Source organism: Mesocryomonas lacus (assembly GCF_055730105.2).
This window is the reverse complement of sequence record NZ_JBUZWF020000003.1, coordinates 112,038-167,730: the sequence shown is the minus strand read 5'-3', so window position 1 is coordinate 167,730 and position 55,693 is coordinate 112,038. Positions and strand designations below refer to the sequence as shown.

The window sequence follows — 55,693 nt, the reverse complement described above, 5'->3', positions numbered from 1 at the left end:
AAATCGGAATCGACATACACATCCGGGAAACGGCGATGCGGAGACGGTCCAGTCTTCGCACTCCTTCTGGACGAGGCTGCGAGAGGCTTGATGGAAGATCGAGAAAACGAGGACGGGAAGATGCAGATGACCCATAGCGTGCAAACCGGGGCTACTGCACACGACCTCGGCTCCAACTCAGCCATTGGGCGGCGGTTGAAGGCCTATTACGACGACGTCGCGAGTGAACCGGTTCCCGACCGGTTTCTTGCTCTGCTCGATGCACTTGACGCAGCCGAGACGTCCACGACAAGTCCGGAACGCGAATAGGAACTCGATGAGCCAGGATCCGGAATTTCGCCGCGAACTGATTTCCATTATCCCCAACCTCAGGGCGTTCGCTGCATCGCTGTCGGGCTCGTTTGATCGCGCCGACGATCTGGTGCAGGAAACTTTGGTCAAGGCGTGGGACAAACAACACACCTTTCAGCCGGGGACCAATCTCAAGGCGTGGCTTTTCACCATTCTACGCAATGAGTTTTATACGCAGATGCGCAAGAAGGGCCGTGAGGTCCAGGACGTCGACGGTATTCATGCCATGCAACTCGCCGGCCATCCCGAGCAACATGGTCACCTCGACTTGCAGGACTTCCGCAAGGCGCTAGAGCAGCTTCCGGACGACCAGCGTGAGGCGTTGATCCTCATCGGCGCCTCGGGCTTCTCTTACGAAGAAGCCGCCGAAATTTGCAAATGCGCCGTGGGTACGATCAAGAGCCGGGTCTCCCGCGCGCGGACGAAGATTTCCGACGTTCTGGGCATCGAGGGCGACGGCGAATACGGACCCGATTCCATCTCGTCGCAGATCATCGGCGTCGCGCCGGCAGCTTGATGAACTTCTTTGGAGGATGGCGATAACCGTCGCCCCCTCGTCATCCTCACCGAACATCCGCAGCTGGAACGATAGTTTCGGCGGTTGGAAATGCTGGGGGTTGGGAACCGCGCCGAGGCTAGGCCATTGTCATCGGGCAGAAGGCATAAACCCTTCGACACCCTAGCCGCTTGCGAACCGCATGCCCCGGCCAACTCCAAGTGAGGATGCTTTCAATGCAGTCCGATACCATTCCGAATGATTTCGAAGCTGGTGCCGCCGGTGGCCCGCGTTCCACCGATGCCGAATTGGAAGTCCAGGTGGCGAACCTTCGCTCCGATGTCGCCGGTATCGCCGAGACCCTGAAGTCGATGGCGTCCGAGCGTGCCGATGGCGCCAAGCGTCAGGCCTTTGCTCTTCGTGACGACGTTCGCGACCGCGGTGAGCAGTATGTCAGACAGGCGAAGGATGCTGTGTCTGACATCGAGGAGCAGGTATCCGAGCAGGTTCGTGCCGAGCCCATCAAGGCTGTGATCGTTGCTGCGGCGATCGGCTACCTCTACGCGCGCATTTTCCACTGAACATGGTTTTCGCGCTGATCACACGGCTTTTCACGGGCGAGGCAGGGATTTACCTGGCTCGCCTCAAGCGGCTCGTGGGATTGTATGTCATGCTGGGCGTGTTCGCGCTCCTGCTGCTCATCTTTCTCATTATTGCCCTTTTCACTTGGTCGGCGCAGCATTTCGGTAGCCTGCCGACCGCCCTCGTCTTCGCTGGCGTCTCGCTTCTCCTCGTTATCGTTACGTATATTCTGACGGTGATGGCGAAGCGGCCGCCCGTTACACAGGCAGATGACCGACTTAAGCGCGATATTGCTTCGATCGCGGGTGTGACGGCAATGACGAACGCCCCGCAGATTATGCGGGCGGTCCGTCGTCAGAAGAAGCTTTTGTTCGTTCCGATCGCCGGAATGGGTTTCTACGGGCTCTACAAGCTCCTCGCGGGTCGGCAGCGCCGATTCTGAGAAGGCTATTCGGCTGCCCTATTTCCTTGGACAGCCCTTGCCAGCGCCTCGATCTCATATGGCTGACATTTTCAACTTGGAGTAGCTGATGACCCGCCTCGACCCGCAGGACGCCCGCCAAGGCAAAAAGGGTACGCCCGTCCTCAAAGTGCTCATTGCCGCGCTGGTACTGTGCGCCATCGTCGCGATCGGATTGGCCCTGTTTGCTAAGGCAACGCCCGAGTCGGCTATCCCAGCAGCGAGCGTCGGCAATAACCCGAGCTCGTCCGCGGCGCCATCCGACGCAACAACGACGCCTACGCCGGCAACACCTGCACCGGCCAATTGATGGGCGAAGATCAATTCGACATCGAGAAATCGGACAGGAATTTGGCTGGTACGGCGGCCGCTTCGGCTGCTGATCAGACTGCCATCCTGTCTGACGGAGACATCGACGCTGTTCTCGACGATCCAACCATGTCGCCTGAAGAGAAGATGGCACGGCTGGAAGAGCTTCGAGAAAGGGTGACGCACCGGGACGACGAAGCGTACGCTCCGCTGTCAGCTCGTCTTGCAGATGCATTTTCGATGCTGGCACAGGGCGGTCATAGTTATACTGACAACAGCACCGACCCAGACAAGCTGGTACGCTGACTCCCTCTCTTCCCGTCGACCGACGAATTGACCAAAATTGCGCGAATTACCAAACGCCGGCCCCTCAGGCCGGCGTTTTTGCGTCGCTCTTTATTTCTTTGCCGCGTGGTAGTGCGCATCGGAGGGAACGAGGACACGGAGGGCTTTAGCGTGGATCTCGACCACTGACCGCGCTTCGAGGTCGCAGAGTTCCCCATCGCAAACGGCGCGATCGCGGTGATGGCTGCCCGTATAGTCGATCACCACCTTCTTGGCGGTATAGGTCTTCAGCGAGGAATTGCCGCGCCAAGCCCCAACCAGAATGTCCAAGGTTAGACGCGTCACCGAGCGTACGTCACGGGTCTCGCAGATGTAGACGCCGAGTTCGCCGCCCTGCGGATTGTCCGCGAACGGCAGATGACCGTCGCCATACACATTATTGGAGACCGCCAGCGCCGGGGTTCGGATGCGGCGGGTCGTCCCGTCGATGTCGATCTCTGCCTCGACGAGCGGCAGGCTTTTAAGGGTCGCAATGAGGGCCCGCGTCGTCGCGAACATCTTGCCGATCCGCGAGCCGTAGTCGAACTTCTCGCGCATCCGGACCATGCGGGCATGCATGCCCACGGCGAATTGGTGGATAAAGGGCGTGCCGTTCACCGTGGCGATGTCGACCTGGATGATGATCCCGTCCGACAGCGCCGCAACAGCCTGGTTGATGTCCTGCGGAATCTGCAAGGTACGAGCGAAAAGGTTCATCGTCCCCGCGGGAATGATGCCGAGCGCAATGTTCCCGTTCATCAAGGCGCCAGCAGCCGTTGAGACGGTGCCGTCGCCGCCGCCGACGAGAAGAACGTCGATGTCGTCACGCCCGGCTGCCGTGCGCAGCGCCTCCTCGATGTCGTCGCCGGCGATCGGCTCTACGGTTGTTGAATGGCCATGAAGGCGGAACTCGTCGACGATCAGACTGGCGAAAAGATCGAGGTCGGTCGTCTTCAGCGTACCGCCGTCGCGGTTCAGAATCGTATGGATCTTCATCTTGTCCTGTCGCCGGTCGATCCGGTCGGTTGCTATTTGCCTGATCAAACCATTTCAGCGGCGAGATTGCGACGCCTGCGGTGATGCGCGCTCGTTGTGTTCATTCAGTCTGCCGGCCCGGCGTCGGGGGGACGGCCGTTAGCCGAGGCATCTAACGCTGAAATCCAGCAGGACGAGGGCTGTCAATGCCTTCTGTCTTAAAGAAAAGCCTACGGATGCAAATGAGTTTCTCTGGAACTTTGGCGCGCCGAGTTCGGTTATCAAGATGTGAAGGGCACACCGCCATGCTGTGACGAAGCAATAAGCACGACGTGCCCGCATCCTGACAATAAAGACGAGGAATTACGCTATGATCCGCAAACTTTTGGCCACCACGGCACTCGCAAGCATCATCGCAACCAGCGCCTTTGCTCAGGCAACCACTACCGAACAGAACACACCGGCGGCAGCGACCGGGGCGATGTCGACGCCGCCAACTGGTGCTGAAGCCACGCCAATGTCTTCCGACAGCGCATATCTGCAGCAGATCGGTACGGACGAGTATCTGGCCAGCGACCTCACCGGCTTGACGGTTTATGCCACCAACGCAGCCGATGCTGCCTCGGCCGGCAAGATTGACAACTTCCTGGTTGGCAATGACGGCAAGATCGTAGCCGCCATCGTCAGCACCAGCGGCCTTGAGGACGACAAGACCGTTGCCGTGCCTTTCGAGAAGATCACCTGGTCGGTCGGCGAGAACAACGCTCCCCGCGCCGTCCTGACCGCGACGGCGGAAGAACTGGCCGCAGCACCAGCATTCGTCGAATCCACCGCGTCCGCCGCTGCAGCGACCGGTGCCTCTGCACCGATGACAGCTACGGCTCCGACGGACACGACAGCCGGAGCCGCGGCGACCAGCGGCGCTACGACATCCGCTCCGAGCGCGGCAGCGCCAGTTCAGACCGCAGCCGCCATGGGTGACACGACCTATCCGGCAACCGTTGCCGGCGACCAGTATCTGACGCAGGACATGATCGGCAGCACGATCTACTCCGGTCCGGGCAACGACGCTGAGAAGGTGGGCTCGGTCAACGATCTCGTCATGAAGAAGACGGGTGATGTGGCGGCAGCCGTTGTCGGAGTCGGTGGCTTCCTCGGCATCGGTGAGAAGAATGTCGGCGTTCCCTTCGCTGAACTCCAGCTGTCCAAGGTAGATGGTGACGAGACGCGCGCTGTTTTGGCCGCTACCAAAGACCAGTTGAAGGCCGCACCAAGCTTTGAGACCGACGCGACCGATGTAGCTTCCAACGATACTGCCACAACGGCGGCAACCGGTGGCATGGCGACCGCGCCAATGGCCGCAACCACGGCGACTGGCACGACAGCGGCGACCACGCCAGCCGCTCCGGCTGCCGGAACCGACGCTTCTTCTACCGCCTCGACGGGCGGCGCCACTGACCGCGCTTCGATGACGCCGGTGACAGGTGCCGAGCTGACTGCCGACAAGCTGAAGGGCACGACCGTCTACGGGCCGAACGACGAGAGCATTGGTGAAGTTGGCGACATCGCTCTGAGCCAGGGCGGCCAGGTCGATGCCGTAATCGTCGACGTCGGCGGCTTCCTCGGCATCGGTGAGAAGCAGGTCGCAGTCGCCATGGACAACCTTCAGTTCATGAAGGACAGCGGCGGGTCGATGTATCTCTACACGCAGTTCACGCAGGACCAGCTGAAGAACGCGCCGGAGTATAACAGCGACACCTATGCTGCGAACCGCGACCAGATGCGGATCGCCCCGGACGCAACGCTCCCTGGTGCTACCACCGAGGGGACTTCTGCCCCCGCTACGGGCACCACGGCACCGGCTCAGTAAGCCAAAGAACAACGCCAGAAGCAGAAAGGCCCGCCGTAAGGTGGGCCTTTTTTCGTTTCCCTCTCAGGCGAAACAAGGTGAAGTTGGCTCACGAAATTGTTGGGCGGGCGCGGGGCTATCATCGGCTATCCCACGAAGAGGTCAGGACGTTTCATCCTCCGTTCATCGACAAGCCCGTATGGAACGTCATGGCTCTTTACCGACAACTCGGCGTCACCCTCGCAGCTCTCGGCATCGGCGGGGTGATCTGGCTCTCGCTCGACCCACGGCCAGGCGCGTACCTTCTCTCGATGTCCCTTCCAGCTCCCGTCGCGGCGGCGGTATCTGCTGTGATGCAAAGCAAGACGGAGACGACGAGTGCGCCGCCGGCCCGTCAGGCGGGCCGCGGGCCACGGCCGACGATCGTCAGTGCCGGCCGCGTCACCACCTCCCTCACCCGCAACCAGGTCCGGGCGATCGGAACAGGCGAAGCCGAGCGGTCGGTGACGGTTTATCCCGACGTCACCGGGATCATCGAGACCGTGCCCTTCAAGTCCGGTGACACGGTTGCCGTCGGGGACAGTCTGGCCCTCCTCGAGGACGATGCGGAGCAACTCGCCGTCGATCGCGCGCGAATTACGGTGGCAGCGGCCGAGGAGAAGGTGGTGCGCATTGCACGCCTGCTGGAATCGCGTGCGATCACCCAGGTCGACGTCACCGCAGGCGGGCGAGAGCTCGACAACGCCCGGCTCGACCTGCGCAGTGCCGAGATCGCCTTGCAGAAACGCAAGATCGTCGCGCCGATCGCCGGCCGTGTCGGCATCGTCAGCGTCGATACCGGCGATCTCGTTTCCAACCAGACGGTCATCACCACCATCGACGACCGTCGTCAGCTGAAGGTCATCTTCTACACCCCCGAATCCATCGTCCCGGAACTCGAGATCGGCGGACCGGTCGAGGCAGTCAGCACGGCACGGCCGGAGAAGATCCATGCCGGCCGGATCAGTGCGATCGACAGCCGGCTCGACGAGGCCAGCCGCACGCTGCGGACCGAGGCAACCATCGACAACGCTGCGGACGAACTGCGGCCTGGCATGTCGTTCTCAATCAACCTTGCCCTCGAAGGCGAACGGCTGCTGTCGGTCGACCCGCTCTCCGTCCAGTGGGAGCGCAAAGGACCGATCGTCTGGCGCATCGAGGGCGACACCGCGGTGAAGCTTCCAGTTCGGATCATCGAGCGCAATATCGACCGCGTCCTCGTGACCTCGAACGTCCTCAAGGAAAACGACGTGGTTGTGGTCGAGGGCGTGCAGGCGCTGCGGGAAGGCGGCAAGGTCGAGGTCCAGAACGCTGAGGCGATGAAGCAGCCGCCTGTCCCCCGCGAGCTCGAGCCGGTGGCAGAGCCGACGATCGGCGATGATGGCGTTCCCATCCGGCCGGATGCGGCGATTGCGCCGATTGCGCGCGACGGCAAGACCGCCGCAGCGCCTCCGGCCGCTGGGACTCGGGTCGAATGAGCGTCTCGCCCTCGAAGCCGGACGGACTGACCGCCCTCACCAGCCTGTTCATCCGCCGGCCGGTACTGACGATCGTCCTCAATCTTCTCATCGTCGTCGCCGGCCTCGCCTCCTTGCGCGCAGTCGAGATTCGCGAACTGCCGAACATCGACCGGCCGGTGATCACCGTCTCGATCGACTTCGAGGGCGCCGCGCCCGAAGCGGTCGACCGGCAGATCACCAGCGAAGTCGAGAGCGCCGTCGCCCGCGTGTCCGGCATCGCCTCGGTGTCGTCGAGCTCCCGCTTCGGGTCGAGCCGCGTCACCATCGAATTCACCGACTCCACCGATCTGAACGTCGCCGCATCCGACATTCGCGACGCCATCAGCCGCATCGCCAACAGTCTGCCGGACGAGGCGGACGAGCCGCGTATCGTGAAGGCCGACGCCGACGCCGACCCGATCATGCGCCTGGCGGTGATCGCGCCGGGCATGGCGATCGAGGATCTCACGACCCTCGTCGAGGACCGGATCGCCGACCAGCTCGCCGCCGTCGAGGGCGTTGCCGATCTCCAACTCTCCGGCGAGCGGGAAAAGCTCGTCTATGTCGACATCGAGCCGGACCGCCTGGCAACGCGCGGGCTGACGGTGGCCAATGTCGCGACGGCGCTGGCCAACGTGGCGCTCGACGTGCCCGCCGGCTCGCTCGCCTCCCCGACCCAGGACCTCATCGTGCGCACCGACGCCAATGTGACGTCGCCGGCCGAGTTCGAGAACATCGCGCTGAACGACCGCACGAGGCTACGCGACGTCGCCAGCGTGCGCTTCGGCCCGGACGAGGCGGCGTCGCAGCAACGCGTCAACGGGCAGACCGGCATTGGCCTTGGCGTCATCCGGCAGGCCGGGTCGAGCACGCTCGACATTTCCACCGGCATCCGCGCCATGGTCCAGCAGTTGAACCGGACCTTGCCGGAGGGCGTCTCGGTGCGCGTCACCTCCGACAATGCGGTGTTCATCAACGGCGCCATCCACGAGGTCGAGCTGTCGCTGATCTTTGCCGTGATCATCGTGGTCGCGGTGATCTACCTCTTCCTCCTGAACATCCGTGCGACCTTTATTCCCGCCGTGACCATGCCGGTGGCGCTGATCGGCACGCTGACCTTCATCTATCTCGCCGGCTTCTCCATCAACATCCTGACGCTGCTCGCACTGGTGCTGGCGACGGGCCTCGTCGTTGACGACGCCATCATCGTGCTCGAGAACATCGTGCGGCGCCGCGACATGGGCGCGCGACCGGCAGCGGCGGCGGTGCTCGGCACGCGGCAGGTGTTCTTCGCGGTGATCTCGACGACCGCGACCCTTGCGGCCGTCTTCGTGCCGATCTCGTTTTTGCCGGGCGCTGCCGGCGGACTGTTCCGCGAGTTCGGCTTCGTGCTGGCGGTGGCGGTGGTCATCTCCTCCTTCATCGCGCTCACCCTCTGCCCGATGCTGGCGGCAAAGTTCCTGAAGGCGCGCGAGGACGAGAAGCCGGCCGGGCGGTTCACCAATGGCGTCCGCTGGTTCGGCGGCAAGCTTGCCGGCTTCTACGCCGTCACCGTTCGCGCCTGTCTGAATTTCCCGCTGCTGGTGGTGGTCGCTTCCCTGATCTTCTGCGGTGCTGCCTACCTCACTTTCAAGACCTTGCCGCAGGAGCTGACGCCCGCTGAGGACCGCGGCCAGGTCGTCCTGCGCATCACCGCGCCGCAGAGCGCCAGCCTCGATTATACTGCCGCGCAGATGCGGCGGATCGAGAGCATCGTCCTGCCCTATGTCGAGAGCGGCGAGGCGACCAACATCTTCGCCACCACCGGGCGCGGCTCGGCAAATTCCGGCTTCATGGTGATGACGCTCGCCGACTGGGCGGTGCGGACGCGCTCGCAGCAGGAGATCGTCGCCGAGGTAAATGCGGCCGTGCGCAACGTGCCGGGCGTCCGGGCCTTCGCCATCCAGCCGAACTCGCTCGGCATTCGCGGCGGCGGCCAGGGCCTGCGCTTCGCCATCGCCGGACAGAATTATGACGAGCTCGGCAATGCCGCGGCGAAGCTGAAGAGCGCGATGGACACCGACGGCCGCTGGGGCCGCACGCAGCTGGCCTCGGAAGCCGCCCAGCCGCAGGTCTCGGTGCTGATCGACCGCGCAAGGGCCTCGGACCTTGGCATCGACATCGACGGCTTGGCCACCGCCATGCAGTCGCTGCTCGACGGGCGTGAGATCGCGCGGACCTATATCGAGGACAAGCAGATCCCGGTGCGGATCGTCGCCACCTCCAACCCGATCAACGACCCCGGCGATCTCCGCAACGTCTTCCTGAAGGCCAAGGACGGCCGCATCGTGCCTATGTCCTCGGTCGCCACCACCGAGGAGCGGCCGATCGCGCCGACGCTCGACCGCGAGAACCGCTCGCGCGCGGTCTCGCTCTCGGCCGAACTGCCGGAGGGCTATTCGCTGGCCGAGGCCTGGGCGGACATCCAGCCCTTCGCGGACGGGGTGCTGCCGGACGGCATGCGGCTGGTGCCGCTGGCGGAAGCGGCAACACTTGAGGAGACCTCGGGTGGGCTCGCCATCGTCTTCGGCTTTGCCATCGTCATCATCCTCCTCGTCCTCTCCGCCCAGTTCGAGAGCTTCGTCTCGGCCCTCATCATCATCGCGACGGTCCCGCTGGGCCTCGGCTGCGCGGCCTTTGCGCTCGCCTTCTTCGGGGTCAGCCTCAACCTCTACAGCCAGATCGGCCTGGTGCTGCTCGTCGGCATCATGGCCAAGAACGGCATCCTCGTCGTTGAATTCGCCAACGAGCTGCGCGAGGAGGGCATGGACCTGCGCGAGGCGATCGAGCAGGCGGCGCTGATGCGCCTGCGGCCGGTGATGATGACGATGGTGGCGACCGTCGTCGGCGGCGTGCCGCTGATCTTCGCCTCGGGCGCCGGCGCCGAGGCGCGCGTCGCGCTCGGCTACGTCATCGTCGGCGGCCTCGGGCTTGCGACCTTCGCGACGCTCTACGTCACCCCCGTCGCCTATCTCCTCCTCGGCCGCTTCTCGAAGCCGGTGAAGGCGCGGACCGCCGAACTGCACCGCGACATCGCCGAGGCCGAGCGTTTCGGCGAGCCCGGCCACGCCTGATCGACCGACTGGCGGCGGTAACCGCGTGCAGTGCATTTCGCCGCGCGCCGAAATGGGTTAGAGCCTCACCATGGCTCTTCCCCCCCTTCTTCGTCTCGACGGCATCAAGCTGACTTTCGGCGGCACGCCGCTCCTCACCGGCGTCGAGCTCGGCGTCCTGCCGGGCGACCGCATCGCGCTCGTCGGCCGCAACGGCTCCGGCAAGTCGACGCTCCTCAAGATCGCCGCCGGCTTCGTCGAGCCGGATGCCGGCGAGGTGTTCCGCCAGCCGGGCGCCACCATCCGCTACCTCGCGCAGGAGCCGGATTTTGGCGATGCCGTCAGCGTCGAGGCCTATGTCGCCGCCGGCCTCGGTCCCGCCGATGACCCGTACCGCGTCACCCGCTGCATCGATGCGCTCGGCCTCGACCCGAACGCCCGCCCCTCCGACCTCTCCGGCGGAGAGGCGCGCCGCGCCGCGCTCGCGCGGGTGCTCGCACCCGAGCCGGACATCATCCTCCTCGACGAGCCGACCAACCATCTGGATCTCCCGACCATTGAATGGCTGGAGGACGAGATCCGCTCGCTTCGCAGCGCCATCGTCGTCATCAGCCATGACCGGCGCTTCCTGGAGAAGACCACCACCGCCACCGTCTGGATCGACCGCGGCGGCGCACGGCGGATCAACGAAGGGTTCGGCGCCTTCGAGGCCTGGCGCGACAAGACGCTGGAGGAGGAAGAGCGCGACCTCCAGAAGATGGACCGCAAGATCGTGCGCGAGGAGCACTGGCTGCGCTATGGCGTCAGCGCCCGCCGCACCCGCAACCAGCGCCGCCTCGGCGAGCTGCACGCCATGCGCGCCGACCGCAAGAACGTCCGCCGGGCCGTCGGCATGGCCGAGATGAACGCCGGAGAGACGCGCGAGAGCGGCAAGCTGGTGATCGAGGCGGAGAACATCTCCAAAGGCTATAACGGCCGCACCCTCGTCGACGATTTCTCCATGCGCATCCAGCGCGGCGACCGCGTCGGCTTCGTCGGCCCGAACGGCGCGGGCAAGACGACGCTCCTGAAGATGCTGATCGGCGAGACCAAGCCCGACACCGGCAAGATACGCCTCGGCACCAATCTCGACCTCGCCTTCCTCGACCAGAAGCGCGCCGCGCTCCGCGACGAGCAGACGGTGTCGGAAGCTCTCACCGACGGGCGCGGCGACCAGGTCATGGTCAATGGCGAGCCAAGGCACGTCGCCGGCTACCTCAAGGACTTCCTGTTCCAGCCCGAGCAGATCCGCACGCCCGTCGTGAACCTCTCCGGCGGCGAGCGCGCGCGGCTGCTGCTCGCCAAAACCATGGCGACCCCCGCCAACTTCCTGGTGCTGGACGAGCCGACCAATGATCTCGACATGGAGACGCTGGACCTCCTACAGGAGCTGATCGCCAACTATCCCGGCACGGTCATGCTGGTCAGCCATGACCGCGACTTCCTCGACCGCACGGTGACCAGCATCGTCACCCCCGACGACCAGGGCAAGTGGATCGAATATGCCGGCGGCTATTCCGACATGCTGACCCAGCGCCGCTCCGACGCCAAATCAGCGCGCGGCATCCCCGAGCGCAAGGGCAAGGGCGGCCGCAACCACGACCTCACCGGCGCCTCGAAAATGACCGTCACCGCCCCTCCCCCGGCGAACCCGTCCGGCGCGAAACTCTCCTACAAGCAGAAATTCGCCCTCGAAAGCCTGCCGAAAACCATCGCGACCCTTGGCAAGGAGATTGCCGATCTCGAGACCGAAATGGCGAGCCCGACGCTGTTCGCGAAGGACCCCAGCCGGTTTGCCAAGCTCGCGAAGAAGCTGGATGCGAAGCGGGCGGAACTGGCGAAGGCGGAGGATGAGTGGCTGGAGTTGGAGATGTTGCGGGCGGAGGTTGAGGGGTGAGTTTGAGCCACTTTTCTCTTTTATGACACGGAGGCTCAGCTTATTGCTTAATTTTAACTTTTTACGGACTTATGTTTTAGAGACATATGCAACGGATTCGCAGTATTTAAGAGTTGTTTGATATTTCATTCTAAAACATCAGCGCTCGATGAAAGTCGCCATGGGAACCGAAGAGAGGTGCTTTTCCGAACTAGACATAAGCAATAGTCGGTTTATGGTGTTATCCTGAATGCCTCCAACGCGGAATGTACTTGTCACAGTTCCCGCTGTCGTTGGGGCTTGCAAGCGGCATAATGATTTATCTAAGACTTTCTTATGCTTTTTGTAACGTGAAGCAAGTTGCGCTTCATAGTTCGGCTTAGGGTCACAGCCACTCCGATTCAGGATGTAGTTATATGCACCTTGGAATACGGAAGTTATGCAGGAAAAAGTGGGATCCTCAGCCGCATGAAGAGTGGCCTCCTGTCCGACTGGGAAAGTAAAGCGGGAGGAGCACACAGCAGTCCGCAGGGCGGATAACGTCGGTTCGGTCCCAATATATCGGCGGTTAAGCGCCGCCTGCAATTCCTGCCACCTGAAGGGGCTATCAGTCAGGATTTGCGCTCCAGTCGCTTGAGCCAGATACATGGCCATCTCAAAATTGGGCGCCATATTAAATATATTAAATTGCCCGCCGTCCTGAGCAGAAGCGTCCTGGGTTACGGAAAGTAAGTCTTTTTTCCCTTATCTTTTCGATAGCCCTAATAAGATCTTTTTCATCAATCCTTTCTGAGCCGTTGATATCAATAATACGCCGTACGAGATGTTCGTTGGGCACATTAAGCATCATACGATGCATGTCCTCCTTCATGATATCGTTCATTCTTGGGTCATCTAAAGATTCGAACAGCAATTCACGCGAGCGCCAGCGCGCCATTGACATCACTTGATGCCGGAGATGCGAATCGAAATCACACGGGTCGGGAACGAGAGTGACCATACCGGCCTCGACCAGCGGCATAATCTGCAGGAAGATCATAAGTGCTTTCAAAGCTTCACCGCGATACAACTGCGGGTTCTCGGTAGGCCGCTTGTCCTTTGAGAGAGTGCCTGCATTCAAGAATGGATGCTGAATGATGATGTGGCCAAAATACAGTGATGAACCAAGCGCGAACTCGGTGATAAGCTTGGGGTGGAGAAAGCCCGTATATACCGATCGAAAACTGCCATCAGGTTTTGGGAGCAGCCCGAGCAGGTCGGTCTCCAAGGGCCATAGCGACTCGTATATGCCATATAGTCTGGCTATCTTCTCATCGGTCATGCCCCGACGAAGGTCATTCCAGCCCACGTTCGGCATATCGAACAACTGAGCGATTCCAGCCATAAGCATGAGGTTGCGTTCGCGAATGCTTTTCTCCGTCCATGACGTTCGTAGCTGCTCATGTTTACCCTTGCAGCATTCGCCGAACGAATGTCCGGAACCGCATGGACAATACTCGCGCTGCTTAGGTGTAATTTTCGGCTCTGCCTTGATCAACCATTTCCGGGGTTTCTCGGTGCGGCCGAACTGGTCTTGGTAGTACACGTCACCGCCTTCGAATTTCGCGAACATCTCACCGCCGAAACCAAAGAGCTCACCCAACGGGGGTTGCAGCGTGGATCGCAGCTCCGCCCAAGCTCTCGTTACGGTCGCCTCTGGATAGAGCCATTCTTTTTTGCCAGCCGCGACGTATCTTTTGGCCATGGCTTTCATAATATAGTTTATTTCACTTACCTGATTAGAGTCGAGATAGCGTGATTTGATGAATTTTATTGTGGAAACCATTGACTTTTGAAAGCTGCGCGAAAATGTCCGCTTTGTTACTGGAGAAGCGCTTTGGTCCTTGGCGTATTCTAGATTTGTGAGAATCAAGCAGTGATTAGGACCAAAGGGGAACAAAGTCTGGGACCCCTTGAGCGCAATAGAGGGATCACTCGGATAATTATTCCTTGAATCTGATGGCGGAATGGCATAATTGTAGACCGTTATTGGATGATCGCTGAGAATGAACTTAGTTTCCGAATGCTCTGCGGACACAATTTCTCGGACTCCGGTGGTCCAAGTCGTAACGTTGAGCATCCTGAGGCTCTGCATTTCGAGCATTAACTCGTTTTGAGAAATTTCGGGATACTGCTGACGCAGCCATGCCAGCCCTTTTGGTGTTCTTAATTTTTGTATATCCATGTATTCGAATAGGTCTCGGAAACATTCATGCCAAGCACCTTGATCGTCTTCGCTAAACGCGCGAATTGCCTCTGCTCCACGCCTGTCAATATCTCCAAAAAGCTCGCGTTCGATTTGGTCGCTCACCTCGGCGCCGAAGAACGTCGAGTAAAGATCCTTTTGTAAAAATGCCCGAGACGTCGGCGCATTGCGCAACGAGCAACCAATGGCGAAGCTGCCGTCACCGCGTGGGTAAGTGGGCGGGTCGAGGTCGAGAAGGCAATGCGTGTCTGCACCAGTGCTGAAAAAGCGCTCCTGATGCCACTGGGGTACGTAATGGTTCTTCCTGGTGACCGCCATTATATTTACTCCCTGAGATTTACTCGATAGCCATCAGCCTGCTTGCCTTCCAAAGTCAAATATATGCCGTGCAAGCGATACTTGGCTAAACTCGTCAGACTCCCTCCCTTGACGCACCGCACAAAAACGCTCATATCCCCCCTGCAAACGCCGTGACGCGCTGCGCTCCCTTCCTCCCGATCGCTGTCTTTTGCAGTGCTGCAGGAATGCAAGACGAGCGCCTTCGGACTTCGATCCGATCACGGCCCGTGCCGACTGGGTCCGCAAGCGCGAAGACCGTCGGCCGTTTCGCGGGCTTAAGCCCCGCATCATGTCAAAGGCATTTCTTGACCCATACCAGCTTCTCGACGCTCGGCCTGTCCGACGTCCTTCTCACCGCGCTTGCGCGCGCCGAAATCACGACCCCGACCCCGATCCAGGCCCAGGCGATTCCCGTCGTCCTGTCGGGCAAGGACGTGCTCGCCATCGCCCAGACCGGCACCGGCAAGACCGCCGCCTTCGCCCTCCCCGTCATCGACGCGCTGATCAAGAGCGGCCGTCATGCCCAGCCGAAGACGCCCGTCGCCGTCTTCCTCGCGCCGACCCGCGAGCTCGCCTCGCAGATCGCCGACAGCGTGAAGAACCTCCTCGCCGGCACCCAGCTGCGCCAGCACGTGATCTTCGGCGGCATCTCGGCCCGTCCGCAGATCGAGGCCATGCGCCGCGGCGTCGACATCGTCATCGCCACCCCCGGCCGCCTGCTCGACCTCGTAGACCAGAACGCGCTGTCGCTGGGCTCCGTCGAGCACATCGTCCTCGACGAGGCCGACCGCATGCTCGACATGGGCTTCGTGCGCGATGTCATGCGCATCGTGAAGTCGCTGCCGACCAAGCGCCAGTCGCTGCTGTTCTCGGCGACCATGCCGCAGAACGTCGAGGCGCTCGCCGCCAAGATCCTGAAGAACCCGGTGCGCGTCGAAGTGACGCCCGAGGTGGTGACGGTCGAGAAGATCTCGCAGAGCGCCTATCTCGTGCCGCAGAAGGCCAAGAAGCATTGGCTGGTGAAGCACCTCGCCGATCCCGCGCTCGATAAGGTCGTGGTCTTCACCCGCACCAAGCACGGCGCCAACCGCCTGTCGGAAGACCTGATCAAGGCCGGCATCGATTCCGCCGCGATCCACGGCAACAAGAGCCAGGCCGCCCGCCAGAAGGCGCTCTCCGCCTTCCACGCCGGCGAGACCCGCGTTCTCGTTGCCACCGACATCGTGGCGCGCGGCATCCACGTCAACGACATCAGCCATGTCGTCAACTTCGACCTGCCGGAAGAGCCGGAGAGCTACGTCCACCGCATCGGCCGGACCGCGCGCGCCGGCAAGTCGGGCTTCGCGATCGCCTTGGTCGATCCGTCGGAGCGGGCGAAGCTGCGCTCGATCGAGAAGCTCACCGGCCAGCGCTTCGAGCTGAAGGAGTCGGAGTTCGCCGGCGCCGAGCTCGCTGCGATGGAAGAAGAGAAGGCGCGTCCGCCGCGTCCGCAGCAGGGTCGTCCGGGCGGCCACGGCAAGCCAGGCGGCCAGAACCGTTCTGGCGGTCGTCCGAGCGGCAACGGCGCCGGCGCCGGCCGGGCCAAGACCGAGGGCCATCGCGGCCAGCGCGCCCGTCCGTCGGGCCCGCGCGCCGTCGCCTGATCGCGGCAACCATCTGAATTGAAAACGGCCGGGAGAGATCCCGGCCGTTTTCGTTTGGCGCTCGTAACGCGCGGATGTTGCAGCCCTTCCGTCCCCTCTCCATATGAAATCAGGAGACAGGGAGAGCCGCATGGCCGAGACGATCAAGATCGACATTCCGCACAAGCTGACGCGCGAGACCGCCCGTGTGCGGATCGCGGAAGGATTCGGCAAGATGCGCGATCAGGCGATCGGCGGCATGGTGAAGTTCGAGGACGTCTGGACCGGCGACCGGCTGACCTTCCAGGCCAAGATGCTCGGGCAGACGGTGGTCGGGCGCGTCGACGTCGAGGACAGCAATGTCCATGTCGAGATCGACCTGCCGGGCTTCCTCGCGGCCATCGCCAGCAAGATCAAGGGCAAGATCGCCCAGGGCGGCCAGATCCTCCTCGAGAAGAAGTAGCGCACGCCGGGAGCTGCATCCCTCGGCCTACTCGGCAACGCTCCGCAGCGTTGCCTCGGTCGCCTTGACGGTGCCACCCGTATCGGTGGCGTCGATCGCCAGCACCGTGCCGAGGCCCGGCACCTCTGACCCTACCTTGACGCGCCAGAGCTCTTTGTCGGTCGCCAGAATCGCCTCGTCCTGGAACACCATGACGATCTGAAAATCCGCCGGCACCAGCGGCGCCGCCCGCACGATCGCCGGCGCCGGCATCGCCCCGCCGTCACCCGCCTCGACCGCGCCGGTGATGATCGGATCTACGTCGCTCGGCCGCATCGAGGCGAGGAGCTGCCGGTTGAAGTAGTCGGGGTCGTTGACCGAGATGGTATAGGCGACGAGGAAGAAGCCGATCGAGGCCACGCAGAGGCCGGTCGCCAGCATCTGGTCTAGGGTGAACAGGCTGCTGAGGCCCGAGAACCGGCGCGTCGCGCGGCCGGCGGTTTCTGGCCATTCGGGCCGGGACAGGCGGGCGGAAATGACGGCGAACATGGTCGACCCCGAGCGGTAGAGAGGCCCCCATCCTTCCATTGGCCGCTTAAAGGTTCCTTCTTCCTGATGACCGATCGCGGGGGAATGTGCCGTTAGGGTTTACCAAGCGTAAACGCCGACCGCGCGGCTGACATTTGTGATTAACGATCCGTTAGAAGATATGCCGGGCGGCCCTGCCCTTCGGCAACCAAAAGCCGCATGATGGGCTTTGCTGCGGGAGAGACGGCGATACCCCGTCAGCTGCCATCGGAGGCTGGAAAGACCCATGTCGGAACGCGAAAAACGCAGCGCCTCGCGCATTCGCTCCCGCCTGCGGCCGGGCAAGCTCCTGAGCGAGGAAGGCGCCTTCATCGGCGACTGTGCGATCACCGACAGGACGCCTTCGGGCGCACGGGTGCGGATCTTCGACGCAGCGGCGCTGCCGGCGGAAATGGCGCTGTTCGACGAGCGCGAGACCGAGCAGTGGCAGGTCGAGCTTGTCTGGGCGGCCGGCGCCGAGGCCGGCCTGCGCTTCCTGACGCCCGCTACCCCAGTCGAAGACGGCGATGCCGAGAAGATCGCCGGGCGCTATTACGCCGTTCGCCCATAGCGGCGAGACCGGCGCGCCGCAGCGAACGAAGGCCGCCGTAATTGGCGGCCAGCTTTCGGCCTAGAGGACCGACAGCAGCCCGCCGACGTTGCCGAAGAGGCCGAGCACCGGCGAGGCCGACGAGTCCGCATTCTTCACGTCGTAGAGCCCGGCAAAGCGCGACAGGAAAGCGTCGAGCTTCTTCGGATCCTGGAAATCCTTGACGTCGATGCGCTTGGCGATGATCGCCGCTTGCTTGTCGATATCGAGCGAGGAGAACGAGTCCGGCAGGCCGAGCGAGGTCTTCACCACCTCGACGATGGCCTTGTCCGCCAACATCTTCAACGGCGACGTCAGTTCCGGAGCGTGCCGCAGGAAATAGAGCGCCAGCCGCGTGCCCTCGTTGGTATCGCCGGCTTCCGCCTCCATCGTGGTGAGGAGGTAGAGGTTCTCGGTCGATAGCCGCTGACCCGGCTCCTGCACGCTGCCCTCGCTGATCTTCACCTTGCCGCTCGTGTCGAAATTGAACGAGGCGGCGAAGTCGGAATAACGGCTGTCGCCGAAGGAATTGGCATAGCTCGACCGGTCGCCGAGGTCGCTGGTCAGGATCTTCTTCAGCTGCGTCGTCGTCAGCTTCTCGTCCTCCAGGCCATAGGCCTTCAGCGTGTAGTCCAGCACCGTCTTGTTGGCGAGGAGGTCGTCGAGCGAGCGCAGGCTGCCCGCCGCATCGACATATTTTGCCGTTTCCGACTTCAGCACTTCCTTCTTCGCCGCGCTGAGGTCGGTTCCGAAGCTTGCGGTGTACTTGGTGCCGACCGTCGTCATCGCGGCCGTCGAGACCACCTGCTGCTGCTCCCGGAGCTTGCCCGTCGCATCGAAGTTGAAGGCGGCGGCAAGCTTCTCGTAGCGTTCGTCGCCGAGCTTGTTGACGTAGCTGTTGGGATCGGAGACGTCGCTCTGCAGCACGCGGCGGATGCGGGTCAGGCTCTCGGTCGCCGGATCGAGATCGAAGGCGCGCAAGACGTAGTCCAGGGCATCGCGGCCGAACACCGGATCCTTGATGAGCAGGTCGCTCAGCGACTTCATCTTCGACAGCTGCAGCTTGTAGGTGCTGGTGCGCGACGCGTCCTTGGCGGCCGCATCGGTCTGGTAGTTCTTGTAGTAGCCCGCCGTGGTCGTCTCGGTCATCGCTTCGGACTGCGCCGAACCGCCGACGGCGACACTGCCGGTGGTGCCAAAGCTGAAGGCGTCGCGCATCGCCGTCATCTTCTGCTTGTAGGCGACGTCCGCCGAGGTCGCCGTCGACATCTGATTCAGCGCGCTGGTGGTATCGTTGACGTCGCTAGTCAGGATGCTGCGCACGAAAGCGGTGTCGGTCGTCGACGTGACGCCGAAGGCGGTCCTGACATAAGCGAACAGCCGATCGTCCGACAGCAGCGCGTCGACGTTGGTAATCTGCGTGATCTTGTCGGTGAAGTAGGACGTCTCGTAGGCGGCGGTCTTAGAGCTCGCCATGTTTTCCGACTTGACGTTGAAGTCGTAGATCAGCTGGCTGGTATCGGCTGCATCCATCGCCGTCGTCTTGCCCGTGGCGAGACTGCCGTCCGCGGCGAAATTGAACTTGTCGGCGAGCTGGAAGAAGATGTCGTCGCTGCTGGACGCCTTGTCGTCGGCGATGGCGCCGGTCAGCACATCCCGCACGTAGGTCTTCGAGGTCAGCGCCGGGTCCCGCCCGATCGAGCGCATCGCGACGTCGAACAGTTGCGGATCGTTGATGAACTGATCTACCGACGTGATGGTCTGCATCTTGGCTTCGAAGTGGGTCGTCTTCGACGCCAGGCTCACCGCCTGGCGCACCCGGTATTCCGAATAGGCCTCGATCAGCGACTCGTTCTGGCCGGTGCTCTGCGCCGTCTTCACCGCATCGGCGGTCTTAAAGCTGAACGCCTCGGCAAACTTGCGATAGCGGTCGTCGGCCAGCGCATTGGCGAACGACGACTTGTCGGTGAGATCGCTCTCGATGACCTTGCGGATGAAACCTTTCGACGAGGCCTGATCCTCGAGCCCGTAAGCCTTCAGCGCGTAGGTGTAGAGGCGGCTGTCGCCGAGGAAGTCGTCGACGTCCTTCACCTTGCCGATGTTCTTGTCGTAGTAGGCGGTATCGCTGGCGACAGTCCCCGTCTTCTCGATCCGATCGAGCGACTTCGTCAGGTTGCCGGCGTAATAGCGATAGTTGAGCAAGGTCGAGAGCATCGTGCTGGCCTGTGGTCGAGGGAATGGATCGAGCCATGCCGATGGCCCGTCATTGTCGTCGCGCCCTGAGGCTAGCACCGCGATATTGACGCAAAGCTAACTATGTTCGCCGTCCGACTGTCGCCCGGTCACCCGGTCACCCGGAGGTCGCGGGCTCCACGGGCGCGCGCTTCAGGCCCTCGCCGCCGATCTGACCCTTTGGCAGGAAATCGAACTGCTCGATCAGGATCTCGTGCACGATTTCCTGCTTGTAGCGGCCGTTGACGGAATCGCGGATCGCGTTGGTGAGGGCCGCGAGGTCGTACTGCTCGGGCTTCTCGAAATCGAAGGTCGAGGCCGTGTAGACAGCGCGAAACGCCTCGTCGAGGATGAACGGATCCGGCGGCACCGCGAGCTTGTTGGCGATTTCGCCATCGACGGTATAGACGAAGCTCGCGATGACGTAGCCCTGGATGGCGTTCTTGGCGATGATCGGGACCGTGATACCCTCGGTCTTGCGGTAGTCGAGCCCGACGAAATAGGTCGGCTCGACCGTTTCTGCGCTAGCCTCGTTCGAGACATAGGACGCCACGGCGTAGCTCGTGCCGAGCGAGGCAATGCAGACCCAGATCCCGATGGCGATGATCTTGATCATTTGACCCGCTTCACCCCACTGATCGCCGAGCCGTAGGTGCCATCCGACTCCGCGTCCGCGATCGCCTGCGCGATCAGGCCGGTGATCTCGCCGGCGGCCTCCATGTGCAGCTGGAGGACGCGGCGGTTGTCGTCGAGACGCTCGCGCAGCGTGTTCAGCTTGACCTTGAGGTTGGGGGTGACGTTCGCTGGATCCAGGCCACGGGAGATTCGCGACAGCTCGAGCAGGCTTTGGTTCTTGCGGTGGCTGAGCTCGGTCAGATTGATCGAGCGGCCCTCGCGCAGCGCCATGGTTTCACCCGCGAGCAGTGCCTCGAGCCGGTTGATGGACTGTGTGAGAACGGTTTCCAAAATCATCTTCCTGTTCTGTCCGGGCGGGACGGTATGCACGTTATCCGGGGGGACCTAGCCGAGGCCCTTGAAGGCCTGGGCACCGGTCGTCATGCTGTCGCTGGCCTTCAGCTTGTCCTGGGCGCCACTGACGGCTTCAGCCTTGGAGCCGCGCTTCTCCAGCATCTCCGCGATGCCGATCCCGCCATCCTTGGCCATCTCGTCGCCGATCCGCTCGGCCAGCATCGATTTCCAGATCTTGCCGGCCGTGCCGGTGCCGAAATAGGTGGAATTGTCCTCAGGCAGCATGCCGTCGATGAAGGTCCGCAGCACGAAGCTCTCGAACTGCTGCGTCGGCGACATCACGCCGCTGCGCGAACCGCGCGAGACGAAGGAGATCGACTTCTCCGGCACATTGCTCTTGGCGACAGGGGTCTCAGGGGCCGCGCCTGCTTCCTGCGAGGCCTTGGCAAGGTCCGTCTCGAAGCGCTTTCCGATGGCCGGGTCAGCCGTCGCCGTCGGAGAGGCGGCCGGCGTTTTCTGCGCGGCAGCAGCGATCGGGGTGGTGGCCGACAGGATCGTCATCAGGGAATCCTTCGCCGCCGAATCTGGACCATGCGGGGCGGCGCATTTCTTGCGATGGTTCTACGCCGTGCAACTTATTCGAAGCTTGCGCGCGCGGCGGTCAGGTAGTCGTCGAGGGCCAGTTCAAGCGCCGATCGCTCCGCCGCGCGCCACGCCTCGCCGGTCGCCTCATCGCAGGCATGCTCCAGGCGCTTCTCGATGCCTTGCGCCTCCCGCAGCCGGCTGGCAGAGGCAGTTTGCAGGACCTGGTTGCCGGAGATATGGACCTCGTTGCGCCGCAGCGTCGTCGCCTTGGCCTCGAGGAACAGTCCCTGCAGCAGCGATTGATCTCCAAGGCTTTGCAGGATCTCTACACTGGTGGCGGCGAGCGCGATGCCCTCGCGCTTGAGGTCGGCAAGACGCCACTCCTCCATCTCGCGCTTGCGCGCCTGAACCGACAGGAGACGCTGAAGACGGTCCGCCCTCGCCTGCTCGCCGCTCATCCCTGCAGCACCCAGCGCTGGTAGCTCTCGACGAAGATCGTCAGGAAATCTCCGATGGAATAGCCAAGGAGAATCAGGCCCCCGGCGATCACGAAGGGCAGCGAGATGAAGTAGATCGGGATCTGCGGCGTCATCTTGTTGGCAAGGCCGATCGCGAAGTTGACGATGACGGCGTAGACGACGAAGGGGCTGGCGATGCGCAGGCAGAGCTTGAAGGTCATGTCGAGGTTGTCGACCATCGAGGCCAGCGCCATCCGCGGCGCAAAGCCGAGCATTACCGGCATGGCGGTATAGGAAGCGACCAGTGCGCGCAGGATCTCGGCATGCAGGTTGAGCGAGAAGATCAGCACTGTCGCCGTGAGGGTGATGAGCGAGACGACCGCCGGCTCCGGCCCGTTCTCGTCCAGCGCCACGCCCATCGCCTGACCCATGCCGATCGCATTGGCGACGAACGACCCGCCGAACTGGACGGCGATCAGGAAGATGCGGCCAAGCAGCCCGATCAGAAGGCCGTTCAGCACCTCGGTCAGCAGCATCAGCAGCCGCGCGTCGTCATTGGCGCCCTGCAGCAAGGGGGTCAACGTCGGCAAGAGCCCCGGCGCGACGGCCAAAGAGACGCCGAAGGCGATGAACAAGCGGATCTGTGCCGGAATGCTGGAGTTCGAATAGCCCGGCAGCACCATCAGACAGCTTCCGATCCGGCAAAAGATCATGAAGATGCCGATGATGACGACCGTGGCGTCCGCGTTCACGAGATTGAGCCCAACGCCTTGATGTCCACGCCGCGGGCGATCTCGAGGTGCGACAGCACCGGCAGGTTCACGAAGATCCGCTCGATCATCATCCGCACGTAAGGGCGCGCATCCGGCGAGGCGACGAGCACGAAGTTCTCGCCCTGGTCGGTCTTCTCGCGGATCACCTTGGTCGCTTCCGTCGCGAACTGCTCGACGAGGCGCGGGTCGATGTCGAACTCGATCACGTCGCCTTTGGCGTCGCGCTTCAGGGCCTGGTGGAAGGCGAGGTCCCAGCGGTTGCCGAGGCGCAGCACGCCGAGCTGGCCCTTGTGCAGGAGATCGCCGCAGATCTGCTGCGCCATGCGGGTGCGGACATGCTCGACGATCTTCTCCGAGCGCCGGACGTGCGGTGCGATCTCGGCGATGGCCTCGAGGATCAGCGTCAGGTTGCGGATCGAGACACGCTCGGCGAGGAGCAGCTTCAGCACCGCCTGCAGGCCGCTGAACGACATGTGCGCCGGGACGATCTCGTCGATCAGCCGCTTGTACTCCGGCTCCAGCCGGTCGAGCAGCGTGCGGGTATCCTTGTAAGACAGAAGGTGTGCGAGGTTGTTGCGGATGACCTCGGACAGATGCGTCAGAATGATCGACAGCGTGTCGACAGGCTCGAAGCCGGCGCGGCGGGCGGCCGCCCCGAAGGTCTCCGAGATCCACGCCGCCTTCAGGCCGAAAGCCGGCTCGCGGGTGAGGTCGTGCGGAATGTCGGGCACCGGCGAGTCGCCGAGGACGATCAGGAGGTCGCCGAGCCGCAGGGCCTGGGTGGCGACCACCGTGCCGTGCACCTTGATCTCGTAGGACTTTGGATCGACCGACAGGTCGTCGCTGAGCTTGATCTCGGGCACGACGAAGCCGAAGCGGGAGGCGAAGCGCCGGCGCATCTTCTGCACGCGGTTGCCGAGCTCGTCGCGCGAGAAGGCGAGATGCGCCGCCATCTGCTTGCCAAGCACGAGTTCGACCTCGACGATGCGCAGCGACTCCTTGACCGACTGGCGCTCGCTCTCGATCGCCTGGCTCTCGGCCTGCTGCTTTTCAGCCTCGACCACCCTCTCCGCTTCGGCCCGCCGGCGCGGCACGGTGTAGGCGATGAGGCCGAGGACGCAGGAGACCACGAAGAACGGCACGAACGGCAGGCCCGGCAGCAGCGCCAGAATGCCCATCAGGAGCGAGGAGATCATCATGGCGCGCGGGTAGTAGCCGAGCTGCGTCATGATCGCCTTCTCGGCGGCACCGCGTGTGCCGCCCTTGGAGACGAGAAGGCCGGCGGCGAGCGAGACGATCAGCGCCGGGATCTGGGTGACCAGACCGTCGCCAACCGACAGCTTGACGAAGACGTCGGCAGCATGCCCCGCGTCCATGCCATGGCGGGTGACGCCGATGATGATGCCGCCGAAGATGTTGACGGCGGTGATGATGAGGCCGGCGATCGCATCGCCGCGCACGAACTTCGAGGCACCGTCCATGGAGCCGAAGAAAGAGCTTTCTTCTTCCAGTTCGCGGCGGCGCTGCTGCGCCTGGCGCTCGTCGATGAGGCCGGCGGAGAGGTCGGCGTCGATCGCCATCTGCTTGCCGGGAATGGCGTCGAGGGTGAAGCGCGCGCCGACTTCGGCGATACGCGTCGCGCCCTTGGTGATGACGAGGAAGTTGACGGTGATCAGGATGATGAAGACGACGAGGCCGATGACGAAATCGCCGCCCATGACGAATTCGGAGAAGCCGCCGATGACGTAGCCGGCCGCGTTGTGTCCCTCGTCGCCATGGCTGAGGATCACGCGCGTCGTGGCGATGTTCAGCGACAGGCGCAGCATGGTGGCGAGCAGCAGGATCGTCGGAAAGGACGAGAAGTCGAGCGGCTTTTCGATCCACAGCGAGACCATCAGGATCAGCACCGACAGCGAGATCGAGATGACCAGGCCGAAATCGATGAGGAAGGCGGGAATCGGAACGAACAGCACCGCCATGATGAAGACGATGCCGAGCGCGAAGCCGATATCACGGCGGCTCTTGGCCTTGATCGGGGGGCTAAGTCTCAGCGGTGCGACGAGCGACATCCGGCGTTCCCTCGGGCATTGCGCCCCGTGCGTGACCCCCGGCTTGACGCCGTGGCATGGAAGGCCGGCGCGGCAGCGGGAAAGCTACGCGGCAAGGCCGGAAAGAAGCGGGCCGACGGCACGCCATTTCTCCCGATCTTCCTGACGGTTCGAGCTTGAGCCGGGCTGGAAAGGTTTCCAAAACATTAGCAACGACTGCATCCACCCCAGACGGTGGTGCCGGTCCGCATCGGCAACCCCTCGCACGACGAGGCTGCAGCCGCTCCCCGGCCTGAACGCAAAGAGGCCCCGGGCGGCGTTTGCCGGCCCGGGGCCTCGAGGACAAAAGTTCGCTGGACGGTGTCCTGATCAGTAGCCGTGTTCGATGCGGGCGTAGCTTTCCTGGGTGAAGGAATAGACCTGCGCACCGGTGAAGGAGGCCGTGAAGGCGACGATGATGAAGATCGCAATGATCTTCGGCACGAAGGTCAAGGTCACTTCCTGGATCTGCGTCAGGGCCTGGAACAGCGCGATCAGGATGCCGACCAGCATGGCGCCGCCGACCGCGGGCCCCGAGGCGATGACCACGGTCCAGATCGCGGACTGAATGATGTCGATGGCGTCGGCCTGGTTCATCTCGGCTACTCGATCTTGATGCCAGCGCCGAGGTCGACGGTCGCGCCACTGGTCAGCGTTGCGACGGCCCCGGCATCGGTCACCTTGACCGACTTCACGACACCGCTGACGGTGCCGTCCGACGAGGTCAGCGTGCGGCCGAGAACGGCGTCGGCCTGGGTCAGCGAGGAGACCGTCAGCATCGACTCCAGCTTCTGGTTCATCTTGATGCCCTGCTCGACGTTCGAGAAGGAGGCAAGCTGGCTGAGCTGCTCGGTGGCGTCCGTCGGGTTCAGCGGATCCTGGTTCTGCATCTGCGCGACGAGCAGCTGCAGGAAGGCATCATAGTCGAGGCTGGCTTGATCAGCATCCGACTTGGTGGACGAGGTCGTGGACGTCGTTGCCGTGCTCGCCGAGGTGCTGTTGACCGTGGTCATGACCGTGCTCCCATGGCCACGGGAACCCGGGCCTCGTGAAAGGTGGACTGGTTCGCCGGCGGCTCTGCGTCGGCGAGAATGGCCTCTTCCATCGGCATGAGCGCCCGCAGGCACTTCAGGCCGTCATAGGGACGGTCACGGCCGACGAGATCGGCGACGTCCATCAGGCCATCGCGCATCGCGGCGTTCGACGAGGTCGCCAGCAGCAGCGCATAGGTCCGGGTGAAGGCTTCGCGGGCGGCGACGGTGTTGGCCGGATCGATCAGCATCATCTGGACGATGAAATAGAGCTGGCGCAGCGGCGTCGTCGCGGCTTCCGCCTGCATGACGTGGCTCTCCAGGAGGAAGGTCACGTCGTTCAGGAGCTCGATCGAGGTCTTGCGATCGACCCGCATCACGGCACCGTTGATGAAGATCCGCTCGCCGGCCCGTAGGGAGACTTTCAGCGTCGCCATCGACTTTACTCCAGACCGTCGCGGATCATCGCGGTGACGTCGATGATGCCCTTGAAGCTGTTCACCTTGCCGTTGCGCAGGGCGTCGGTCTCGCGCATCACCCAAAGACCGATGGAGATGAGGCCGGCGCGCAGTTCTTCCGGCAGCGCGTTTTCGGGGTTGGCGAGATCCTCGATCAGCACGGACCAGAGCGTCCGCGTGACGTAGATCGCTTCGATCGCCGCCGACGACCGAGGACCCGCGAGCTCCGCGCGCGTCAGCACGTCGAGCGTATGCTCGAGCGCCTGGCGCTCTCGCTCGCGCGCAGAGGAGCCGCTTTCCTGCCTGATCTCTGCGTAGGAGAATTGATACATGCGCCGTTCCTCGATCTGGACGGGGCAAAGGCCCGTCCGAAATGCTGTCCGCTGTCGATCAGATCGAGAGCTGCCGCTCGATCAGATGTAGTTTAGAAGGCTTAGCGACTGAATCTTGCCTGTCACTGTATAGGCGGCTTCCAGCTGCGTTTTCAGCGCGTTGACGCGCAGGCTTGCTTCCGCGATGTCGACGTCCTCAAGCGCCGAGACTGTCTTCTCCATGATGTCCTGCTGGCGAAGAAGCTCGGTATTGGCGGACTCGACCCGCTTCAGCTTGGTGCCCACATCGGCACGCATCGAGGTGATCGCGGTGGTGCCCTTCTTCAGCTGAACAGCGGCAGCGTCGGTGACGACCTTACGCGTGGACTCGCCCAGTACGCCGATGTCGAGGCTGGTGATCATCGTGTAGGCGGAGGCCATGTTGCGGAAGGAGGCGTCGTTGGCGGAGGCCGAGGACGTGATGGTCTCGCTCTTGCTGACCGGCGAGTCGATCGTGCCGTTCGTGGCGTTCGACCAGTTCGCGGACCATGCCGCATCGGTGAACAGGGCGGAGAACTTGTAAGGTCCGGCCACCGTCGGCTGCGGCGCCGGCAATGCGAAGGTCGCCGTGGGCGTAAAGCCGGCGGGATTGGTCAGATAGTCCTTCATCTGGTCGGCGGTGACCAGGCTGGCATCGTCGGTGCCCGTCGCGGCCCGTACGAAGTTGCTGAAGTTCAGCTGTGTCGCCGCATCGGCGAGCGTCATATCCGTCTTGATCGGCGACACGTTGCTGTTGTCGCCGGCAAACAGGAACTGCCCGCTCGACGCGTTCAGCGCCGAGGTCATCTGCTGCAGGCCGGACTTGGCGTCGCTGACGAAGACCGTGAAATCGGTGGCGACGCTGATGCCGACGAGGTTGTTGGACAGCGCCTCACCACCTTCGCTGATGGTCGCGAGCGACGCGTCGATGTTCTCGAGCCGCGTGGTGACGAGGCCATTGGAGATCCGCTGCTCCTTGAACGTCGATTCCTGCGCACGGGCGCTGATGGCGCTGCCGGTCAGCCGGCCGAGCGTGCGGCCGACATCAACGTGCCGGCCCGAATTGACCTCCTGCGAGGCATCGTTGAGCGAGCTCTGAAGCTTGACCAGCGAGGTTCGGGTGGCGCTGTTGAAGGAAAGCGTCGAAATGCTCATGGTTTCAAGCTCCGTCAGATGCTGTTGAGAAGCGTCTTCAGCATCTCGTCGATGGTGGAGAGCAGTTTGGAAGAGGCCTGGAAGGAGCGCTCCAGCTGCATCATCTGCGTCAGCTGCTCGTCCATGTTGATGCCGGTCTTGTTGGACAGCGTGTCCTGCGTCCGCTCGAGAACGGTAGTCTTGTATTCCGTCTCGTTCAGCGAGTTCTGACGGGTTGCCTGCAGCCAGCTGACCGAGGAGGCGGCGTAATCGGCGACGCTTCCCTTGGAGTCGGCACTGCTGTCGTCCGCGAAATTGCGGGTCGTCGCCATCGCCGTGCTCAACTGATTGAGCCGCGCCGTGAAGCCGCCGAGGTCTGCGGTGTTGTAGTCGTACTGGATGCCGTCGCGCAGCAGCGTCGGCGTCGCCGTCACCCCGCTCGCCAGACGCAGCGAGCCGGCGAGGCCGATGACCGCAGGGGTCGTCGCCGTCGCGGTGCCAGCGACGAGGCCGCCATCACCGCCGCCTGAGCCGACGATGGACGACAGTGTCATGGGCACTGCACCGCCGACGCTGGCAGCGGACGCAGTGATCTTGCCGGTACCGTCAGCCGTAAAACTGACCTTACCCGCGCCCAGTGCCGTCGAGCCGCCTGCGGGAATCGCACCCGCGACCATCGACTGCAGCTTGGTAGCGAAATTGGCTGCACTCGTCAGGTCGCCGGCTGCCAAAGTGCCGGTCGCGACATACGTCGTATCGCCGTATTTAAAGTTAAATGACAGCGTATCACCAGCGGTGGTCCCGGTCGCGTCGAACGTGCCGACATCGAGCCGGGATACCGTCGCCAGTGTGCTGGGATCGACCGCGGTGAACAGGCCCGGCACGTCCGGCATGCCGGTGGCGCTCTCCTTGAAGGCGTCGATCAAACCACGCGCCGTCTCGTCGAGCTGCGTCTGGTAAGTGACCATGATGTCGTCGCGCAGCGCGACGAGACCGGCGACCGAGCCGTTTTTCAGCGGCATATAGGCGGTGCTACCGGTGACCGCGGTGCCGTCGATCGTCAGCGCATTGCCTTCGGTCACGGTCTCGTTGAGGCCGGGGGTCGGGGTGAAGCCGATCGCGCGGGCCGTCGTCTCGAACAGCGTCACACCGGAATCGGTGTAGAGCACCATGTCGTTCTCGCCGCGCGTGACGATGTTGACGCCGACATACTGCGACAGGGCGGCGACCGCCTGGTCGCGCTGGTCGCTGGCATCGGTCACATCGGCACCGCTGCGGGTGCCACCGACCACTTCCTTGTTCAGAAGCTCGATCTTGGCGAGCAGCTTGTTCATTTCCGCCGCCGCGTTGACCAGCTCGGTGTCCGCATCCTTGCGGATCGTCTGTGTCGTGGCCGAGGCCTCGTTCAGCGTCTTCACGAGGTCGGAAGCCGCGGTCACGGCATTGCGGGCGAGTTCGTAATTGTTCGGCGAGGCGGACAGCGTCGTCAGCGCGTCGGACAGCTTGCTGACCATGGCGGCCGGCGAGCGGCTGAGCTCGGTGTCGCCGAGCGTCTCGCTCAGGCGGTCGAGGCCGTTGCTGATGACGTTGCCCTTGCCGACCGCTGCGCTGGCATCCAGCATATTGCGGAACAGCGCGTAGTTCGACGACTGCGAGACCGACTTGATCTGGACCTGGCCGTTCAGGCCGGTGATGACGTTGGCGTATTTCTTCGTCGCCCCGACGGTGTTGACGTTGGCGATGTTGCGGGCAACGAGCGCCGTCTGTGCCTGGGACGCCGCGAGCGACGACTTTGCCGTATCGAGGGCGGTGGAAAGCGACATGGCGGGGTTTCTCGCAGTCGGAGGTTGGCGGCGGCGCTGGGGTCGGCAAAAGGCGGACTGGACGGCAGTGCGGTAGGCGGCGCCGGGTGACGGCGCCTACCGCGGCAGCATCAGCGCTTCAGGTTGACGAGAACGTCGAGGATTTCCGAGCCGGTCTGGAAGACCTTCGAGTTCGCGGTGTAATTGCGCTGCGACTCGATCATGTTGGTCAGCTCGCCCGCCAGATCGACCGTGGAGTCCTCGAGCGCGCCGGCGGTCAGCTTGCCGAAGCCGCCGGAGCCACCGAAGCCCATCAGGACGGTCCCGGACTCGACGCCGGCGCTGTAGACGTTGCCGGCCTTGGCGATCATGCTGTCCGGGCTGTTGACCGAGGCCAGCGGGATCCTGAAAAGTTCCCGGGTCGTGCCGGAGGCGAAGGCCGCGGTGACGGTGCCATCCTCGCCGACCGAGATGTCCTTGATGACCTCAGCCGGATTGCCGTCGACGGACGCCGCCAGCGGCTGGGTGTTGCCGGTGAACTGCGTGGTGTCGCCGATGTTGAGATTGAAGGGACCACCGCCGATACCGGCGAGGTCGATCGTCAGCATGCCTGGACCGGAAGACGAGGTGTTAGCCCCAAAACCATTGATGCTGTCCAGCGTATAGTTTGTGGGATTGAAGTTCAGGACAGCTTTGGCCAAGGGAGCAGAAGCGGCGGCTCCGTAGGGGAAAGGCTTCGTGGCGAGAGTCTTTTCGGCCGTGCGACTGTCGTAGACAGCAACCTCCCATGTCTCATCCGCCGTCTTAGTATAGTAGACGTCGAGCTTTACGGCCTCGCCGGAGTTGTTGTAGACGGTGATTGAAGTACTGGTGGTCGAGTTCGACAGCGGGACTGTCGTCGCCAGGTTCTGCGACGGGAGATTGGGCGTTACGGCCGCTACGAAAGCCTTGTTCAGCGGCACCGTCAGGATGCCCTTGGTGGTCGGGTTGGCGCTGAGCAGCGAGGTCTTGAGGTTGACCTCTTGAAGGCCCGAAAATCCGTTAAGCACAGCGTCGGTGCCGGTCGTGCCGACCGGATAGCCCATCAGCGTGTAGCCCGCGGCATTGACCAGCGCGCCGTCGGCCTGCTGGGTAAACGAGCCGGCGCGGGTCAGGAAATTCCCGCCATTGCCGTCGCTGACGGCCATGAAGCCGTTGCCGTTGACGGCAAGGTCGAGCTTCTTCGGACTGTTGTCGTTGCCGGTGTAGCTGAGGCCGCCCTGCTCGCTGATGAACGTGCGCGTCTGCACCTCGACGGCGCCGGAATTGTAGCCAGCAGCATTGCCGGGAAGGATCAGCGAAGAGAACTCGGTCTGCGACTGCTTGTAGCCGGTGGTATCGGAATTCGCGATGTTTTCCGCGACGACCCCGAGCTTGCTGGCTTGCGCCGTCATGCCTGAGACGCTTGTGCGCATAATTCCGCCGATGCTCATCCGGTGCCCTTCCAATGGCAGTTTTGCTGCTCGATATTTAACTGCGAGAGCTTGCGCGAAACTGCCAGACAGGCAGCAGAACCCTTGCAGCACAGCAAATCTGGCCTAAACAAAGAAAAATCCCGTCTTTGCAGAAGCAAAGCGGGATTTTTATACTTATTTAAGAAATGTAGGCGTCAGACGCCGATGCCGTATCCGAGGTAGCGCATCGACGACACCGGGTCGTAGCCGAGGCGCATCTTGAGCTTCTTGCGCAGCTTGGAGATGTGGCTTTCGATGACGTTCTCCTCGACGTTCTCGTCGAAAATGCCGTAGATCGCCGAGAACAGCTGCTGCTTGGAAACGCGGCGACCGCGGTTCTGCACCAGGTATTCGAGGATCCGGCGCTCGCGCCGCGGCAGGATCATCGACGCACCGGCGACTTCCGGATCGCGGCCGTCGGAGAAGACGCAGATCTCCTCGACCACCGTGCGGCCCTTGCCGGCACCGGCGTCGCGGCGGCGGATGGCGCCGACCCGGGCAAGGATTTCCTTGACGTGGACCGGCTTGGAGACGACGTCGTCGATGCCCGCAGCGAAGAGATCCAGGGTCGAGTTGAGCGCCTTGGTCTCGGCCAGCGCGATCAGCGGGGCGTTTGACCGGCCGCGCACCAGGCGGGTGAAGGCGCCACGCTCGGGGAAGTCACCCAGAAGAAACGCCTCGACGGCGGAGATGTCGGTCTCGGGAGCGGTCTCGACCCACTCGCGAAATTCCTCGACCTGAAAGCCCGCGGCGGACACACCTTCCATGCCGAAAAGCGACTGATATCCGTTCGTGACCAGTTCACGGTTGTCCACAACTACGATCATCACATCCACCTGCCGTCGGGTTTCTCTGGAGATATTGATACGGCGTTAAGGCCCAGGCGAGCTATCCCTAAAACTCACTATAAGGTTAATGGGACCTTTCAGGTAGCTGGCAAAGAGACAGGCGATGCAACGGGTTAGGCAGCTTTGCGAAAGCTTCAGAAAAAACAAAAATGCCGGATTCGCGGGGATGACAGGGTGCCTGCGCGGTTTGTCAACGGTTTGTTAACCATTCGCCTGAGGGCGTCAGCCTGTTGCAGTGCACCCTCCTCCGGAACGTTTTGACCGAGGCGCCGATCTCATCGGCTCGTTCGTTGGCCGCCTTGCCGGTCTCCGGTAGCGCCATGCGTCCGGCAGGTTGCACTGCTCGCATCAGCCAACGCCTCGGACCGTCCGCGAAGGAGCGCAACCGTAGCTAGCCGTAGCGCCAAGCGCTGGTTTCTACGGATTGAAGACGGCGCTATCCGTCACGCAGTCAGGAGAAGCCCAGCCGCAAGATTTCGCCATCGCCAAAACAGTTTCGCCCCCGGGAGGAATAAACCTCCGCGGGGGCGAAACACATCTGTCAGAAGGAGGCTGTGGTCGAGAAGTCCAGACCGGTCTGCGGTGGGCGGGATCCGCCATTCGCGAAGAGACGCTCGCCAGCCGAGAGGCCAAAGCATCCCCGCAGCGTCCGGCCGGACGCTGCGGGGCCTCTAGAGGTAGTTCCCCGAAGCGCGTCTCGGGCGGTTGTCGCTCGCCTGCTGCCGCTCGTCGCGACCGGCATTGCGGCCTTGCCGCTCGGCCTCGCCGCCGCGGTTTCGCGGATCGCCGCCTCCGCCGTTTGCGGTGTCCTGCTGGGCACCGGCGCTCTCGCCGGCCGCTGCGGCCCGGACCTGCGGCTGGGCACTGTTGTCGCGGGAGACGATGGTGATCGATGCTTCGTCGATCGAGAACCCGGCGTGCTGCAGCAGCTTACGCAGGCCTTCGCGGTCCTGCGCCAGCACCTTCGCCGTCTCGGCTTCGGTTGCGGCGATCTCGAGCGTCAGCTGGCCATCGACGAGGCGCATCGAGACATCGAGCTTGCCCAGCGTCTCGGGCTGAAGCTGGATGGTAAGCGTCTTCAGCGCCGCGCCCCCCGCGGTCATGCGCAGATAGGCCTCGCTCGGCAGATCCGACGGCCGCTGGCTCGCGAGCGTCGCGCCGAGCGCGTCGATGACGCGGCCGGCGACCTGGCCCGTCATCGAGGCGAGGGGCAGCACGCCGGCCCCGTCCTTCTGCGCCAGCGCACCGGACTTCGGCGCATCGGCGGCGTCGGAAGCCGCACGGCCGAGGCGGGCGGAAATCTTGTCGGCCGCGGTCTCTGCCGCATCCTTCTTCCGGACCAAGACGGCGACCTGGCTGTCGGCCGCATCGCTCAAGAGATTGGCTTTGCGGGCGGTTTCATCGGCGGCAACCTTGCTGCGGCTGCGTTCCTTGATGCGTTCCTGCGGAGCGACGTCGGCGGCGACAACTGCGGCCTTCGCCGCCATCGTCTCCGTGGAAGTTGCCTTGGCGTCCTCGCCGGCTGCCGAAGCCTTTCCGGCCTTGCGCTCGCTGAGCCGCGCCAGCGCCTGATCGAAGCTCAGCTTCTCGCCGCTCTCCTCCGCCGCCGCCTGCTGCAGCGCCTGTGCGTCATTGCCCTCGACGAGGACGAAGGCATCCGAGCGCGGCTCGAAATGCGTCTCCATGTGCACGACATCGAGCTTGACCTTGCCACGGGCGCCCGGACCGGACGCCTCTCCGGCGACCTCCTCGGCAGCGCCCGGTGCCAGCGAGACGACGATGACGCGTTCATCGCCACTCGTCTCGCCGTCGGCTTCGACCTCCTTCACCGCCGCGACCGAAGTCGTCGTACCGCCGAGCAAACGGCCGAGGAAAGCTAGCGGATCGCTCGCGGCGTCGTCGTTCTCAGCGTCTTGGTCCTTGGCAGCCTGCTGGTCGTCGCGGGCCCCGCCCTTCACCGCCTTGGTGTCGGCGTGCCGGTCCGATGCCGGTGCGCGGGGCGCAGGCGCGGAGGACGAGGGCTGACGATCGCCGTTGCCATCGCTCGGGCGACGATCTTCGTTACGCGGCTTCACCGCGGGAGGGCTGTCCTTGGCGACGTCGCGGATCGTGCTTTCGAAGGCGCGGCCGTAATCGGCATCGCCGCGGCTGTTGCTGGCCGAGGTCGTCACGTCGAGAATGGGCATGGGGTTGGCAGCAATCTTCACTTCTGTACCTTTCCGAGATCGCTCTCGACTTCGCTGAGCAGGCGCTGCGCACGGTCCATGACCGGCGACGTCTCTGCTTGGTCTTGCGCGGTCGCCACGAGTTCGGGCGTCCGGTCGATACCGCCGAGAACCGAATGCGCCGCATCGAGGAGCGTGGCGTCCTCGGCGTAGAGCTTGGTGCGGTCGATGGCGGCAAGATCTGCCGCCAGGGCATCGGCTGACGCCGTGCCGATCGTCGAGGCGGCGATGTAGAGCCGCGCCCGCTGAACCTCTGCGTCGGGGACACCGGACGTCGCCAGCACAGCCTCGCCCGCGAGCTTGGCAAAGGCGAGATGGCCCTCGACGACGGCCCGGCGCCCGACCGCCAGAAAGATCGTGCGCTTGTTGGCGTCCGGAAGGCGCTGCGTCACGTCGAGCATCGTCGCGGCGGCGCTCTCGGGATTGTCCTTTCCCCGGCTCGAATAGACGGCGGCAAAGCGGGCTTCGAAGTTCGCGGAATAGGACGAATCGGAATAGCGGTCGAAATACTGCCGCGCCAGCCGGTCGGCAGCGGGATGGTCGCCAAGGCCGTCGACGAGCAGCACTTCCATGCGCAGCGCCGCCTCCTCGATCAGGCCGCCGGGCGCCAGCAGCCGGGCCCGGTCGAGATGGGGGATGGCCTCCTTTGGATCGTCCTTCTGCATCATCTGACCGATCACGAGGTTCAGATGCGCCTCGAGGCCCGGCTCCATGCCGGCATAGTCGAGACCGGTCAGCAACTTCCTCGCCTCGCCAAAATCGTTCTGCACATAGGCCAGGGCGCCCTTGAACATCGGCTCCTGGGAGCCGCTGAGCACGCCGCTGGCCAGAAGTCGGCGCAGCACGTCGGGCGGTCCGCCGCTGAGGACGAAAAGAACAGCCGCGCGCCGGTTGCGGGGATCGCTCCAGACCGCGGCATCGGCCTCGAGGAAGACCGGTCCGAAACGGCGCAGCAGCATCGACTGGACCTGGATCGCCCGTCCATTGCCCCGCGCGACCTGGTCCTGCAGGAACTGGATGGTGCGGATGATGTCGAACGGCATGGGGCTGCGGGTGGTCGCCCAGTGCTGGGCGCCCTCCCCCGCTTCCGAGCCCGCGGACTTCGCCTCCTCGGTCGAGGATGCCGCAGCATCGCCGTGGCCCGCTTCCGGCACGGCAGCCGCGCCGGCCTCGGCCGCCGGCGTATGCGGCGTCAGGCTTTCAACCGCCTTCTCGGCATCGGGATTGGGAATCTGCCCGGTGACCACCGGGTCGATGACCGCCCCTTGCGGGTCCATGATGCCCTCGACGCCCAGCGCATAGGCGGGCGGCGTCGGCGCAGAGATCCGCAGCGACGGCACGACGGCGGCCGGGCGCAACGTCAGGCCGCCGGTCCTTTCCGCCGCGAAGCCGGCGGTGGCGGGCAGCAAAGCCAGCACCGATGCAGTCACGAGAAGGCGGCAAATCATGCTTGCGGCTCTTTGAGGAGGATCTCGATCCGCCGGTTGACGGCGCTTTCGGGATGGGCGGCATCCTTCGGATCGCGGTCGGCGACACCTTCAATGCCCTGGACACGGTTCTGGTCGAGACCGCCCCGCACCAGCATATAGTAGGCGAACTGCGCGCGCGCCGCCGACAGACGCCAGTTGTCGTATTCAGGCCCGGCATAGGCACGGGAATCGGTATGCCCGCGGATCACCACTTCGCCCTTCCGGGCAGCGAGGAGCTTGGCGATGGCCTCGACCATCCGCACCGCTTCGGGCGTCGGCTTGGCGGATCCGACCTGGAACATGCCGGAAGTCACGCTGTCGGCGAGCGAGATGGTGATGCCGTCCTTGCCGGCGCTGACGTCGAGATTAGGCGCGGCGCCCGGCGCGACCGCTTGCAGGCTCTGCTGGATATCGGCCTTCAGTGCCGCGGCGGCGTCCTTCATCGACGATGGCGCAGCCTCCGCGGCTGCGGCCGCAGGCTTGGCCGCCGGTGTGGCGACAATTGCCGGCGGCGTGACGACCTCGGCGACGGTCCGCGTTGCCGGCTCCGCTGGGGGCTGCGGGAACTCGGCTGGCGTCATCGGGGTACCTTCGGCCGCCTTCTCGCTCGCGTTCGGTTGCAGCTGCCAGGACGTCGGGTCGAACGGATCGCGGTACGCCTCCCCGCCGTTCAGGCCAGGAAGGCCAGTGCCATTCGGAACGCCAGTGATCCCTGAATCCTTGCCAACGCTGCCCTCGGCCGAGATTTCCGCAAGCACGGCATAGGGGTCGCGGAACAGGGCCTGCTCCTCGCCGCCGTTCGCCGTTCCGCTCATCGGCTTGTCGTTCGGATCTCCGCCGTCCGCGACGGCACCGCTCGACCCCGACGACGGCGACGAGGGCGACGCTTCGCCATCGTTGAGGCCCAGCGATACCGGCGTCGAACTGTTCAGCTTGATCGGGTTGAAGTACTGGGCAATTTTCTTCTTGGTGGCATCGTCGGAAGCATTGGTGAGCCACATCACCAGGAAGAACGCCATCATCGCCGTCATGAAGTCGGCGAAGGCGATCTTCCAGACGCCGCCATGATGAGCGTCTTCGCCGTCAGGGTTGCGCCGGACGATGATGATCTGATTGGCCGGATGAGAGGCGTCGCTCACGAAAGAGCCTCCTCCAGCGCCAGCCGCCATGACGAGAGCCGGGTCTCGATCACCGTGCTGTCGGCGTCGATGCGGATGTCGGACTGGGTGTCGTCATTGGCGAAGGACAGCAGCCGGGCGTGGTCGCCGAGCTTGTCCTCCAACGCCGACAGGAGATCGGTCGGCCCCGAGGCGGCGATCTTGTAGGCCATGCCGTCGAGCGCGATGGTCTTCACCGCGGCAACGAGATCGTCCAGCGTCTGCCGTCTGCGGGCGTCCAGCGCCAGCGGCCGGAGCACGCTGTTGAGGCTCATCTTGATCGTCTCTTCCAGAATGGTCATCTGCAGGATCAGGAGATCGGCCAGCCGGTCGGCCTGGTCTTCGGTCCACTCGCCGCGCGTCTTCGTCAGCGTCGTGGTGTAGTCGTTGGCGATCTCCGAGCGGATGGAGTCGATACGGCTTTCCGTCTCGAAGCTCAGCTCCTCGCGCGCCATGGCCTTGCCGGACTCGATGCCTTCCTCGCGGGCGGCCTCGACGGCTTCCAGAAGCGCTGCGCGCTCCTCGGCCCAGGCGGCACGCTCGGCTTCGACTTCGCTCAAGGGAACCCGGGCCTCGGTGAAGGTGCGGGCCTTCTGTTCGGACGGCCGCGGCACCGATTTCAACGGGCGGATCGACGGGTCTTCGAACGAGGTCGAGGCTTCCAGCTTGCGTCCGAGAGTGGCCTTGCGGACCGGCGTGAAGGGGGTGAAGTCGTCGCCCGCGGAGTCGGCGAAATACTGTGCGAGAGGTATCATGTCTTAGGCCGCCTCTTTCTGGTGGATCCAGTGCTTCAGGATCGACGCCGCCTGGGCCTCGTCGAAGTCGATGAGCTTCTCGAGCCGCGCCTGCGGCGAGTTCGCCTGGCTGCGGGTCAGGTCTTCCAGCAGCGCCGAGTCGATGCCGCCGGCAGCGCTGCCGCGGATCATGCCGGCATGGTCGCCACCTCCGCCGAACCCGCCATTGGCACCGGCAAGACCGGCATTCTCCAGCTCGATCGCGTCCTGTCCGGCGGTGTTGGCGGGGGCGGCGAGCGCCCGGATCGCCGGCTTCAGGCCGAACCAGATCAGGAGGACGGCGACGACGAGGACGGTCAGCGCGTTAATCATCGTGCCGCTTTGGCGCATCAGCATCTCGCCGTAACCGACGGGCTCGACGGGGGCGAGGTCCTGACCGTTGGCGATGAAGTCGACGGCGGAGATCTCGAGCTGGTCGCCGCGGCTTTCGGTGAAGCCGGAGGCGGAGGCGACGAGGAGCTTGATCTTGGCGAGGGCCTCGTCGACCTGGGCAGGCTGGGGGTTGTCGCCGAGCGTCTCCATCAGACGTTTGCGGTTCACGACCACGGCGACGCTGAGGCGCTTGACGTCGTAGCCGTCGCTGACGGTCTGGGTCGTCGTCTCGTTGATCTCGTAGTTGGTGAGTTCCTCGCGGCGTTCCTTCGCCTCGGAGGACTGTGTGCCCGTTCCGGCGTCGTTCGCCTGCTGCGGCAGGTTCTGCTCGACGGTGGCGGCCGGATTGGCCTGCTTGTCGGAGGTCTGGCCGGTCTCGCGAACGGTCCGGGTGGAGCGCTCGACGCGGCCTTCCGGATCGAACTTGCGGGCGCTGGTGCTCTTGCGGTCGGTATCCAGCCGGGCGTTGACGCTGGACTGGAAGTTGCCGATGCCGAGATAGGGAGAAAGGGTGCGGCTGATCGCCTCCTCGACGCTGCCGGACACGATGCCCTCGATCCCGAGGAGCTTCGAGGGCGCAGCGGAGGTGGTGTCGTCGCCGGAGGCGAGCAGCGTGCCGTCGGTGTTGAGGACCGTGACCTCATCGACGTTCATGCCGGGAATGGCGGAGGCGACGAGGTGCCGGATCGCCTGGGCGTTCTTGAAGTCCTCGGTGTCATCGGTGCGGATGACGACGCTGGCGGAAGGCTTCTGCGTCTCGCGGCGGAAGGTGCCGGGCTCGGGCAGAACGATGTGAACCCGCGCGGCGCGCACGTCCTTCAAGGTCTGGATGGTGCGGGCGAGTTCGCCTTCGAGGGCGCGGACCTTGGTCACTTCCTGCATGAAGGACGTCAGGCCCATCGAGCCCAGCGCATCGAACAGTTCGTAGCCGGCGTTCTCGGACCGTGGCAGGCCCTTTTCCGCCAGCAGCATGCGGGCATTGGCGGTCTGCGAGAAGGGCGTCATCACCGTGTCGCCGGCCGAGCTGACATCGAAGCTGATCCCAGCCTCGGTCAGCGCCGAGCCGATGCGCGTCACATCCTGACGATCGAGTTTGGAATACAGCGTCTCCATGTCGGGACGGCTGAGATAATAGGCGCCAAGCCCGACAACGGCGACGACCAGAAGGCCGATCATCGCCATCATTCCAAGCTTCCTCGCGCCCAAGGCGCTCAGATTGTCGAGGATCTGCTGGGCTTGTACGCCGCCGACGATTGCCATGAATCTGCCTGCTCTTGCTCAAGGTGGTTGCACTGCGGGCAATCTGACGGGCGAAGCTTGTGCGGGCGTGATCGCGATACCCGCCGAAAGGTTCCGGTCCGCTGAAAGCTTTATTTTCCAGTTGCTGCGCGGTGCGCTTAGACACCTAACCGTCTGGAATGGCTCGCACTACGCCGGAGAAGATCAGCGCCTCCAGGTTGCTCCGACAGGCGTCTAAATATTGCAGATGCGCTCTGCGCACCCCGGTCGGCACCCCCGGTCGCCCGTCGGCCGACATTCTGATTCGCGGTCATGGAAAAACGGCGGCCGCTCCACTTGGGAGGGCCGCCGCCGATGGTCAGGACGAGCGTGAGAAGCGAGAGAACGCTGCGGTCAGAAGAAGGATCGCACCAGCGAACCCGTCAGCATGTTCCAGCCGTCGATCAGGACAAAGAACAGGATCTTGAACGGCAGCGAGATGATCGTCGGCGGCAGCATCATCATGCCCATCGACATGGTAAGGGTCGCGACGATGAGGTCGATGACGAGGAAGGGCAGCACGATCAGAAAGCCGATCTCGAAGCCGCGCCGAAGTTCCGAGATCATGAAAGCCGGGATCAGGACCTGGAGGCCGACCTCGGCGTTCGCCTCGGCGGCGGGGGCGGCGGGATCGACGGGCGGCGTGCCGGCGGCGGGGGGCTGGATCCGGTCGCGCTGGGCGGCCTCGTCGAGGCTGTTGAACAGCGCCAGATCCTGCGGCCGCACCTGGCTCATCATGAAGTCGCGGAACGGATCGGCGATCCGGGTGAAGGCCTCCTGCTCGTTGATCTGGTTGTCGAGCATCGGCTTCAGGCCCTCGCGCCAGGCCTGGTCGAAGGTCGGGGCCATGACGAAGAAGGTCATGAACAGCGACAGCGAGATCATGATGAGGTTGGCCGGCGTAGACTGCAGGCCGAGGCCGGTGCGCAGGATCGACAACGCGACGACGATGCGCGTGAACGACGTCACCATCACCAGGAGGCCCGGCGCGACCGAGAGCACCGTGACGATGCCGAAGAGCTGGATGATCCGGCCGGACGCGCTGGCGTCGCCGGCGGGGATCAGCGCGGACAGGCTGTTTGCCAGGTCGGTCGGTGCCTCCTGCGCAAAGGCCGGCCCGGCGACGAGGAGAACCGCGAGGGCGAGAAGAACGCGTTTCATTGCGCGATCAGTGCCTGGATCAGGTAGTCGCTGACGGCGGGCGAGCGCAGCTGGGCGCGCTCGCGCAAATCCTCGCGCAGATGCAGCAGCCCGCGGGAACCCTCGACCTGGGCAAGATCGACCGTTCTGAGGAAGGTCAGCGTGTCGCTCTGGATCTGGGCCGCGAGAACCGGAAGATCATGCGCCTTTTCCGGGTCGAGGACGATGCTGGCCTCCACCCGGATCAGCACGTCGGCCGGCGAGCTGACATTGGTCACCACCGGCTCAAGCTTGACGACCTGGCTCTTGGCCGTCGGCGCGGGCTCGGCGGCGGCAACTTCCTTCTTGTCGTCGGTCGGCTCGACATTCGTCGTCGCATCGGCCGCAACCGCCGGCTTCGGCGCCGAGCCGCCCATGAGATAGCCGACACCCGCCCCGCCCGCGACCGCCACCAGCGTCAGCAGGCCGACGACGGCGATGGTCGGCATCAGCTTCGACTTGGGGGCAGCCGCACCGTCGGAATCGGAGAGGGGAGCGAGTTGCGTGCCGCTGACGTCGGACATGCTGAATTCCTCAAGAAGCGTGAAGCGACAAGGGTCGCGCGCGGCCAGCAAGCGCCGACGCGGCGTCTCCCGCCGGGATGGAATAGGCCCCTAAGCTATCCCCGGCCTTGCGGGGACGGTGCCCGCCTTCACTTAAAATTAAGGATTGGACCGCCGACGCGAACACGCAGAAGGCACCGGGAATTTCTCCCCGGTGCCTTCGGCGTTGACGTCTGCCTGCCGCTGGTCAGTAGGGCAGTGCCTGGTCGAGGATCTGCTGTCCCCAGGCTGGCTGCTGGACCTCGGTCATGCGACCGCGGCCGCCGTAGGAAATCCGCGCCTCGGCAATCCGGTCGTACGGAATGACGTTGTTCGGCAGGATGTCGCCCGGCCGGATAATGCCGGCGATGGTGAGGACCCGGACCTCGAAGTTGACGCGGATCTCCTGCTGGCCGGTGATGTAGAGATTGCCGTTCGGCAGCACCTGCGTCACCACGGCGGCGACCGACAGGTCGATCTTTTCCGACCGCTTCACGTTCGCCTTGCCGTCGGTCTTGGTGGCGTTCTTCAGCCCGAGTTTGGCCCCGAGCGTCCCGAGAGAAGTGGTGTTCAGCGATCCGTCGAAATCGGCGCCGGCACTGATCCCGGAATCGCGCGAGCGCTTCGAGTTGTTGTCGAACTCGGCCTTCTCTTGGATCTCGATCTTGACGGTGACGATGTCGCCGTTGTTCAGCGCGCGCGCATCGCGGAACAGAATGCCGTTCTTGTCGACCCAAAGCGAGTTCCGCTGGCCGCGCAGGCGCTCGGCCGGGAACTGGGCGGGGTCGACGAAGGCTGGATACTGGTGGATGCCGGTTCCCGGCGGCGACAGCGCCGGCTCGCGCAGGAAATCCCTCGAATTCGTCGAGCAGCCGGTGAGCAGCAGGACGGCCAGCAGGCAGAGTCTCTTCACGTGGCTTATCCCTGCTGGCCGGGCGCGGCGCTGGCCACGTCCAAGCTCTTGTTGGTCTTCTGGACGATCACCTTGGTGATCTCGGCGGCGACCGCCGCCGGTATCTCAGCCATGATGGCGCTGGCGGTGCGCGGCTTCATCTTGGCGATCAGCGAGGCGGCCGTGGTCCGGTCGATGCCAGCGAGCTGCTGGGCGGCCGCGTCCGGCTTCATGCCGGTGTAGATGTCGAGCATGATCGACGAGGTGCTGTCGATGAAGGCCTGCCGCTGCTGCAGCCAGTCCTGGTATTCCTTGCGCTTGGCCTCGAGCTCGTCGACCTTCTTGCCGACCTCGGCCTCGAGATCCTGCAGCCGCTTGGTCTGCAGCGCCGCGCGCGCGTCCTTGGCGGGATCAGCGATGTTGGTGCAGTAGCGCCCGATGTCCGAGAGCTCGGGTGCGGCGTCGACAACCGGCTGGCCGTCCGGCCCGACGATCCGGACCTTGCGCGGCGCGGCATCGGCGCTGGGCGCCGGGGGAGCCGCCGTCTCCGCCAGCGCGGCATGCGGGACAAGGAGGGTGCCGGCCGCCGTCAGCGCCAGGGAGGCGACGATGCCGGAGCGAAGCAGGACGGAAAGCTGTCTCTTCATGTCACTGCACCACCAGGTCGGCCTGCAGCGCGCCTGCCGTTTTGATTGCTTGGAGGATCGCGATGATCCCGGTCGGCTTCAGGCCGAGGCGGTTGAGGCCGCGGACCACGGTGTCGAGATTGGTGCCGCCGACGATGGCGAAGTTGCCGCCGTCCTGCTGGGCGTTGACGCTGGTATCGGAGGTCACCACCGTCTGGCCGTCGGAGAAGCCCTCCGGCTGCGAGACGTTCGGGGTCTCCGTGATGCGAACCGTCAGGTTGCCGTGGGTGACGGCGACCGTCGAGATCTGCACGTCATGGCCGATCACCACCGTGCCGGTGCGCTCGTCGATGACCACCTTGGCGGCCATGTCGGGCTGGACCGGCAGATCGCCGAGGTCGGCGATGAAGCGGGTCGAGGAAATCTTGGCGGGCCGCGTCAGGTTGATCGTGCGCAGGTCGTTCTCGCGCGCCACCGGGCGGCCGTAGCGGGTCATCGAGAAGGCGTTGATCGCGTCGACGACGCGGATCGCCGTGCGGTAGTCGGGGTTGCGCAGTTCCATGGTGATCTGGTCGGTCTCGACCGTCGCCCGCGGAACTTCGCGCTCGATGATCGCGCCGCCGGCGATGCGGCCGGTGGTCGGAACGCCCTGCGTCAGCTTCTCGCTCTCGCCCTGGCTGGTGAAGCCGGTCACGGCGAGCGAGCCCTGCGACACCGCGTAGATTTCGCCGTCGGCACCGTACATCGGCGTCATCACCAGCGTACCGCCCATCAGCGAGGCGGCGTCGCCGAGCGAGGAGACCGACACGTCGATCCGCGAGCCGGTGCCGATGAACGGCGGCAGGTCGGCAGTGACGACGACGGCCGCGACGTTCTTGGTGCGCGGGTTGCCGGTGCGGACGTTAACGCCCATGCGGTCGAGCATCGACTGCAGCGACTGCTCGGTGAAGGGCGAGTTGCGCAAGCTGTCGCCAGTGCCCTGCAGGCCGATGACGAGACCGTAGCCGACCAGCTGGTTCTCGCGCACGCCCTTGATGGTGGTGATGTCCTTGATGCGGACGCCGTTGTCGCGCAGCGCGTTGCGGCCGGGCTTGACGGTGACGAAGCTCTCGCGGGCGCCGATGCCGGCCTCGCCGTAGCCGTCGGATGCGCCTTGGCCGTAGCCGGCATAGTCGGCAGCCCCGGCGACATGGCCGAAAGCCAGCGTGGTCGCCAGAAGGGCGGTGAGAAGGGTTTTCACTGGGTCAGCACCTCGATCGAGCCATCCGCGGCGACGGTGCCGCTGATGGTGATGCCGCTGTCGATATTGCGGACACGGATTTTGTCGCCTTCGGCGGCAGAGGCGAGCGGCAGGCCGAGGCTGGAAATGGTGACCCCGGGCTCATGGTAGATGATCGGGGTCGGCACCCCTGCCCGCACCAGGTCCGGCGACTTGAGGTCGGAGAGCAGGATCGGCTGGTTCGGCAGCAGCGTGCGCTTGGCGATCTTGTCAGTCAGCATGTCCTCCTCCACGACGTAGGCGGCGAGCTTCGCCCCGGGGATCGTGAATTTCGCTGGCGCGACGCCGCGATCGAGGATGTTCTGGCCGGGATAGATCACGGCAGACGGTACCGGCAGCTCGATCTCGGCGGCGAAGGCGCGCACCGGGATCGACAGCAGCAGCACCGAGAGAATGAAAAGTCCGGCCCCGTAGAGGCAGACGATGAGACGTTCGCGCTTGGAAGCCCATTCCATGACCTGAAGCCTTTTCTGCTGCACCGAGGGACGTCGCCGCGCGGCGATCGGGCCGGGAACCGCGCGGCGCCGATGCGGCGCGCGGCATGGAGGGGACTAGCGCAGGCCGGTCGAGATGACCTTGGACATGTCGTCGGCCGCCTGGATGACCTTCGAGTTCATCTCGTAGGCGCGCTGCGCCGAGATCAGCTCGGAGATCTCCTTGACCGGATCGACGTTCGAGCCTTCGAGATAGCCCTGGTGGATGACGCCGAAACCGGGGTCACCCGGCACGCCCGCGGTCGGGGCACCCGAGGCCAGCGTTTCCTTGAACAGGTTGCCGCCCTGCGCATCGAGACCGGGCTCGTTGACGAAGTTGACGAGCGACAGCTGGCCGAGCAGCTGCGGATCCTGACCGTCGAGCGTCGCGTAGACCTCGCCGGTGCTGCTGATCGTGGTCTTCACCGTGTTCTGCGGAATGGTGATCTGCGGGTCGACCACGAAACCGTCGAGCGTCACCAGCTGGCCATCGCCATTGGTGTTCAGCGCGCCGTCGCGGGTATAGAGCGTCTCGCCGCCCGGACCCTGGATCTGCAAGTAGCCGGTGCCGTTGATGGCGATGTCGAGCGTGTTGCCGGTCTGCTCGAGCGTGCCCTGGATATGGGTGGTGCGGATCGCCGCAGTGCGCACGCCGAGGCCGATCTGCGAGCCTTCCGGTACCACGCCCTCGCCGCCCCGGGCCGGAACGCCTTGCTGGCGCTCGACCTGGTAGAGAAGGTCGGTGAACTCGGCGCGGGCGCGCTTGAAGCCGGTGGTGTTGATGTTCGCGATGTTGTTCGCGATCACTTCAACATTGGTCTGCTGGGCGTTCATGCCGGTCGCGGCAATGGCCAAAGCTCTCATGAATCAGGTCCTTGTCTGACTGTGGCGTCAGATGGCCATGCGGGAAAGTTCTTGATAGGCGGCGACGACCTTGTCGCGGATCGCGACGGCCGTGTTGAGGGTGCGCTCGGCGTTCATCACTGCATCGACCACCGCCTGGGTGGAGGCATTGCCGTTGATGCCCTGGACCGAGACGGCCTCGGCGTTCTTGATGGTGCCGACAGCGTCGCTGGTGACCTGCGCCATGACGGAGGCGAAATCGGCTTGGCCGGGCTTGGCACTGCCACCGGCAAAACCGGTGGACATGCCGCTGTCGATGCGGGCGGTATCGAGGCGCGGCAGCGCGGAACCAATGGCGGGGATCATGCTCAGCTCCTCAGGAGATCGATGGTCAGGTTGATCAGCTCGCGGGACTGCTTGATCACCTGGAGATTGGCTTCGTACGAACGGTTGGCCTCGCGCATGTCGGCCATCTCGACCAGCATGTTGACGTTCGGCATCTTGACGTAGCCGTTTGCATCCGCGGCCGGATTGCCGGGGTCGCTTTCCATGGTGAAGGCGGTTTTGTCCCGACCGTAGTCGGCGACCTTGACCAGCGAGGCGCCAGTCAGACGGTCGATCTCGGCCTCGAAGGTCACGGTCTTGCGCTGGTAGGGGTCGCTGCCCGCGGTCTTGCCGGTGGACCGGGCATTGGCCACATTCTCGGAGACGATCCGCAGCCGGTTCGACTGCGCCTCGAGCCCGCTGGCGGCGATCTTCATACTGGAGAGAATAGCATCTGCCATGTCTATCAGCCCTTGACGCTGGTCAGAAAGAAGCGGTGGAAAGCTTTGGCGATCGAGGCATTCAGCGTGTACTGCCCCGATACTTCGCCCGATTTCAGCATTTCCTGCTCGATGGTGACGGAGTTGCCGGAGTGGACGATGTCCCAGCTCTTCTCGGACTCCTCGTCGACCGCCACCGCGCGGCCGGCGCCGCCGGTCATGTGAACGCTGTCGGTGCTCGCCATGGCCAGCTGGGTGGATTCCATCACATCGGAGAAACCCTTGATGTCCTTGGCCTTGTAGCCAGGGGTATTCACATTGGCGATGTTCTCGGCAACGACCGCCTGGCGGCTGGCCAGCCATTCGGCGCGACGCGACGAAAGACCAAAGAGATAGATCTGATCCACGGAAAGTTCCCAATCGCCATACTGATGACGGAACCATCTGTACGGCTAAGCACTTGTCCGAAACTTGCAGCCGACACGCATCTCAACAGAGCGTCATGCACTGCAACATTCCCGGCGACGACGGCCGTGGCATCGGCTTCGAGCAAGGCTCAGCCTCACCACCGCCTCAGCGGCAACTGTCGTTCGGTGCGACAGGCATGCGGAAGGAATTTCGTCCAAGGGCCAAGTTCAGGCGCTCATGACTCCACCGCCATTGGGATCTCGACAACAACCGTTCCATCGAAATTGACGGCATGACGAATGCTGCAGAACGAAGAAGGCCCGGCGATCCGAGAAGATCACCGGGCCTTCGTAGGGCGCAGCCATCAATGCAGAGCCGGGCGGCGGAGAAGTTAGCTCAGTCGATTCGGGCGTCGTCGATGGCAGCCTGCAGCCTCGCCGTGTTGATCTCGGGATCGGCCTCCGTCTCGGCAAAGACCACGAAGGTGATCGTCACCGAGGCCGTCGTCGCCGCAAGCCCTAGGCGGAAATGGACGGTGACGTCCCGGTGGTGAAACTCCATCGCCAGATCGATCGAGGGAACGCCGCCCCAGGCAAGATGCACGTCGCCGTCATTGCCGAAGCGCAGGGTGCCCGCCTTGAGATAGAGCTGGCTGGAAGAATTGACGATGTCGGCGATATTGCCGAACTGGTCCATCCGGAAGAAGGCGATGTAATCGACCACCTCCACCAGCCGGAGTTCTGCCACGACCTTCTGGATACCTTCCGCCAGGATCTCTTCACGTTCCGCGGTATGCTTGTTGCGAAGATTCAGCATGAAGTGAGAACCCATAAAACACCGTCCATCTAAATCTGGTATGGCTTACAATCAGCCAACGCATCATCAGGTCCTGATCGAAATCTGTCGTCCCTCCCGCCCCTCCTCCGAGCTGCGGCACGCGCGGCAGTCAAACAACTGTCGTCACGTCTATTCCAGAAAAAGCGACAGTTCCGAACTCTCCCAAATGCATCGACTGCCTTACGTCTTTTAGGAGACTAAGCGCTCAGGCTCGACCGGAACTGACCTTTGCCGGCGAACGAGCTTGCAGGAAGTAAATCAGTTCGGCGACGGCCTTGAAGAATTGCGGCGGAATCATCTGATCGATTTCGACATGGTCGTACATCGAGCGCGCGAGCAGCTTGTCCTCGATCACCGGGATGTCGTTGGCCTCGGCAATCTCGCGGATTTTCAGCGCGATCAGGTCGACGCCCTTGGCGACGATCACCGGCGCGCCGCCCTCTTCGCGGCTGTAGCGCAGCGCGATGGCGTAATGGGTGGGGTTGGCGATGACGAGCGTCGCCTTCGGGACGGAGGCCATCATCCGCTTGCGGTTGCGCTCGCGGGCGATCTGGCGCTGGCGCTGCTTGATCATCGGATCGCCCTCCGCCTGCTTCATCTCGTCCTTGACCTCCTGCTTCGACATCTTCAGGTCACGGCGCCAGAAGACACGGGAGAAGACGAGGTCGGCGGCGACGAGCACGATGGTCGCGATCGAGACGGCCGACAGCAATTGCATGGCCAGCGTCAGCAAGGTCTCGGGCAGCAGAGCGGGGTCTGAGAACATCGTCTTCAGCGTCGTCTCGAGATCACTGGCGAGCATGGACCCCACGATCAGCGAGACCGCGCCGAACTTGAAGACCGCCTTGCCGAACTCGGTCCAGCCGCGCGCGCCAAAAAGCCGGCTCCAGCCGGCGACGATCGAAATGTTCTGCATTTTCGGGCGGATGCGCTCGGCATTGATCTGCGGAGCGTTCTGCAGCGCCGAGGCGAGGATGCCGGCCACCATGAAGAAGCCGGCGGCGGGCAGCACGAACTTGGCCGTTTCGAGCCCGACGATGTGGAGAAACTGCAGGGCATCGGCACCATTGTCTATGTCCCACTGGCCGGGGTTCTCGAAGATGCCCTGAAGGCTCGTCACCAATGCCGAGGCCAGATCTTTTCCGGCGAAGACGATGAACGCCATGGCCGCCAGAAGAGAGGCGAGGATCGGTGCTTCGCGCGAAACCGGCAGATTGCCCTTCTCGACGGTATCGCGAATCTTCTTGTCGGTCGGTGCCTCTGTTCTGGAGTCTTTTTCGGCAGCTTCTGCCACGCTGAACCTGCCTATCCCTTATTAACAGCTTCCCCTTGGAAAGCCGCCGCGTGCCGGCACCTGCCGGCAAGGTGAACGAAACCTTTCACGGCGCGTGGCTTCGCGAGGAATGCCAGGTCCGCTTTCCCGGAAGGGCCGGCGCCTATTCGCCGCTCTGAACGGCCGTGAGGACGATGCGGCCCTCGTTCGACAGGCGCAGCGCCAGCGCGGCGATGCCGCGGCGCGCGACGGTGATTTCCTTCGCGTCGACGTCGATCGTCTGCTGCAGTTCCGCCTCCACCATGCGACGGGCGCGGGCGGCGAGCGAGGAAAGAACCACTTCGACGAGTTCGGGCGACGCATTGCGCAGCGCCAGCGTCACCTGCTCGGTCGGCACCTCGTCGAACAGCACGAGCCGCGCCTTCTTGCCGAGGATGGCGATATCTTCGAAAGAGAAGAGGAGATTGCGGATGGCGGTCGCTTCTTCCGGCTGCCACTCGGCGATCGAGGCCAGGAAGTCGTCCGTCTGCGCCTTGTCCATCTGGTTGGCGATCTCGGCCAGCGCCACGCGCCGCGCCTGCTTCTCGCCGCCCTCGTCACCGGCAATGAAGACTTCGCGGAGGCTCTCCTCGATCATCATCTCGGCGGAATAGGCGATCGGCTTGGCCGCCAGCATCCGGCGCATAACGTCGTTGCGCCGGTCGGCCTCGAAGCCAGCGACGATAAGGGCCGAGGTTTCCGCCGGGAGCCGCGACAGGATGACGGCGACGACCTGCGGGTGCTCGACCAGCATCAGGACCTGCAAGGCCTCGACGCCAAAGTTCTCGAACTCGTCCCAGACCGACAAAGGCGGCGCGAGGAACATCGACGGGTCGACGAAATCGTCTTCGCCGAAAACCTTGGTCATGTCTTCGGCCGATAGCGCCGTGCGCAGCAGCTTTTCCATTTCCGAATCGAGCTCGGACAGGCCCGCGCCGGTCTTGAACTCTTCCTGGAAATCGGAGACCAGCGCGTCGAGCTGGTGGGCGGAGACAGGCTGCTGGCCGGCAACGCTGTCCTTGAGGGCGCGGATTTCATCCGGGCTGAGATGCTTCAGCAGCCGCGAAGCACCGTCCGACCCCATGGCCAGGAGCAGGATCGCAGCGCGCGCCGGCCCTGCAATCGTGCCGGTGTCGAGTTCCAGTTCGGAGTAGCCCACCACGCTCATGACCTATCAGCTGTTCGACGCTTTGGCCCGCTGCGGCTTGGCGCCGGGCGAGACGATCTCGGTCAGGGTAATGCCGAAACGCGATTCCTCGTTCTCGAGCACCACCACCTCGCCGCGGGCGACGATGCGGCCGTTGACGATGAGATCGACGGGGTCGCCGATGTTGGTGTCGAGCTTGACGACCGCGCCGCGGCCGAGCTTGACGAGGGTCGAGACCGGCATGACGGCCGTGCCGAGAACGACCTGCATCGTCACCGGAATGTCCATGATGAGGTTGAGGTCCGGCTTTCCGGACGCCTCGGTCTCGGCGACCTCGGCATACTCTTCCATACCATCCTCGGCGGTCTCCACCGAGTGCTGCTCCATCACGTCCATTTCGTCTTCGTCGATCATGGCGATCTCCAGGGTTGCGCCGGCTGCCGGCCGTGGATGGCGGGCTCTGGCGGAAAGGCTTGTCGAGGGGGTGGGCACCCGGCGATTCGCCGGCGGAGCGCCCCAATGGTTAACGAGTAGCGACCGAGGCTGATGCGAGGCGGGACTCGATGAGGGTCAGCCAGGTATCCTGCGTCGGCGAGCCGAGGTCAGGACGGGCCGAGCCGTCATTGGCGACCGAGAGCCGGATCTCGGCAAGATGCACCGCGTCCTCCAGCCGGTCGGCCAGCGCGCGCGCTTCGCGCGAGGCCTCTTCCAGCGCGCGCAAGGTGTCGACACCCTCGCCGCGCAGCATCACCACGGCATGCGCTGCCCGGTTGATGGCGGCGTCGGACTGCTCGAGGCTGGTGGCGAAATTCGCCCCCTCGCTGCGCAGGCGCCGCAGTTCCCGGTACATGCCGCCGGTCCGCCAGCTGGTGAACCCCAGCGCAGCGATGAGAACGCCGTCAATCAGATAGGATATCATCGATGAACTCCTCGGTCGGATCGATCTTCTCTTCGATGCGCACGACATAGGAATCGCGCGAACGTCCCATCCGGCCGCGGAACAGGCGCTGTTCCTCGCATTCGATGATGATCAGGCTGTCGGTGGTGGCGTCGAGCATGATGGTCTGCCCGAGGGTGAAGCGGGCGACGTCGCCGAGCGTGATCTGCTTTTCGTCGAGCAGTGCCCGGACCTGGAGGTCGGCGAGCTGCAGCCCCTCGGTGATGTCGCGTGCCCAGCTTTCGTCAGCGAGCAGCGGCGCCGTTTCCGGCACGACGCTGAGCGGCCGGCGGTGCAGCGCAATGGCGCGCTCCGGCAAGGCGATCCGGATGTCGCTCTCGCGCTGGCCGACGCGCAGGCGAAAAACCATTTCGACGAAGGCGCGGTTGTCGGCCCCCAGCATGTCCTCGATCTGCAGTGGGATGGCGTCACGCAGCGTCTGCCCGCAGGCGATGCCGAGCGGCGCGACTTTCTCGAACACCGGATTGCCGGCCTCGATCAGCGTCGTCAGCGCCAGTTCCACGAAGCGGCGGTCGAGCTTGGTCATCGGCCGCGGCGGGCTGGCGGAGGCGGTGCCGGTGCCCCCGAACATCGCCTCGACGACGGCATCGGCCAGCCGTCCGTCGGCCAGCACGAAGCCGAGCTCGCGCCATTTCGGCGAGCTGATGACGACGGCCGAGACAGCGGCGGCAAGGTTGGCGTTCCCAGCGTCGAAGGCAAGGCTCGACACCGTGAGGAACTCGATCTCGACGGGCGTCGCATACAGTTCGTTCAGCGCGGTGGCGGTGGCGCTCGCCCATTCGGTGGCCAGCAGCTTCAGCCGCGGCAGCCGGTTCGGCTCGATCTTCGCGGCCGAGCGGAGCTGGGCCTCGATGTTGCGTTCGGCGGTCATTTCCATGATCTCCGGCTTCCTTAAGCGGCTTGCGCCGAGCCGCCGCCGATCGTCTCGGCCTCGACCTGGTCGATGGTCGGCCGGTCATAGGCCGAGATTGCCTTGCGGCCGTATTCGAGGGCGACCTGCGGCATGGCGCCGTTGATGTAGGCGATGAGCGTCTGCTTCACGATGATGTAGCGGCGCATCTGCTTCTCGCGGACGCCCTTGACCTTGACGGCGATCGGACCGGCCACGCCGTAGGAAAGGAAGATGCCGAGGAAGGTGCCGACGAGCGCGGCGCCGATGAGGTGGCCGAGAATTTCCGGCGACTGGTCGAGGGCGCCCATGGCGTGCACGATGCCGAGCACGGCGGCGACGATGCCGAGGGCGGGAAGGCCGTCGGCGACGTCCTGAAGCGCGGCTTTCGGCTTCATCTGGTCGCGGGCGACGGTCTGGATCTCTTCGTCCATCAGCGCCTCGATCTCGTGCGAGCGGACATTGCCGATGATGATCAGGCGGCAATAGTCGCAGATGAAGTTCATGATCGCCTGATCCTTCATGATCAGCGGATAGGCGTTGAAGATCGCGGACTCGGCGGGATTGTCGACGTGCTGCTCGACCTCGCTGCGCGGCTTGGAGCGCATCTCGCGCATCAGCGAGTGCAGCAGGCTGAGGAGGCTCAGGTAGTCCTTCTGCTTCGGGACCTTCTCCTTGAACGCCTCGCCGATCGCCTTGCCGGTGTCCTTGACCACCTTCATCGGATTGGCGACCACGAAGGTGCCGAGCGATGCGCCGACGATGATCAGGATCTCGTAAGGCTGCCACAGCACCTCGAGATGACCGCCGCTGGCGATGTAGCCGCCAAGCACGCAACCGAGCGTTATGACCAGACCTAGGAGGATGCTCATCGGGAAGTCCCTTTTTTGGTGTCCTTTGGTCACTAAGGAAATCGACTTGCGCGAGCCTGACGGGCTGCCGGACAGGCTGGCACAAGCCAGATTGTCGATGTTTCGGCGGTCACGGACGATGCTCCGATCAGTCTTCGCAAGCGTGCCCTGGCGGGCTCAGAGGCAACACAAGGTTGCAGTCAAAAACACCCCGCTTGGCCAAATCGCCGCGTACCCGGTCCAAGGAAACGACCCCATGCAGACCTCATTGCCGGTGGCCCTGTCGGCCCAGCTCGCCATGGAAAAGCGCCTCGACACCATCGCCGACAACATCGCCAACAGTCGCACCGCGGGGTTCCGGGCGACCGAGGTGAAGTTCGAGACCTTCCTGTCGCAAGCCGCCCAGCAGCCGGTCGCCTTCGCGTCGGAAGGCACGAACTTCATCTCGACGCGCGCGGGCGAGCTGACCCAGACCGGCAATCCGTTCGACATGGCCGTCTCCGGCAATGCCTTCTTCTCGGTGCAAGGCAAGAACGGGCCCGTCTATACCAAGGACGGGCGCATGACGATGAGCCCCGAGGGCGAGCTGCTCTCGATGACCGGGGCGCCGATCCTCGACGTCGGCGGCGCGCCGCTGCAGGTCGATCCGGCCGGCGGCGAGGTCACCATCGCCCGCGACGGCATGATCACCCAGAAGGGATTGCAGATCGGCGCCGTCGGCCTGTTCCAGATGCCGGAGGGTGCCGATCTCGCGCGGGCCGGAACCTCGGGCGTCGTTCCGAACCAGCCGGCCCAGCCGATCGTCGACTTTGCCGGCGTTAGCGTCATGCAGGGGTTCACGGAAGGCTCCAACGTCAATCCGGTGCTCGAGATCACCCGGCTGATCGACGTGCAGCGCAGCTTCGAAAGCGCCGCCAACTTCCAGGAGAGATCCGAGCAGTCGCTTGACAAGGCCATCAGCATGCTCGGTCCGCAGTCGTGATCCAGAAGCCAGGCTCGAAATCCGTTTCCTCCTCGCTGAACGAGCCCCGCATCCGCGTTTCCGGCCACATCGTCGACGTCTCGCCGCAATCCTTCCGGGTCGCCGGCCTTTCCTCTTTCGTCCGCCTCGGTGACTGTGTCGTCACCGATGGCGACGATCTCGGCGAGGTCGTGCGGATCGAGGAGAATGCCGCAACGGTCAAGCCCTTCGCCGTCCGCTTCAAGAGCGGCGTGCGCAGCGTCGCCTGGCGCACCGGGCCCGTCACACTCGCCCCTGCTGCCAGCTGGAAGGGCCGCACGCTCGACGCCTTCGCGCGTCCCTGCGATGGCCTCGGCGACCTCGAACAGGGCCCGCGCCAGCTGATCGCCGACACCTTGCCGGATCCGGCGATGAAGCGCGGTCGCATCCGCGAGGCGGTGCAGACGCACGTCAAGGCGATCGACATCTTCACCCCGATCATCAAGGGCCAGCGGCTCGGCATCTTCGCAGGCTCCGGTGTCGGCAAGTCGACGCTGATGGGCATGCTCGCCCGCGCCAAGGGCTTTGACACCGTGGTCGTCGCGCTCGTCGGCGAGCGTGGTCGCGAGGTTCGCGAGTTCCTCGAGGAGACCATGCAGAACGACCTGTCGCGCGTCGTCACGGTCGTCGCGACCGGCGACGAGAGCCCGATGATGCGCCGCCTCGCCCCGAAGACGGCGATGTCGATCGCCGAATATTTCCGCGACCTCGGCGAAAGCGTGCTGCTGATCGTCGATTCGGTGACGCGCCTCGCCCATGCCGCGCGCGACGTGGCGCTCGCCGCCGGCGAACCGCCGGTCGCCCGCGGCTACCCGCCGAGCGTCTTCTCCGAACTGCCGCGCCTGCTCGAGCGCGCCGGCCCCGGCCCCGAGGGCACCGGCACGATCACCGGCATCTTCGCCGTGCTGGTAGATGGCGACGACCACAACGAGCCGATCGCCGACGCCATCCGCGGCACGCTGGACGGCCATATCGTTCTCGACCGGGCGATCGCGGAACAGGGCCGCTTCCCCGCCATCGACGTGTTGAAGTCGATCTCGCGGCTGGCGGACTTGGCCTGGAACCCGCAGGAGCGCGAGCTCGTGCTGCGCCTTCGGGCGATGATCTCGCGTTTCGAAGACACGCGCGACCTGCGCCTTCTCGGCGGTTACCAGCGCGGCACGGATTCGACGCTGGACCAGGCCGTCGACCTCGTCCCACACATCTACGGCAGCCTCGTCCAGCACCCGACGGACGCGGTCAGCAACCAGCCTTTCGACGATCTGTCGCGTAAGCTGAAGGCCGGGATGACCGGCGCGGCCTGACCAGCGCGGTCAGGCCGGAACGTGTTGGCGTGATGCCGGGCCGATGCCGGCCTACTTCACCTTGTCGGTTATGGCGGACGTCCAGGCGCCCTCGGGCGCCTTGGTGATCACCGGGTCGGAGCCGCCTGACATCAGCACCTTCACCGTGGTTTCAGCCGCTGCGGCATCGAGCTTCGGCGTCGTGGCCAAGAGCTTGGCAATCTCGCCCATCATGAAGGTCTGATGCGCTTCCGTCTGGGCGCCGGTGGTGTCGTTGTCGAGGACGATGCCTGCCGCCTCGTCGGGATGCTCGGCGGCATAGGCCCAGCCCTTCATCGAGGCGCCGACGAAGCGGGCGAGCTTGTCGACGTTCTCAGGCTTTTCGAGCGTTGACTGCAGCGCATAAAGCCCGTCCTCGAGCGTCGCGACGCCTTGCTCCTCGTACTTGAACACGACGAGGTCCTCCGGCTTCAGCCCGGCGTCGAGCACCTGTCCGTATTCATTGTAGGTCATGGTCGAGATGCAGTCGGCCTGCTTCTGGATGAGCGGGTCGACGTTGAAGCCCTGCTTGACCACGGTCACGCCGTCCGGCCCGCCATCGGTCTTGAGGCCGAGCTTCGACATCCAGGAGAGGAACGGATACTCGTTGCCGGAGAACCAGACGCCGAGGGTCTTGCCCTTGAAGTCGGCCGGCGTCGTGATCCCGGTCTCCTTGCGGCAGGTGAGCATCAGGCCGGATTTCGCGAAGGGCTGGGCGATGTTGACCAGCGGCAGGCCCTTTTCACGCGCCGCCAGCGCCGAGGGCATCCAGTCGATGACGACATCGGCGCCGCCACCGGCCAGCACCTGCGCCGGCGCGACGTCCGGGCCGCCCGGCTTGATGGTCACATCGAGGTTCGCTTCGTTGTAAAAACCCTTTTCCTTGGCGACGTAGTAGCCAGCGAACTGGGCCTGCGTGACCCATTTCAACTGCAGGGTGACGGCGTCGGCGGCCAAGGCCGGGGCGGTGGTGGCAGCGAAGGCGAATGCCATGCCGGCGAGAACTTGCTTCATGCCCGTCTACTCCTTGGGTTGAAAACCGCCGCCCTCATCTCCCGCGATAGGACGGATGCCAGAACGTCGCGGCCCGCTCGACGAGCGAGATCAGGCCGTAGCTGACCGAGCCGGCGAGTGCCGCGACAGCGATCTCGGCCCAGACCA

Annotated in this window: 57 protein-coding genes (1 of these 57 running past the window's edge); 15 read left to right on the top strand and 42 right to left on the bottom strand. The window is 64.2% G+C overall.

Features of this window, described 5'->3' with window-relative positions; translation table 11 throughout:
• The first annotated feature begins 120 nt into the window (after window positions 1-120).
• The 6 genes from ACZLZQ_RS10645 to ACZLZQ_RS10620 all read left to right on the top strand — a co-directional run bounded on the left by ACZLZQ_RS10645 (window position 121) and on the right by ACZLZQ_RS10620 (window position 2,504).
• Window positions 121-309 (top strand): NepR family anti-sigma factor, encoded by a 189-nt coding sequence (locus tag ACZLZQ_RS10645; protein WP_472933093.1) that lies wholly within the window; start codon window positions 121-123, stop codon window positions 307-309.
• A 7-nt stretch (window positions 310-316) separates the two neighbouring features.
• Window positions 317-868 (top strand): sigma-70 family RNA polymerase sigma factor, encoded by a 552-nt coding sequence (locus ACZLZQ_RS10640; protein ID WP_472933095.1) that lies wholly within the window; start codon window positions 317-319, stop codon window positions 866-868.
• A gap of 215 nt (window positions 869-1,083) precedes the next feature.
• Window positions 1,084-1,428, top strand: a complete 345-nt coding sequence (locus ACZLZQ_RS10635) for an ElaB/YgaM/YqjD family protein (RefSeq protein ID WP_472949350.1) — start codon at window positions 1,084-1,086, stop codon at window positions 1,426-1,428.
• A 2-nt stretch (window positions 1,429-1,430) separates the two neighbouring features.
• Complete coding sequence (locus ACZLZQ_RS10630) at window positions 1,431-1,871, top strand: hypothetical protein (RefSeq protein WP_472933099.1); 441 nt, start codon at window positions 1,431-1,433, stop codon at window positions 1,869-1,871.
• 88 nt (window positions 1,872-1,959) lie between these two features.
• Window positions 1,960-2,199, top strand: a complete 240-nt coding sequence (locus ACZLZQ_RS10625; protein ID WP_472949349.1) for a hypothetical protein — start codon at window positions 1,960-1,962, stop codon at window positions 2,197-2,199.
• The gene (locus tag ACZLZQ_RS10620; protein WP_472949348.1) at window positions 2,199-2,504 is read left to right on the top strand and encodes a hypothetical protein; all 306 of its coding nucleotides are present in this window, start codon (window positions 2,199-2,201) and stop codon (window positions 2,502-2,504) included. The genes ACZLZQ_RS10625 and ACZLZQ_RS10620 overlap by 1 nt, the downstream gene beginning before the upstream one ends.
• A gap of 90 nt (window positions 2,505-2,594) precedes the next feature.
• On the opposite strand, the gene ACZLZQ_RS10615 is transcribed toward ACZLZQ_RS10620, so the two are convergent.
• Window positions 2,595-3,518, bottom strand: a complete 924-nt coding sequence (locus ACZLZQ_RS10615) for a diacylglycerol/lipid kinase family protein (RefSeq protein WP_472949347.1) — start codon at window positions 3,516-3,518, stop codon at window positions 2,595-2,597.
• 349 nt (window positions 3,519-3,867) lie between these two features.
• On the opposite strand from ACZLZQ_RS10615, the gene ACZLZQ_RS10610 reads away from it, so the two are divergent.
• The 4 genes from ACZLZQ_RS10610 to ACZLZQ_RS10595 all read left to right on the top strand — a co-directional run bounded on the left by ACZLZQ_RS10610 (window position 3,868) and on the right by ACZLZQ_RS10595 (window position 11,912).
• Window positions 3,868-5,367, top strand: a complete 1,500-nt coding sequence (locus tag ACZLZQ_RS10610; protein ID WP_472949346.1) for a PRC-barrel domain-containing protein — start codon at window positions 3,868-3,870, stop codon at window positions 5,365-5,367.
• A gap of 188 nt (window positions 5,368-5,555) precedes the next feature.
• On the top strand, window positions 5,556-6,863 hold the full coding sequence (locus tag ACZLZQ_RS10605; RefSeq protein WP_472949345.1) for an efflux RND transporter periplasmic adaptor subunit: 1,308 nt from the start codon (window positions 5,556-5,558) through the stop codon (window positions 6,861-6,863).
• The gene (locus ACZLZQ_RS10600) at window positions 6,860-9,997 is read left to right on the top strand and encodes an efflux RND transporter permease subunit (protein WP_472949344.1); all 3,138 of its coding nucleotides are present in this window, start codon (window positions 6,860-6,862) and stop codon (window positions 9,995-9,997) included. Before ACZLZQ_RS10605 ends, ACZLZQ_RS10600 begins: the two co-directional genes overlap by 4 nt.
• 70 nt (window positions 9,998-10,067) lie before the next feature.
• A complete protein-coding gene (locus ACZLZQ_RS10595) occupies window positions 10,068-11,912 on the top strand; it encodes an ABC-F family ATP-binding cassette domain-containing protein (protein ID WP_472949343.1) in 1,845 nt (614 codons plus the stop codon).
• Between the two features lie 661 nt (window positions 11,913-12,573).
• Here the strand turns inward: ACZLZQ_RS10595 and ACZLZQ_RS10590 are convergent.
• A complete protein-coding gene (locus ACZLZQ_RS10590) occupies window positions 12,574-14,454 on the bottom strand; it encodes a DUF4238 domain-containing protein (protein ID WP_472949342.1) in 1,881 nt (626 codons plus the stop codon).
• Window positions 14,455-14,780: 326 nt separating this feature from the next.
• On the opposite strand from ACZLZQ_RS10590, the gene ACZLZQ_RS10585 reads away from it, so the two are divergent.
• Together ACZLZQ_RS10585 and ACZLZQ_RS10580 are read left to right on the top strand one after the other, a co-directional pair.
• Entirely contained in the window at window positions 14,781-16,118 is a 1,338-nt protein-coding gene (locus tag ACZLZQ_RS10585; protein ID WP_472949341.1) for a DEAD/DEAH box helicase, read from the top strand.
• Between the two features lie 130 nt (window positions 16,119-16,248).
• Entirely contained in the window at window positions 16,249-16,560 is a 312-nt protein-coding gene (locus ACZLZQ_RS10580; RefSeq protein WP_472949340.1) for a polyhydroxyalkanoic acid system family protein, read from the top strand.
• Window positions 16,561-16,587: 27 nt separating this feature from the next.
• On the opposite strand, the gene ACZLZQ_RS10575 is transcribed toward ACZLZQ_RS10580, so the two are convergent.
• Window positions 16,588-17,088, bottom strand: a complete 501-nt coding sequence (locus ACZLZQ_RS10575) for a hypothetical protein (protein WP_472949339.1) — start codon at window positions 17,086-17,088, stop codon at window positions 16,588-16,590.
• Window positions 17,089-17,353: 265 nt separating this feature from the next.
• Here ACZLZQ_RS10575 and ACZLZQ_RS10570 point away from each other — a divergent pair, with 265 nt between their 5' ends.
• Complete coding sequence (locus ACZLZQ_RS10570) at window positions 17,354-17,677, top strand: hypothetical protein (protein WP_472949338.1); 324 nt, start codon at window positions 17,354-17,356, stop codon at window positions 17,675-17,677.
• A gap of 60 nt (window positions 17,678-17,737) precedes the next feature.
• On the opposite strand, the gene ACZLZQ_RS10565 is transcribed toward ACZLZQ_RS10570, so the two are convergent.
• From ACZLZQ_RS10565 to motA, 37 genes are all read right to left on the bottom strand, one after another.
• Window positions 17,738-19,909 (bottom strand): DUF1217 domain-containing protein, encoded by a 2,172-nt coding sequence (locus ACZLZQ_RS10565; RefSeq protein ID WP_472949337.1) that lies wholly within the window; start codon window positions 19,907-19,909, stop codon window positions 17,738-17,740.
• Between the two features lie 136 nt (window positions 19,910-20,045).
• The gene (locus ACZLZQ_RS10560; protein WP_472949335.1) at window positions 20,046-20,543 is read right to left on the bottom strand and encodes a hypothetical protein; all 498 of its coding nucleotides are present in this window, start codon (window positions 20,541-20,543) and stop codon (window positions 20,046-20,048) included.
• On the bottom strand, window positions 20,540-20,899 hold the full coding sequence (locus ACZLZQ_RS10555) for a flagellar protein FlgN (RefSeq protein WP_472936081.1): 360 nt from the start codon (window positions 20,897-20,899) through the stop codon (window positions 20,540-20,542). The genes ACZLZQ_RS10560 and ACZLZQ_RS10555 overlap by 4 nt, the downstream gene beginning before the upstream one ends.
• 48 nt (window positions 20,900-20,947) lie before the next feature.
• Window positions 20,948-21,457: a rod-binding protein gene (locus tag ACZLZQ_RS10550; RefSeq protein WP_472949334.1), complete on the bottom strand. Its 510-nt coding sequence runs from the start codon at window positions 21,455-21,457 to the stop codon at window positions 20,948-20,950.
• A gap of 74 nt (window positions 21,458-21,531) precedes the next feature.
• A complete protein-coding gene (locus tag ACZLZQ_RS10545) occupies window positions 21,532-21,939 on the bottom strand; it encodes a hypothetical protein (protein WP_472949333.1) in 408 nt (135 codons plus the stop codon).
• Window positions 21,936-22,691: a flagellar biosynthetic protein FliR gene (locus ACZLZQ_RS10540; RefSeq protein ID WP_472936084.1), complete on the bottom strand. Its 756-nt coding sequence runs from the start codon at window positions 22,689-22,691 to the stop codon at window positions 21,936-21,938. Before ACZLZQ_RS10540 ends, ACZLZQ_RS10545 begins: the two co-directional genes overlap by 4 nt.
• Window positions 22,688-24,781 carry a flagellar biosynthesis protein FlhA gene (gene flhA, locus ACZLZQ_RS10535; protein WP_472936085.1) on the bottom strand — a complete coding sequence of 698 codons (2,094 nt, stop codon included), beginning with the start codon at window positions 24,779-24,781 and terminating at the stop codon, window positions 22,688-22,690. The genes ACZLZQ_RS10540 and flhA overlap by 4 nt, the downstream gene beginning before the upstream one ends.
• Before the next feature lie 348 nt (window positions 24,782-25,129).
• Window positions 25,130-25,396, bottom strand: coding sequence for a flagellar biosynthesis protein FliQ (gene fliQ / locus ACZLZQ_RS10530; RefSeq protein WP_472936086.1), 267 nt, complete (start codon window positions 25,394-25,396; stop codon window positions 25,130-25,132).
• Between the two features lie 5 nt (window positions 25,397-25,401).
• Window positions 25,402-25,812, bottom strand: coding sequence for a flagellar hook assembly protein FlgD (flgD, locus tag ACZLZQ_RS10525; RefSeq protein WP_472949332.1), 411 nt, complete (start codon window positions 25,810-25,812; stop codon window positions 25,402-25,404).
• On the bottom strand, window positions 25,809-26,267 hold the full coding sequence (gene flbT / locus ACZLZQ_RS10520) for a flagellar biosynthesis repressor FlbT (protein ID WP_472936088.1): 459 nt from the start codon (window positions 26,265-26,267) through the stop codon (window positions 25,809-25,811). Before flbT ends, flgD begins: the two co-directional genes overlap by 4 nt.
• Before the next feature lie 5 nt (window positions 26,268-26,272).
• On the bottom strand, window positions 26,273-26,620 hold the full coding sequence (gene flaF, locus ACZLZQ_RS10515; RefSeq protein WP_472936089.1) for a flagellar biosynthesis regulator FlaF: 348 nt from the start codon (window positions 26,618-26,620) through the stop codon (window positions 26,273-26,275).
• Between the two features lie 81 nt (window positions 26,621-26,701).
• Window positions 26,702-27,793: a flagellar hook-associated family protein gene (locus tag ACZLZQ_RS10510; RefSeq protein ID WP_472949331.1), complete on the bottom strand. Its 1,092-nt coding sequence runs from the start codon at window positions 27,791-27,793 to the stop codon at window positions 26,702-26,704.
• A gap of 14 nt (window positions 27,794-27,807) precedes the next feature.
• Complete coding sequence (gene flgK, locus ACZLZQ_RS10505) at window positions 27,808-29,595, bottom strand: flagellar hook-associated protein FlgK (RefSeq protein WP_472949330.1); 1,788 nt, start codon at window positions 29,593-29,595, stop codon at window positions 27,808-27,810.
• A 110-nt stretch (window positions 29,596-29,705) separates the two neighbouring features.
• Window positions 29,706-31,046 (bottom strand): flagellar hook protein FlgE, encoded by a 1,341-nt coding sequence (locus ACZLZQ_RS10500; RefSeq protein WP_472936092.1) that lies wholly within the window; start codon window positions 31,044-31,046, stop codon window positions 29,706-29,708.
• Between the two features lie 176 nt (window positions 31,047-31,222).
• Window positions 31,223-31,894 (bottom strand): response regulator transcription factor, encoded by a 672-nt coding sequence (locus tag ACZLZQ_RS10495; RefSeq protein ID WP_472936093.1) that lies wholly within the window; start codon window positions 31,892-31,894, stop codon window positions 31,223-31,225.
• 692 nt (window positions 31,895-32,586) lie between these two features.
• A complete protein-coding gene (locus tag ACZLZQ_RS10490; protein WP_472949329.1) occupies window positions 32,587-34,122 on the bottom strand; it encodes a flagellar hook-length control protein FliK in 1,536 nt (511 codons plus the stop codon).
• Window positions 34,119-35,588: a MotC family chemotaxis protein gene (locus ACZLZQ_RS10485; RefSeq protein ID WP_472949328.1), complete on the bottom strand. Its 1,470-nt coding sequence runs from the start codon at window positions 35,586-35,588 to the stop codon at window positions 34,119-34,121. The genes ACZLZQ_RS10490 and ACZLZQ_RS10485 overlap by 4 nt, the downstream gene beginning before the upstream one ends.
• Entirely contained in the window at window positions 35,585-36,748 is a 1,164-nt protein-coding gene (locus ACZLZQ_RS10480) for a MotB family protein (RefSeq protein ID WP_472949327.1), read from the bottom strand. Before ACZLZQ_RS10480 ends, ACZLZQ_RS10485 begins: the two co-directional genes overlap by 4 nt.
• Complete coding sequence (locus ACZLZQ_RS10475; RefSeq protein WP_472936097.1) at window positions 36,745-37,521, bottom strand: hypothetical protein; 777 nt, start codon at window positions 37,519-37,521, stop codon at window positions 36,745-36,747. Before ACZLZQ_RS10475 ends, ACZLZQ_RS10480 begins: the two co-directional genes overlap by 4 nt.
• A gap of 3 nt (window positions 37,522-37,524) precedes the next feature.
• Window positions 37,525-39,192 (bottom strand): flagellar basal-body MS-ring/collar protein FliF, encoded by a 1,668-nt coding sequence (gene fliF, locus ACZLZQ_RS10470; RefSeq protein WP_472936098.1) that lies wholly within the window; start codon window positions 39,190-39,192, stop codon window positions 37,525-37,527.
• 372 nt (window positions 39,193-39,564) lie between these two features.
• Window positions 39,565-40,371: a flagellar type III secretion system pore protein FliP gene (locus ACZLZQ_RS10465; RefSeq protein ID WP_472949326.1), complete on the bottom strand. Its 807-nt coding sequence runs from the start codon at window positions 40,369-40,371 to the stop codon at window positions 39,565-39,567.
• Window positions 40,368-40,913 (bottom strand): flagellar basal body-associated FliL family protein, encoded by a 546-nt coding sequence (locus ACZLZQ_RS10460; RefSeq protein WP_472949325.1) that lies wholly within the window; start codon window positions 40,911-40,913, stop codon window positions 40,368-40,370. The genes ACZLZQ_RS10465 and ACZLZQ_RS10460 overlap by 4 nt, the downstream gene beginning before the upstream one ends.
• A gap of 226 nt (window positions 40,914-41,139) precedes the next feature.
• The gene (flgH, locus tag ACZLZQ_RS10455; protein WP_472936101.1) at window positions 41,140-41,844 is read right to left on the bottom strand and encodes a flagellar basal body L-ring protein FlgH; all 705 of its coding nucleotides are present in this window, start codon (window positions 41,842-41,844) and stop codon (window positions 41,140-41,142) included.
• A gap of 5 nt (window positions 41,845-41,849) precedes the next feature.
• On the bottom strand, window positions 41,850-42,470 hold the full coding sequence (locus tag ACZLZQ_RS10450) for a MotE family protein (RefSeq protein ID WP_472936102.1): 621 nt from the start codon (window positions 42,468-42,470) through the stop codon (window positions 41,850-41,852).
• A 1-nt stretch (window position 42,471) separates the two neighbouring features.
• The gene (gene flgI, locus ACZLZQ_RS10445; RefSeq protein WP_472936215.1) at window positions 42,472-43,524 is read right to left on the bottom strand and encodes a flagellar basal body P-ring protein FlgI; all 1,053 of its coding nucleotides are present in this window, start codon (window positions 43,522-43,524) and stop codon (window positions 42,472-42,474) included.
• Between the two features lie 161 nt (window positions 43,525-43,685).
• Entirely contained in the window at window positions 43,686-44,183 is a 498-nt protein-coding gene (gene flgA, locus ACZLZQ_RS10440) for a flagellar basal body P-ring formation chaperone FlgA (RefSeq protein ID WP_472936103.1), read from the bottom strand.
• 96 nt (window positions 44,184-44,279) lie between these two features.
• Window positions 44,280-45,065 carry a flagellar basal-body rod protein FlgG gene (flgG, locus tag ACZLZQ_RS10435; protein ID WP_472936104.1) on the bottom strand — a complete coding sequence of 262 codons (786 nt, stop codon included), beginning with the start codon at window positions 45,063-45,065 and terminating at the stop codon, window positions 44,280-44,282.
• A 27-nt stretch (window positions 45,066-45,092) separates the two neighbouring features.
• Window positions 45,093-45,410, bottom strand: coding sequence for a flagellar hook-basal body complex protein FliE (gene fliE / locus ACZLZQ_RS10430; RefSeq protein ID WP_472936105.1), 318 nt, complete (start codon window positions 45,408-45,410; stop codon window positions 45,093-45,095).
• Window positions 45,411-45,412: 2 nt separating this feature from the next.
• On the bottom strand, window positions 45,413-45,829 hold the full coding sequence (gene flgC, locus ACZLZQ_RS10425) for a flagellar basal body rod protein FlgC (protein ID WP_472936106.1): 417 nt from the start codon (window positions 45,827-45,829) through the stop codon (window positions 45,413-45,415).
• Between the two features lie 5 nt (window positions 45,830-45,834).
• Window positions 45,835-46,215 carry a flagellar basal body rod protein FlgB gene (gene flgB / locus ACZLZQ_RS10420; RefSeq protein WP_472936107.1) on the bottom strand — a complete coding sequence of 127 codons (381 nt, stop codon included), beginning with the start codon at window positions 46,213-46,215 and terminating at the stop codon, window positions 45,835-45,837.
• A gap of 397 nt (window positions 46,216-46,612) precedes the next feature.
• Complete coding sequence (locus ACZLZQ_RS10415; protein ID WP_472949324.1) at window positions 46,613-47,032, bottom strand: BspJ family T4SS effector nucleomodulin; 420 nt, start codon at window positions 47,030-47,032, stop codon at window positions 46,613-46,615.
• A gap of 226 nt (window positions 47,033-47,258) precedes the next feature.
• Window positions 47,259-48,347, bottom strand: a complete 1,089-nt coding sequence (gene flhB / locus ACZLZQ_RS10410; protein ID WP_472949323.1) for a flagellar biosynthesis protein FlhB — start codon at window positions 48,345-48,347, stop codon at window positions 47,259-47,261.
• Window positions 48,348-48,489: 142 nt separating this feature from the next.
• Complete coding sequence (locus ACZLZQ_RS10405) at window positions 48,490-49,533, bottom strand: FliG C-terminal domain-containing protein (RefSeq protein WP_472949322.1); 1,044 nt, start codon at window positions 49,531-49,533, stop codon at window positions 48,490-48,492.
• Between the two features lie 6 nt (window positions 49,534-49,539).
• On the bottom strand, window positions 49,540-49,926 hold the full coding sequence (gene fliN, locus ACZLZQ_RS10400; protein ID WP_472936111.1) for a flagellar motor switch protein FliN: 387 nt from the start codon (window positions 49,924-49,926) through the stop codon (window positions 49,540-49,542).
• A 109-nt stretch (window positions 49,927-50,035) separates the two neighbouring features.
• Window positions 50,036-50,431 (bottom strand): hypothetical protein, encoded by a 396-nt coding sequence (locus ACZLZQ_RS10395; protein ID WP_472949321.1) that lies wholly within the window; start codon window positions 50,429-50,431, stop codon window positions 50,036-50,038.
• The gene (locus ACZLZQ_RS10390) at window positions 50,412-51,347 is read right to left on the bottom strand and encodes a FliM/FliN family flagellar motor switch protein (RefSeq protein WP_472949320.1); all 936 of its coding nucleotides are present in this window, start codon (window positions 51,345-51,347) and stop codon (window positions 50,412-50,414) included. Before ACZLZQ_RS10390 ends, ACZLZQ_RS10395 begins: the two co-directional genes overlap by 20 nt.
• Before the next feature lie 14 nt (window positions 51,348-51,361).
• Window positions 51,362-52,231: a flagellar motor stator protein MotA gene (motA, locus tag ACZLZQ_RS10385; protein ID WP_472936114.1), complete on the bottom strand. Its 870-nt coding sequence runs from the start codon at window positions 52,229-52,231 to the stop codon at window positions 51,362-51,364.
• A 235-nt stretch (window positions 52,232-52,466) separates the two neighbouring features.
• Between motA and flgF the strand changes: the two genes are divergently transcribed.
• Window positions 52,467-53,192: a flagellar basal-body rod protein FlgF gene (gene flgF / locus ACZLZQ_RS10380; protein WP_472949319.1), complete on the top strand. Its 726-nt coding sequence runs from the start codon at window positions 52,467-52,469 to the stop codon at window positions 53,190-53,192.
• Entirely contained in the window at window positions 53,189-54,514 is a 1,326-nt protein-coding gene (locus ACZLZQ_RS10375; RefSeq protein WP_472936116.1) for a FliI/YscN family ATPase, read from the top strand. The genes flgF and ACZLZQ_RS10375 overlap by 4 nt, the downstream gene beginning before the upstream one ends.
• A 51-nt stretch (window positions 54,515-54,565) precedes the next feature.
• On the opposite strand, the gene ACZLZQ_RS10370 is transcribed toward ACZLZQ_RS10375, so the two are convergent.
• Window positions 54,566-55,546, bottom strand: coding sequence for an ABC transporter substrate-binding protein (locus ACZLZQ_RS10370; protein WP_472949318.1), 981 nt, complete (start codon window positions 55,544-55,546; stop codon window positions 54,566-54,568).
• A gap of 34 nt (window positions 55,547-55,580) precedes the next feature.
• Window positions 55,581-55,693, bottom strand: partial view of an ABC transporter permease gene (locus tag ACZLZQ_RS10365; protein WP_472949317.1) — the 3' end only. 853 nt of this gene lie beyond the right edge of the window; only the last 113 of its 966 coding nucleotides appear in the window; its start codon lies off the right edge, out of view; it ends in the stop codon at window positions 55,581-55,583.

Bases quoted from the DNA above. Each gene is read 5' to 3' on its own strand.
- fliF (WP_472936098.1), bottom strand. From the start codon at position 39,192: ATGGCAATCGTCGGCGGCGTACAAGCCCAGCAGATCCTCGACAATCTG.
- ACZLZQ_RS10565 (WP_472949337.1), bottom strand. From the start codon at position 19,909: ATGCTCTCGACCTTGCTCAACTATCGCTATTACGCCGGCAACCTGACG.
- ACZLZQ_RS10575 (WP_472949339.1), bottom strand. From the start codon at position 17,088: ATGTTCGCCGTCATTTCCGCCCGCCTGTCCCGGCCCGAATGGCCAGAA.
- ACZLZQ_RS10645 (WP_472933093.1), top strand. From the start codon at position 121: ATGCAGATGACCCATAGCGTGCAAACCGGGGCTACTGCACACGACCTC.
- fliE (WP_472936105.1), bottom strand. From the start codon at position 45,410: ATGATCCCCGCCATTGGTTCCGCGCTGCCGCGCCTCGATACCGCCCGC.
- flhA (WP_472936085.1), bottom strand. From the start codon at position 24,781: ATGTCGCTCGTCGCACCGCTGAGACTTAGCCCCCCGATCAAGGCCAAG.
- ACZLZQ_RS10395 (WP_472949321.1), bottom strand. From the start codon at position 50,431: ATGATATCCTATCTGATTGACGGCGTTCTCATCGCTGCGCTGGGGTTC.
- ACZLZQ_RS10605 (WP_472949345.1), top strand. From the start codon at position 5,556: ATGGCTCTTTACCGACAACTCGGCGTCACCCTCGCAGCTCTCGGCATC.
- ACZLZQ_RS10550 (WP_472949334.1), bottom strand. From the start codon at position 21,457: ATGACGATCCTGTCGGCCACCACCCCGATCGCTGCTGCCGCGCAGAAA.
- ACZLZQ_RS10475 (WP_472936097.1), bottom strand. From the start codon at position 37,521: ATGATACCTCTCGCACAGTATTTCGCCGACTCCGCGGGCGACGACTTC.
- ACZLZQ_RS10610 (WP_472949346.1), top strand. From the start codon at position 3,868: ATGATCCGCAAACTTTTGGCCACCACGGCACTCGCAAGCATCATCGCA.
- ACZLZQ_RS10510 (WP_472949331.1), bottom strand. From the start codon at position 27,793: ATGAGCATTTCGACGCTTTCCTTCAACAGCGCCACCCGAACCTCGCTG.
- ACZLZQ_RS10630 (WP_472933099.1), top strand. From the start codon at position 1,431: ATGGTTTTCGCGCTGATCACACGGCTTTTCACGGGCGAGGCAGGGATT.
- ACZLZQ_RS10560 (WP_472949335.1), bottom strand. From the start codon at position 20,543: ATGATCAAGATCATCGCCATCGGGATCTGGGTCTGCATTGCCTCGCTC.
- flgA (WP_472936103.1), bottom strand. From the start codon at position 44,183: ATGGAATGGGCTTCCAAGCGCGAACGTCTCATCGTCTGCCTCTACGGG.
- ACZLZQ_RS10570 (WP_472949338.1), top strand. From the start codon at position 17,354: ATGTCGGAACGCGAAAAACGCAGCGCCTCGCGCATTCGCTCCCGCCTG.
- ACZLZQ_RS10415 (WP_472949324.1), bottom strand. From the start codon at position 47,032: ATGCTGAATCTTCGCAACAAGCATACCGCGGAACGTGAAGAGATCCTG.
- fliN (WP_472936111.1), bottom strand. From the start codon at position 49,926: ATGATCGACGAAGACGAAATGGACGTGATGGAGCAGCACTCGGTGGAG.
- ACZLZQ_RS10485 (WP_472949328.1), bottom strand. From the start codon at position 35,588: ATGATTTGCCGCCTTCTCGTGACTGCATCGGTGCTGGCTTTGCTGCCC.
- ACZLZQ_RS10580 (WP_472949340.1), top strand. From the start codon at position 16,249: ATGGCCGAGACGATCAAGATCGACATTCCGCACAAGCTGACGCGCGAG.
- ACZLZQ_RS10405 (WP_472949322.1), bottom strand. From the start codon at position 49,533: ATGAGCGTGGTGGGCTACTCCGAACTGGAACTCGACACCGGCACGATT.
- fliQ (WP_472936086.1), bottom strand. From the start codon at position 25,396: ATGAACCAGGCCGACGCCATCGACATCATTCAGTCCGCGATCTGGACC.
- ACZLZQ_RS10555 (WP_472936081.1), bottom strand. From the start codon at position 20,899: ATGATTTTGGAAACCGTTCTCACACAGTCCATCAACCGGCTCGAGGCA.
- ACZLZQ_RS10500 (WP_472936092.1), bottom strand. From the start codon at position 31,046: ATGAGCATCGGCGGAATTATGCGCACAAGCGTCTCAGGCATGACGGCG.
- ACZLZQ_RS10450 (WP_472936102.1), bottom strand. From the start codon at position 42,470: ATGAAGAGACAGCTTTCCGTCCTGCTTCGCTCCGGCATCGTCGCCTCC.
- flbT (WP_472936088.1), bottom strand. From the start codon at position 26,267: ATGGCGACGCTGAAAGTCTCCCTACGGGCCGGCGAGCGGATCTTCATC.
- ACZLZQ_RS10495 (WP_472936093.1), bottom strand. From the start codon at position 31,894: ATGATCGTAGTTGTGGACAACCGTGAACTGGTCACGAACGGATATCAG.
- flaF (WP_472936089.1), bottom strand. From the start codon at position 26,620: ATGTATCAATTCTCCTACGCAGAGATCAGGCAGGAAAGCGGCTCCTCT.
- ACZLZQ_RS10545 (WP_472949333.1), bottom strand. From the start codon at position 21,939: ATGAGCGGCGAGCAGGCGAGGGCGGACCGTCTTCAGCGTCTCCTGTCG.
- flgD (WP_472949332.1), bottom strand. From the start codon at position 25,812: ATGACCACGGTCAACAGCACCTCGGCGAGCACGGCAACGACGTCCACG.
- ACZLZQ_RS10640 (WP_472933095.1), top strand. From the start codon at position 317: ATGAGCCAGGATCCGGAATTTCGCCGCGAACTGATTTCCATTATCCCC.
- ACZLZQ_RS10625 (WP_472949349.1), top strand. From the start codon at position 1,960: ATGACCCGCCTCGACCCGCAGGACGCCCGCCAAGGCAAAAAGGGTACG.
- flgC (WP_472936106.1), bottom strand. From the start codon at position 45,829: ATGGCAGATGCTATTCTCTCCAGTATGAAGATCGCCGCCAGCGGGCTC.
- ACZLZQ_RS10590 (WP_472949342.1), bottom strand. From the start codon at position 14,454: ATGGCGGTCACCAGGAAGAACCATTACGTACCCCAGTGGCATCAGGAG.
- flgF (WP_472949319.1), top strand. From the start codon at position 52,467: ATGCAGACCTCATTGCCGGTGGCCCTGTCGGCCCAGCTCGCCATGGAA.
- ACZLZQ_RS10465 (WP_472949326.1), bottom strand. From the start codon at position 40,371: ATGAAACGCGTTCTTCTCGCCCTCGCGGTTCTCCTCGTCGCCGGGCCG.
- ACZLZQ_RS10615 (WP_472949347.1), bottom strand. From the start codon at position 3,518: ATGAAGATCCATACGATTCTGAACCGCGACGGCGGTACGCTGAAGACG.
- motA (WP_472936114.1), bottom strand. From the start codon at position 52,231: ATGAGCATCCTCCTAGGTCTGGTCATAACGCTCGGTTGCGTGCTTGGC.
- ACZLZQ_RS10460 (WP_472949325.1), bottom strand. From the start codon at position 40,913: ATGTCCGACGTCAGCGGCACGCAACTCGCTCCCCTCTCCGATTCCGAC.
- ACZLZQ_RS10600 (WP_472949344.1), top strand. From the start codon at position 6,860: ATGAGCGTCTCGCCCTCGAAGCCGGACGGACTGACCGCCCTCACCAGC.
- ACZLZQ_RS10595 (WP_472949343.1), top strand. From the start codon at position 10,068: ATGGCTCTTCCCCCCCTTCTTCGTCTCGACGGCATCAAGCTGACTTTC.
- flgG (WP_472936104.1), bottom strand. From the start codon at position 45,065: ATGAGAGCTTTGGCCATTGCCGCGACCGGCATGAACGCCCAGCAGACC.
- ACZLZQ_RS10390 (WP_472949320.1), bottom strand. From the start codon at position 51,347: ATGGAAATGACCGCCGAACGCAACATCGAGGCCCAGCTCCGCTCGGCC.
- flgK (WP_472949330.1), bottom strand. From the start codon at position 29,595: ATGTCGCTTTCCACCGCCCTCGATACGGCAAAGTCGTCGCTCGCGGCG.
- ACZLZQ_RS10370 (WP_472949318.1), bottom strand. From the start codon at position 55,546: ATGAAGCAAGTTCTCGCCGGCATGGCATTCGCCTTCGCTGCCACCACC.
- ACZLZQ_RS10620 (WP_472949348.1), top strand. From the start codon at position 2,199: ATGGGCGAAGATCAATTCGACATCGAGAAATCGGACAGGAATTTGGCT.
- ACZLZQ_RS10635 (WP_472949350.1), top strand. From the start codon at position 1,084: ATGCAGTCCGATACCATTCCGAATGATTTCGAAGCTGGTGCCGCCGGT.